Origin of the sequence: Maribacter aquimaris (genome assembly GCF_014596745.1) — a bacterium.
GTDB lineage: Bacteria > Bacteroidota > Bacteroidia > Flavobacteriales > Flavobacteriaceae > Maribacter_A > Maribacter_A aquimaris.
The window spans coordinates 1-45,097 of record NZ_JABTCF010000019.1 but is presented as its reverse complement, the minus strand read 5'-3'; the positions used below and the strand labels follow the sequence as shown (position 1 = coordinate 45,097).

General features: G+C 41.0%; 39 protein-coding genes. 22 read left to right on the top strand and 17 right to left on the bottom strand.

Translation table 11 applies throughout. The annotated features are described in order from the left end of the window. Positions 1–135 precede the first annotated feature (135 nt). The 3 genes from HPE56_RS19940 to HPE56_RS19930 form a co-directional block, all read right to left on the bottom strand. Positions 136–885 carry a succinate dehydrogenase/fumarate reductase iron-sulfur subunit gene (locus HPE56_RS19940; protein WP_188245509.1) on the bottom strand — a complete coding sequence of 250 codons (750 nt, stop codon included), beginning with the start codon at positions 883–885 and terminating at the stop codon, positions 136–138. Positions 886–962: 77 nt separating this feature from the next. Further along, positions 963–2,978, bottom strand: a complete 2,016-nt coding sequence (locus HPE56_RS19935; protein WP_188245508.1) for a fumarate reductase/succinate dehydrogenase flavoprotein subunit — start codon at positions 2,976–2,978, stop codon at positions 963–965. 12 nt (positions 2,979–2,990) lie between these two features. Then, complete coding sequence (locus tag HPE56_RS19930) at positions 2,991–3,668, bottom strand: succinate dehydrogenase cytochrome b subunit (RefSeq protein WP_188245507.1); 678 nt, start codon at positions 3,666–3,668, stop codon at positions 2,991–2,993. 316 nt (positions 3,669–3,984) lie between these two features. On the opposite strand from HPE56_RS19930, the gene HPE56_RS19925 reads away from it, so the two are divergent. Continuing rightward, complete coding sequence (locus tag HPE56_RS19925; protein WP_188245506.1) at positions 3,985–4,872, top strand: RimK family alpha-L-glutamate ligase; 888 nt, start codon at positions 3,985–3,987, stop codon at positions 4,870–4,872. Further along, positions 4,853–5,824, top strand: a complete 972-nt coding sequence (locus tag HPE56_RS19920) for a succinylglutamate desuccinylase/aspartoacylase family protein (RefSeq protein ID WP_188245505.1) — start codon at positions 4,853–4,855, stop codon at positions 5,822–5,824. Before HPE56_RS19925 ends, HPE56_RS19920 begins: the two co-directional genes overlap by 20 nt. A gap of 280 nt (positions 5,825–6,104) precedes the next feature. On the opposite strand, the gene HPE56_RS19915 is transcribed toward HPE56_RS19920, so the two are convergent. Next, complete coding sequence (locus HPE56_RS19915) at positions 6,105–7,088, bottom strand: ThuA domain-containing protein (RefSeq protein WP_188245504.1); 984 nt, start codon at positions 7,086–7,088, stop codon at positions 6,105–6,107. A gap of 235 nt (positions 7,089–7,323) precedes the next feature. Between HPE56_RS19915 and HPE56_RS19910 the strand changes: the two genes are divergently transcribed. Continuing rightward, a complete protein-coding gene (locus HPE56_RS19910; protein WP_188245503.1) occupies positions 7,324–7,893 on the top strand; it encodes a peptidylprolyl isomerase in 570 nt (189 codons plus the stop codon). A 71-nt stretch (positions 7,894–7,964) separates the two neighbouring features. Here HPE56_RS19910 and HPE56_RS19905 read toward each other — a convergent pair whose 3' ends face one another. Further along, on the bottom strand, positions 7,965–11,126 hold the full coding sequence (locus tag HPE56_RS19905) for a VPS10 domain-containing protein (RefSeq protein WP_188245502.1): 3,162 nt from the start codon (positions 11,124–11,126) through the stop codon (positions 7,965–7,967). A gap of 163 nt (positions 11,127–11,289) precedes the next feature. Between HPE56_RS19905 and HPE56_RS19900 the strand changes: the two genes are divergently transcribed. From HPE56_RS19900 to HPE56_RS19875, 6 genes are all read left to right on the top strand, one after another. After that, positions 11,290–12,582, top strand: coding sequence for an aminopeptidase P family protein (locus HPE56_RS19900; RefSeq protein WP_188245501.1), 1,293 nt, complete (start codon positions 11,290–11,292; stop codon positions 12,580–12,582). 165 nt (positions 12,583–12,747) lie between these two features. After that, a complete protein-coding gene (locus HPE56_RS19895; RefSeq protein ID WP_188245500.1) occupies positions 12,748–13,017 on the top strand; it encodes a glycosyl hydrolase 53 family protein in 270 nt (89 codons plus the stop codon). Further along, the gene (locus HPE56_RS19890; protein WP_188245499.1) at positions 12,984–13,319 is read left to right on the top strand and encodes a glycosyl hydrolase 53 family protein; all 336 of its coding nucleotides are present in this window, start codon (positions 12,984–12,986) and stop codon (positions 13,317–13,319) included. The genes HPE56_RS19895 and HPE56_RS19890 overlap by 34 nt, the downstream gene beginning before the upstream one ends. Before the next feature lie 165 nt (positions 13,320–13,484). Next, the gene (locus HPE56_RS19885; RefSeq protein WP_188245498.1) at positions 13,485–15,152 is read left to right on the top strand and encodes a SulP family inorganic anion transporter; all 1,668 of its coding nucleotides are present in this window, start codon (positions 13,485–13,487) and stop codon (positions 15,150–15,152) included. A 409-nt stretch (positions 15,153–15,561) separates the two neighbouring features. Further along, complete coding sequence (locus HPE56_RS19880; protein WP_188245497.1) at positions 15,562–16,125, top strand: TetR/AcrR family transcriptional regulator; 564 nt, start codon at positions 15,562–15,564, stop codon at positions 16,123–16,125. 67 nt (positions 16,126–16,192) lie between these two features. After that, a complete protein-coding gene (locus HPE56_RS19875) occupies positions 16,193–16,753 on the top strand; it encodes a carboxymuconolactone decarboxylase family protein (RefSeq protein WP_188245496.1) in 561 nt (186 codons plus the stop codon). A gap of 263 nt (positions 16,754–17,016) precedes the next feature. On the opposite strand, the gene HPE56_RS19870 is transcribed toward HPE56_RS19875, so the two are convergent. The 3 genes from HPE56_RS19870 to brnQ all read right to left on the bottom strand — a co-directional run bounded on the left by HPE56_RS19870 (position 17,017) and on the right by brnQ (position 20,239). Next, complete coding sequence (locus tag HPE56_RS19870) at positions 17,017–18,468, bottom strand: sodium:solute symporter family protein (RefSeq protein ID WP_188245495.1); 1,452 nt, start codon at positions 18,466–18,468, stop codon at positions 17,017–17,019. Between the two features lie 99 nt (positions 18,469–18,567). After that, on the bottom strand, positions 18,568–18,807 hold the full coding sequence (locus HPE56_RS19865) for a hypothetical protein (RefSeq protein WP_188245494.1): 240 nt from the start codon (positions 18,805–18,807) through the stop codon (positions 18,568–18,570). Between the two features lie 166 nt (positions 18,808–18,973). After that, positions 18,974–20,239: a branched-chain amino acid transport system II carrier protein gene (brnQ, locus tag HPE56_RS19860; RefSeq protein WP_188245493.1), complete on the bottom strand. Its 1,266-nt coding sequence runs from the start codon at positions 20,237–20,239 to the stop codon at positions 18,974–18,976. A 265-nt stretch (positions 20,240–20,504) separates the two neighbouring features. Here brnQ and HPE56_RS19855 point away from each other — a divergent pair, with 265 nt between their 5' ends. After that, a complete protein-coding gene (locus HPE56_RS19855) occupies positions 20,505–20,723 on the top strand; it encodes a hypothetical protein (protein WP_109648352.1) in 219 nt (72 codons plus the stop codon). Here HPE56_RS19855 and thiL read toward each other — a convergent pair whose 3' ends face one another. Further along, positions 20,724–21,773, bottom strand: coding sequence for a thiamine-phosphate kinase (thiL, locus tag HPE56_RS19850; protein ID WP_188245492.1), 1,050 nt, complete (start codon positions 21,771–21,773; stop codon positions 20,724–20,726). Positions 21,774–21,999: 226 nt separating this feature from the next. On the opposite strand from thiL, the gene glgP reads away from it, so the two are divergent. The 10 genes from glgP to HPE56_RS19800 all read left to right on the top strand — a co-directional run bounded on the left by glgP (position 22,000) and on the right by HPE56_RS19800 (position 31,426). Further along, entirely contained in the window at positions 22,000–23,643 is a 1,644-nt protein-coding gene (glgP, locus tag HPE56_RS19845) for an alpha-glucan family phosphorylase (protein WP_188245491.1), read from the top strand. 230 nt (positions 23,644–23,873) lie between these two features. After that, positions 23,874–24,203, top strand: a complete 330-nt coding sequence (locus HPE56_RS19840) for a HesB/IscA family protein (protein WP_188245490.1) — start codon at positions 23,874–23,876, stop codon at positions 24,201–24,203. A gap of 8 nt (positions 24,204–24,211) precedes the next feature. Further along, positions 24,212–25,657: a Fe-S cluster assembly protein SufB gene (gene sufB, locus HPE56_RS19835; RefSeq protein ID WP_188245489.1), complete on the top strand. Its 1,446-nt coding sequence runs from the start codon at positions 24,212–24,214 to the stop codon at positions 25,655–25,657. A 19-nt stretch (positions 25,658–25,676) separates the two neighbouring features. Beyond that, positions 25,677–26,429, top strand: coding sequence for a Fe-S cluster assembly ATPase SufC (gene sufC, locus HPE56_RS19830; RefSeq protein WP_188245488.1), 753 nt, complete (start codon positions 25,677–25,679; stop codon positions 26,427–26,429). A 57-nt stretch (positions 26,430–26,486) separates the two neighbouring features. After that, positions 26,487–27,803, top strand: coding sequence for a Fe-S cluster assembly protein SufD (gene sufD / locus HPE56_RS19825; protein WP_188245487.1), 1,317 nt, complete (start codon positions 26,487–26,489; stop codon positions 27,801–27,803). 1 nt (position 27,804) lies between these two features. Further along, positions 27,805–29,031 carry an aminotransferase class V-fold PLP-dependent enzyme gene (locus tag HPE56_RS19820; RefSeq protein ID WP_188245486.1) on the top strand — a complete coding sequence of 409 codons (1,227 nt, stop codon included), beginning with the start codon at positions 27,805–27,807 and terminating at the stop codon, positions 29,029–29,031. A gap of 79 nt (positions 29,032–29,110) precedes the next feature. Beyond that, positions 29,111–29,533 (top strand): SufE family protein, encoded by a 423-nt coding sequence (locus HPE56_RS19815; RefSeq protein ID WP_188245485.1) that lies wholly within the window; start codon positions 29,111–29,113, stop codon positions 29,531–29,533. A gap of 10 nt (positions 29,534–29,543) precedes the next feature. Continuing rightward, a complete protein-coding gene (locus tag HPE56_RS19810) occupies positions 29,544–29,870 on the top strand; it encodes a DUF59 domain-containing protein (protein ID WP_188245484.1) in 327 nt (108 codons plus the stop codon). 43 nt (positions 29,871–29,913) lie between these two features. Next, positions 29,914–30,420, top strand: coding sequence for a DUF2480 family protein (locus HPE56_RS19805; protein ID WP_188245483.1), 507 nt, complete (start codon positions 29,914–29,916; stop codon positions 30,418–30,420). Positions 30,421–30,496: 76 nt separating this feature from the next. Then, positions 30,497–31,426, top strand: coding sequence for a DUF3078 domain-containing protein (locus tag HPE56_RS19800; protein WP_188245482.1), 930 nt, complete (start codon positions 30,497–30,499; stop codon positions 31,424–31,426). A gap of 1,578 nt (positions 31,427–33,004) precedes the next feature. Here HPE56_RS19800 and hflX read toward each other — a convergent pair. Continuing rightward, on the bottom strand, positions 33,005–34,216 hold the full coding sequence (hflX, locus tag HPE56_RS19795; protein WP_188245481.1) for a GTPase HflX: 1,212 nt from the start codon (positions 34,214–34,216) through the stop codon (positions 33,005–33,007). Positions 34,217–34,292: 76 nt separating this feature from the next. Here hflX and HPE56_RS19790 point away from each other — a divergent pair, with 76 nt between their 5' ends. Next, positions 34,293–35,267 (top strand): endonuclease/exonuclease/phosphatase family protein, encoded by a 975-nt coding sequence (locus HPE56_RS19790; RefSeq protein WP_188245480.1) that lies wholly within the window; start codon positions 34,293–34,295, stop codon positions 35,265–35,267. A gap of 65 nt (positions 35,268–35,332) precedes the next feature. Here HPE56_RS19790 and HPE56_RS19785 read toward each other — a convergent pair whose 3' ends face one another. The 5 genes from HPE56_RS19785 to hemB all read right to left on the bottom strand — a co-directional run bounded on the left by HPE56_RS19785 (position 35,333) and on the right by hemB (position 40,267). Next, positions 35,333–36,046 carry a 3'-5' exonuclease gene (locus HPE56_RS19785; RefSeq protein WP_188245479.1) on the bottom strand — a complete coding sequence of 238 codons (714 nt, stop codon included), beginning with the start codon at positions 36,044–36,046 and terminating at the stop codon, positions 35,333–35,335. 249 nt (positions 36,047–36,295) lie between these two features. Beyond that, positions 36,296–36,769 carry a methylated-DNA--[protein]-cysteine S-methyltransferase gene (locus tag HPE56_RS19780; protein ID WP_188245478.1) on the bottom strand — a complete coding sequence of 158 codons (474 nt, stop codon included), beginning with the start codon at positions 36,767–36,769 and terminating at the stop codon, positions 36,296–36,298. Continuing rightward, the gene (locus tag HPE56_RS19775) at positions 36,769–37,890 is read right to left on the bottom strand and encodes a CNNM domain-containing protein (protein WP_188245477.1); all 1,122 of its coding nucleotides are present in this window, start codon (positions 37,888–37,890) and stop codon (positions 36,769–36,771) included. The genes HPE56_RS19780 and HPE56_RS19775 overlap by 1 nt, the downstream gene beginning before the upstream one ends. 39 nt (positions 37,891–37,929) lie before the next feature. After that, positions 37,930–39,258 (bottom strand): serine hydrolase domain-containing protein, encoded by a 1,329-nt coding sequence (locus HPE56_RS19770; RefSeq protein WP_188245476.1) that lies wholly within the window; start codon positions 39,256–39,258, stop codon positions 37,930–37,932. Between the two features lie 19 nt (positions 39,259–39,277). Next, the gene (gene hemB / locus HPE56_RS19765; protein WP_188245475.1) at positions 39,278–40,267 is read right to left on the bottom strand and encodes a porphobilinogen synthase; all 990 of its coding nucleotides are present in this window, start codon (positions 40,265–40,267) and stop codon (positions 39,278–39,280) included. A 179-nt stretch (positions 40,268–40,446) separates the two neighbouring features. Between hemB and HPE56_RS19760 the strand changes: the two genes are divergently transcribed. Further along, positions 40,447–43,083 (top strand): DEAD/DEAH box helicase family protein, encoded by a 2,637-nt coding sequence (locus tag HPE56_RS19760; RefSeq protein WP_188245474.1) that lies wholly within the window; start codon positions 40,447–40,449, stop codon positions 43,081–43,083. On the opposite strand, the gene HPE56_RS19755 is transcribed toward HPE56_RS19760, so the two are convergent. After that, complete coding sequence (locus HPE56_RS19755; RefSeq protein ID WP_188245473.1) at positions 43,070–43,684, bottom strand: hypothetical protein; 615 nt, start codon at positions 43,682–43,684, stop codon at positions 43,070–43,072. The two genes, HPE56_RS19760 and HPE56_RS19755, sit on opposite strands and share 14 nt — an antisense overlap. 7 nt (positions 43,685–43,691) lie before the next feature. After that, on the bottom strand, positions 43,692–44,612 hold the full coding sequence (gene hemF, locus HPE56_RS19750) for an oxygen-dependent coproporphyrinogen oxidase (RefSeq protein WP_188245510.1): 921 nt from the start codon (positions 44,610–44,612) through the stop codon (positions 43,692–43,694). Between the last annotated feature and the right edge of the window lie 485 nt (positions 44,613–45,097).

Sequence of the window (45,097 nt, the reverse complement as noted above, 5' to 3'; positions counted from 1 at the left end):
AACAACAAAAAATACAAATGAGAACGTATAAATCAAAAAAGCTCAACGAGGATATCCTCGTTGAGCTTAATTAAACTATTTTTAATCCATAAACCTGTAACGGTTATTTAGGACTAGACAATAAAAGAAAGGTGATTAGAACTTTATAAGGTTCGCTTTCACCAATTCGCGGTTCATTCTGGCAATGTTCTCCAAGGTGATTCCCTTAGGACATTCAACTTCACAAGCACCGGTATTGGTACAGTTTCCAAAGCCTTCCAAATCCATTTGGGCTACCATATTCTTGACTCGGTCTACGGCTTCAACTTGTCCCTGGGGCAAAAGTGCAAATTGTGAAACTTTTGCTCCGACGAACAACATGGCGGAAGAGTTTTTACAACTAGCCACACATGCGCCACATCCGATACAGGCTGCGGCATCCATAGCCTCATCAGCAGCGTGTTTTGGAATAGGAATGGAATTGGCATCCTGGGTGTTTCCTGAAGTGTTCACTGAAATATAACCACCGGCCTGTTGAATACGCTCAAAGGCAGTTCTATCCACTACCAAATCCTTGATAACGGGAAATGCCTTGGCTCTCCATGGTTCAATGGTTATGGTGTCACCGTCCTTGAACATTCTCATGTGCAATTGACAGGTAGTGATACCCCTGTCAGGGCCGTGGGCTTCTCCATTTATATGTAAGGAGCACATGCCACAAATACCTTCACGGCAATCATGGTCAAATGCTACAGGTTCTTCGCCAGAATTTACAAGCTGTTCATTCAAAACATCCATCATTTCCAGGAAGGACATATGTTCTGAAATTTCAGACACCTTGTAATCGACCATCTTGCCTTTATCCTGTGGTCCTTTTTGTCTCCAAATTTTAAGCGTCAGATTCATACTATATGAGTATTAAGCAATACGTTTTGTGATAGAGGGGAAAAGTCGTTTAGAAACTTCCCACTAACAGCGTATTACTATTTATAACTACGTTGTTTTAATTCTATATCCTTAAATTCCAATTCCTCTTTGTGCAATACGGCGTCTGCGGGCTCCCCTTTGTATTCCCAAGCGGAAACAAAGGCATAATCCTTATCGTTACGTTTTGCTTCCCCTTCTTGTTCCCCATCCATTTCAACGGATTCTTCACGGAAATGACCACCACAGGATTCCTCTCGGATAAGGGCGTCTTTTGCGAACAATTCACCAAGTTCCAAGAAATCAGCCACACGACCTGCTTTTTCCAATTCCGGGTTCATTTCATTGGCTCCACCGGGAACCTTGACGTCTTTCCAGAATTCTTCACGTATCTGCTTGATTTCGGCCATAGCTTCTTTTAAGGCTTTGGCGTTACGGGACATTCCTACTTTATCCCACATTACTTTTCCTAGGCGTTTGTGGAAATGGTCGACAGTTTTAGTCCCATTGTTGTTCAAAAAGAAATCGATACGTTCCCGAACCTCTTTTTCGGTCTCATCGAATTCCTTGGTATCGGTTGGTATTGCCCCGGTCCTAATATCATCCGATAAATAATCACCAATGGTATAAGGAAGTACAAAGTAACCATCGGCTAAACCTTGCATTAAGGCAGAAGCTCCCAATCGGTTGGCACCGTGATCGGAGAAGTTGGCCTCACCGATACAATATAAACCGGGAACCGTGGTCATTAAGTTGTAATCGACCCAAACCCCACCCATAGTATAGTGGGTAGCAGGATAGATCATCATTGGGGTTTTATAGGGATTCTCATCTACGATCTTCTCGTACATTTGGAAAAGGTTACCGTATTTGGCCTCTATAACAGCTTCACCCAATTCAGTGATCTTTTCCTTGGAGGCATTGGTAATACCATGGATTTTGGCTTGCTCTTTGCCATAACGCTCAATAGAAGTGGCAAAATCTAAATAAACAGCCTCTCCTGTGGCATTTACCCCGTAACCGGCGTCACAACGTTCTTTGGCGGCCCTTGAGGCAACATCACGAGGTACAAGGTTGCCAAAGGCTGGGTAACGACGTTCTAAATAATAATCTCTATCCTCTTCAGCAATTTGTGTAGGTTTTAATTTACCTTGTTGAATTGCTTTAGCATCTTCCAATTTTGCTGGTACCCAAATTCTACCATCATTACGCAATGATTCTGACATCAAGGTTAATTTGGATTGGTAGTCCCCTGAACGAGGAATACATGTTGGGTGGATTTGTGTAAAACAAGGGTTGGCAAAGAAAGCACCCTTTTTATGTATTTTCCAAGCAGCGGTTGCGTTGGATCCCATAGCATTGGTTGAAAGGAAGTATACATTACCATAACCACCTGTGGCAATTACCACGGCATGTGCAGAATGACGTTCGAGTTCACCTGTAATCAAATTACGGGCAATAATACCACGTGCCTTGCCGTCGATCTTAACAACATCGAGCATTTCGTGTCGGTTGTACATCTCGATCTTACCTCGTGCAATTTGTCGGTTCATGGCTGAATAACAACCTAGCAATAATTGTTGACCGGTTTGTCCTTTGGCATAAAATGTCCTGGAAACCAAAACCCCTCCAAAAGAACGGTTATCCAACAAACCGCCATAATCACGTGCAAATGGCACCCCTTGGGCTACACATTGGTCAATAATATTGGCTGACACCTCGGCCAAACGATAAACATTCGCCTCACGGGAACGATAATCCCCTCCTTTTACGGTATCGTAGAACAGACGATAAACGGAATCGCCATCACCCATATAATTTTTAGCGGCATTAATACCACCTTGTGCTGCGATTGAATGGGCCCTACGGGGAGAATCTTGATAGGCAAATGCTTTAACATTGTATCCTAGCTCCGCTAAGGTTGCAGCGGCGGAACCTCCTGCCAATCCGGTACCAACAACAATAATGTCGATATGACGCTTGTTCGCAGGGTTTACAAGATTTATTTTGTCCTTATAGGTAGTCCACTTGTCCTTAATTGGGCCTTCAGGCACTTTTGAGTCTAATACAGACATAAGTAAATGGTATTAATGGTTAAAATGATGGAAAAGAGCAACAACGATAAATCCTAATGGAATTAGAATTGAATATGCCTTGCCAATATTTTGCATTACTTTTCTTCTTCCCATGGTTGCCCCAACAGATTGGAAAGCAGAGGTGAATCCGTGTAATAAATGCAGCGCCAACAAAATAAAGGCAACTACATAAGCGCCCACCCTGGCAGGGTTAACGAATTTATGTTGAAGTTCTTCGAAATAACGAAATCCTTCCCCATCCCCCAAAAGGCCAGACATATCACCTTGAACATACTTGGTGTTCAATTCCGGAATCCAGAAATCTATAAAATGCAATACGAGAAAAGCTAGGATAACCAAGCCGCTGTAAATCATGTTACGACTCATCCAAGTGGAATTGGCAGCCCCATTGTTCTTAAAGTATTTAATGTTTCTCGCGCCTTTGTTCTTTATCTCAAGAACAAACCCCATCACAAAATGGAAGACGACACCAATTATCAAAATAGGCTGTAATCCAAATTGAATTAATGGATTAGTACCCATGAAATGGGATAGTTGATTGAACAAATCCTCACTGAAAACGGATGTGATGTTTACCGCTAAATGAATGACTAAGAAAATAATAAGAAAAAAAGCAGAAAGCGCCATCGCATACTTTCTACCTATCGAAGAATTAAAGAACCCGCTCATTGGTTGTTGATTTTGGCTGCAAATTTACATTTCCGTGGAATTATGAACAAGTTTTGGAGGACATAAGTATGCTTATTTAGACTCATTTTAAGCACCAAAAAACTCTGTTTAAGGAATAATGCCTGAAACGCCCGATTTTAAGCACTTTCTTAAACAGCATAAAGTTTTGGATTTTGGATTTTTTAGGGATTAAATTTCTTTGTTGGCCTTATTTTGTGAAATATCTTGTGAAAGTGGCCTTATTTTTCGGGTTATTTTTTTAATTAGGCAGTTTCTTTTTTTTCAACGATCTTACCCGTGGTAAAAATAGTAGTATATGGATATTGGACTTCTATCAGTGAGTATGAATGTGTATTCAACAAAGCGCATTGCGGATGAGGCCGAAAATCGTGGGCACTATATTGAATTGATAGACCATACCAAATGTTCGGTAAAATTGGGTTCGGGTAAACCTAAGGTGTATTATCATAATGAGGATATCACGAATGCCTTTGACGCCATTATTCCTCGAATTGGGGCCAAGGTGACCAAACATGGGGTTGCCATTGTAAAACAACTTGAAATGAGCGGGGTGTTCAGCACGGCCCATTCCATAGGTATTACAAGGGCAAGAAATAAAGTGCGTACCCTTCAGATCTTATCGCGTAAGCACATACCTATCCCAGAAACCCTGTTTTCCATTAATCCCGATGATATTGAGGAGCAAATCGAACTTTTGGGTGGACCTCCGGTTATTATCAAACTTCAGGAAGGTACACAGGGGTTGGGGGTAATTTTGGCAGAAAGTAAAAAATCGGCAAAATCGATCATCGATACCTTTTATAAGATGGATACCAGTATCCTAATCCAAAAGTTTATCGAGGAATCGAATGGTGAGGATATCCGGATTTTTGTGGTGGGCCAAAAAATAGTGGCTAGCATGAAACGAAGTAGCCATGTAGAGGATTTTCGATCCAATGTACATCGCGGAGGTTCTACGGAAACGATAGTGCCTACCCCAAAAGAACAACATATGGCATTGGGGGCAACCAAGCATTTGGGTTTGGGCGTTGCAGGGGTTGATATCATTCGTTCCAGAAAAGGACCATTGCTTATCGAAGTCAATGCATCGCCTGGTTTGCAGGGTATCGAAGCGGCCACTGGAGTGAATATTGCCAAAGAAATAATCTTGTTTGTAGAAAAGAATGTTCCAAGAAAAAGATAATAGAAATATCGAGATCGGTGGTGAGACTGTTTTCCCGGGCGAAGATAAACTCGTGAAAATAAGTATAGATAGACTACCCACAGGAACGCTTATCGATATACCGGTATATGTGTTCAATGCGAAACATGCCGGTCCGACCTTGTTGATTCAGGCGGGTTTACATGGCGATGAGATCAACGGCATTGAGATCGTACGTCGAATGATCCAGGAGAAAAAGTTTAGAATTGATATCGGGGCCGTAATAGCAGTACCCATTTTAAATATTTTCGGTTTTATACACTTTTCCCGTGATGTGCCCGATGGTAAGGATGTTAACCGTAGCTTTCCTGGGACTAAGTCGGGTTCTATGGCGAGTCGTATGGCATATCATTATATTTCTGAGATCATGGATCAAATGGATTTTGCCATCGATTTACATACTGGGGGTGCCCAACGCCATAATTTTCCACAAATACGTTTTACCAAGAATGATGAAAACAGCAAGAAATTAGCGGAGATTTTTAATGCCCCATTTTCATTTTCTTCCCGATTGATCAAAGGGTCGTTTAGGAATGCAGCTTTTCAAATGGGTAAACCGACCATTGTATTTGAGGCTGGGGAAAGTATGCGGTTCGATGATTATTCCATTTTACAGGGGATACAGGGAATCCTGAATGTTTTAAAACATTTTAAGATGATTTCCAAAATTGACCCCATGTATGTTGAACGAACGGGAACGGTTATGTTGAGTGATCGTAAATGGCTTCGGGCCCCTACGGCGGGTATGTTCATACCAAAAATAACCAATGGTAGGGAAGTGCGAAAAGGTCAGGAAATGGGTGTTGTCACCGATACTTATGCCCAGCGAAATAAAAAAATAAGAGCACCTTTCGATGGTTTTGTGTTTAGTGTGAACCACCAAGCGGTAGTTAATCAGGGGGATGCCCTTTTTCATGTTGGAAGGCCGCTTTGATCAGAGGATTATTGGAAAAAAAGACACTTTCGTAATGTATTTGTTCCTGGAGCCCTTCCCATTAAACAGACCCACGGGTCTGTTCGTGTTTCCCGCCCACGGTATTGGCTCCGAATAAGTGACTCTAGACGGATATTCCTGGTCGCTTATCCTATGCAAACCTTTTATGGAATTGTATTGTACCGTGTACATCCGACCGATGGGTCGGTTTGGATTATTTTAAAGGTTTTGGGGCCTTTGAAGAAAAATATATACCATTCTTTTGTTTCGAGGGAAATATTTAATTTTTTGCCGTAAAATCGCGATTTTTTGATTGTTCTGCCGAAGGAAAATCATTTGGGATTGGCAGGGAAACCTTTCCTGTAGCCGCCCATTCGGCTCCTCGTAGCATGGTCGTGATAAAACCAACACATTGTACGGAATAATCGGCATGCCCTATGATGGTATGAAAAATACGACCCTTGCCATAATTAAGTACCATCAATGCCGGTTCGTGCCGTGCGGAACCCTTAAATTCCCCTGAGGCAAAAGTAGTGGCCAAGATTTCCATGTTTTCGGCCGGACCCCGTAATTGTTGGTACAGTTCATCCTTTGTGTGAAGCCATATCTTGGGCATACCTTTCGTAATTGGGTGTTCGGTATTCCTAATCTGGATGTGATATTCATGTTGGGGTCCGTGGGCACCCCCTTTTCCTGGGGACATATCCCTTATCAACTCGTCTTTTTTATTGTAATAAACATAAGGTCCATCTTTTTCGGTACGATCTCCCCATCCTCCAAGTCCGATCATGGCATTGTAGGCTTGCCAATTGGGAAAAGAGTTATCCGCAGCATGGAAAACCACCAAACCACCGCCATTATTAATATAGGCCTCAAAAGACTTTTGGGTTTCCTCAGGCCAAGGCGCGGCATTCCACCCGAAATTACAGATGACAACGTCGTATTTGTGAAAATCAGGTTTATAATCAGGGTCGGTTATGGGTTTTTCGACAATTTCGGAATCACCTGTACCTGAAATGGTATAATCCGTTAGGTATTCCTCCCCCTTCCATGTAAAAGCGGTACGTTCTACCTGCACATCGAACAATTCGGATTCTTCGAAATACCTTTTCAACATAAAGGTGGTTTTGGGCCATTGATCGTGGTTGTTTTGCCCATCGATGATCAGCGCCCTTATTTTTTGGGGCGAATTCGTTTTTTCCTGTGCAAAGGCAATCATCGTAAAACCAAAAGTGAATAAAAATAGTTTAAGGGTAGTGCGCATGGAATGGTTTTTATGGGTCACTAAATTTAGGGTTTCAAAGCGTCAACTACAAGGCATGGTGTATTATTTTCCTTGTCATTCAAAGGGTTGCCAAAAATCCTAAAGTTTCGCAGGTCTTAATTGATTTCCGGTTATGGGGACTATCCACCAATCGATGTGCCATTAAGAAGTGAAATCAAAAGGTGGGGTAACGGTTTTGTTACCGCTTTTTTTTATCTTCCAAAAAATTCAAAACATGTATAAACTGATTTTACCGATATTATTTGTGCTGTCTTCCTGCGGAACCCAGAAGAGCTATGAAGTCGGACAGATAAACACACCCAAAGGGGAAATTTTGGTCTGGCTTTACGATGAAACCCCAAATCACAAACAAAGTTTTTTGCAATTGGCAAAAGACGGGTATTGGGATTCACTTACCTTCAATAGGGTAATTCCCGATTTTGTGGCACAGGGTGGGTGCCCTGATACTCCAGCAGGGTTCAATGATCCTGAATATCTCCTAGAACCGGAGTTCAACGAAAAACTACTACACGATTATGGTGCACTCGGTGCAGGAAGGGACAACAACCCCGACAAACTTTCTGCCCGATGTCAGTTTTATATCGTTCAAAATAAGGAAGGGGTGCACCGATTGGATGGTGATTATACGGTGTTCGGAAAAGTCATCAAAGGTATGGACGTTGTCTATGCTATTGTGAATAGCCCAAGGGATTCCATAGACCAACCCTTAAAACCCATATCCTTGGATGTGAATATCATTAGGATGGGCGCTAAGGAGCTACAACCTTTTGCGGTTATCGAATAACAAGCATGGATTTTCACTTTAATTGGGACAAAATATTGGGTTAGGAATAGGCCAACCGGTAAAATCACGTACTAGGATTTTATTTTCTTGTTAAGGTGTATTTGATATTTGCTCTTTTTCAATTGGGAGTTCAATTGTTTTACATCAACCTTGATGAACTTTTTAAACTTTTCATTTACGTTTTCCAAACGCTTGTTGAAAATGGCATAGACCTCGCGTTGTTGGTCGGTCGGTTTAAAATCTACCCCATTGGAACCAATATCGCTTGCCAGGGCACTCAATCTTCCATATAGTTTCATTGGAGACCTAAAGGCATCTTCACGGGCACCGGTTAATTGTATGTCATACAGTGTACCTGCTATATTTTGGGCCATTTCCCGAAGCTCTGTCGCACGTTGAATATCGTTTTCACGTTTCAAGCTGGGAATGACCTCATTCAACTCGGCCCGTATCGTTTCAATATCGTTGATCATGGTAACGGCATAGTTCATGGCATCCCTTAATTCCAACGAAAAAGCCACTTGTTCCTGAATACTTTCCAAAGTACCCTCGGAAGAAGGGTCCTTAAGAACTTTTAATTCACGGACATATTCGTCCTTCCCAATAATGAGTTTTACTTTATAGGTGTCGGGCACTACCCGTGGTCCGAATTGCCCACGCCAAAGATCTAAATCCCATGTAACCAATGGGCGCCATCCTTCCCCATTGAGTTGTACCCAAGGTCTTCCGGGTGGGGTCGACTTCAATTTGGGCTTGTACGTGGGTTCGTAGCGTAAATTCCATACGGTCCTATGTATGCCTTTGTCATTTTCACCTTTTAACGTACGTATGATTTCATTGTTGGCATCCAATATTTGTATTTCCACCTTTTGATCTGTACTATCTTTTAAATAATAGTTGATATCGGCCCCATACGTAGGGTTTTGTCCGGCGTTGTTACTAGGGCCATCGGTTTTTATACTTTCCCGCTCTTGAAATCGATACGCTTGTCGTAAACTGAACAAATGGGCTTTTTTATCCTTGGCATCCAAATCGAATTCACGCAGGGGTGAAATATTATCAAGGATGTAATAGCCCCTACCGTAGGTGCCTACAACCAAATCATCAAAGCGTTCCTGAATTTCAAGCCAATATACCGGTGCAGGGGGAAGGTTATTGCGAAGTCGCATCCAATGTTCCCCATCGTCTTGACTGATATACAAACCATTATCGACCCCAGCGTAAAGCATACCTTCCCTTTTTGGGTCTTCTTTGATGACATGCACAAAACTATGTACGGATTTTGGAATGTTGCCACTTATCAACTTCCAATGTTGCCCATAATCCTCTGTTTTGTAGATATAAGGATTAAAATCACCCATTTGGTGTAAGTCAACACTAAGGTATACAGCCCCTTTTTTATACCGTGAGGTTTCTATATTGGATATGGTACCCCATTTTGGAAGGTTGGGGATGTTTTGGGTCATGTTGGTCCAATTTTCACCCCCGTTTCGTGTAAGCTGTACTTGACCGTCATTGGTTCCTACCCAGATAAGTCCGGCTTCCAATCCGGATTCCCCTATGGCATATAAGGTGGATCCGTCGAAGGTCATTAGATTATCTTTGGCGATGCCTCCCGAACTTTGTTGGTGCGATTTATCGTTTAGGGTAAGGTCTGGACTGATTACCTGCCAGCTTTGACCATTATCATCACTTTTGTGCACATATTGACTCCCTACATATACCCGATGTTTTACATGGGGTGAAAAGGCAAGGGGAAAATTCCAATGCCAACGGTATTTCATTTCTGAAGGGGCCCAACCATAACCTGATTCAGGCCATACTCGGACATCTTGTGAATGTCCTGTTTTGGCATTATACCTTTGGAGTCCACCATCATAACAACCCGACCAGACAATATCGTTTTCAAAGGGGTCCGGTTGGGCGAATCCACTTTCACATCCGCCCACCCCTTTCCATAGACCAATTGGTATATATCCTTGCAGGCTATTGCTGGGACCTTTATAGGAATATCCATCCTGTCGGTTTCCATAGACGTTATAAGGTATTTGGTCATCTACGGCCACATGGTACATTTGGGCGATGGGCAGTACAACCCTTTGAAAGGTTTTTCCGTGATTAAGGCTTATACTTGCACCTCCGTCATGGGCAACCAATATACGGTCCGCGTTAGTGGGGTCTATCCAAATATCATGGTTGTCACCACCTGCCTTATAGCCCCCTTTAAGGGTTTTACCACCATCTTTCGAAGTACTGAACTTTACATTCGCAAAATAGATTTCATTGGGGTCTTTGGTGGAAACTGCCATACGGGTATAGTAGGGTGCGCGCTCATTGATATCGTGGTTGCGCGTTTGCAGTGTCCATGTTTCACCAAAGTCATTCGATTTATAGAGGGATGGACTATCAATTTCAAAAAGAGCGTAGACTACATTGGGGTCTGAATGCGAAATCGCAACACCCGTTTTACCAACGGGATTATTCTTTCCTCCCGGTAATCCTTTCTCTGAGAGTGCTTGCCAAGTATCACCCCCGTCAAGGGATCGGTAGATGCCGCCACCGGGACCACCACTGTTCAGTCCCCAAGTGTTTATTAGGATAGACCACATGCCGACCAATAACCTATCTGGATTTTTAGGGTCCAAGGCAATGTCCGCAGCCCCGGTGTTTTCGTCAATAAAAAGTATGCGCTTCCAATTTTTGCCACCATCAACGGTCTTGTACACACCGCGCTCCTGCTGGGGTCCATAGGTATGTCCAAGGGCAGCGGCGTAAACGATGTCGGGATTGGTGGGGTGAACGACCACACGACCAATTCGGCCTGTTTTTTCAAGGCCCATATTCTTCCATGTCTTGCCTGAATCTTCAGACTTGTAGATACCATCACCCATGGCATGGGCAGGCCGTATTATAAAAGTTTCCCCTGTACCCACCCAAATGACATTGGGATTGGTAGGGGCTATAGCTAAGGAACCGACTGATGAAACATCCTGATCATCGAAAATCGATTTCCATGTTACCCCTCCATCCGAGGTTTTCCACAAACCTCCGGAAGCGGCACCGATATAATTGATCATAGTATTTCCGGGTACTCCGGCAATGGCAATGGTCCGGTTTCCTTCAGGGCCGATAAACCGGAATTTCAGGTTTTTGAATGTTTCGGATTCGGTCTGGGCATTGCAAATGAAAGTAAGCAAAAAAACAAGGAGAAGTATGTTGGGTCTTGGGTTCATAGGAAGTGCATAATTGAAAAGATCCCCCACAACTGAAAAAACCCCAACGAGGTTGAATATATAGGGACACCGAGATTTATTTATCCTTACTAAGATAATTAAATTTAGAAATTGACCCTTTCCATATCGGAATTATTAATTTTGTGGTCCAAATACATTCCACATGAAATACGAACAGATCAGCAGTGAACTTTTTATTAAGAATCGCAGGAAATTCATGGCCAAAATGGAGCCTTCGAGTATTGCAGTATTTAATTCCAACGATATCTATCCCGTAAGTGCGGATAGTACCTTGCCTTTTGAGCAACATCGCGATATTTTTTATTTAAGCGGAGCCGATCAGGAAGAGAGCATTTTATTGCTTTTTCCGGATGCCCATGACAAGAAACTTCGGGAGGTCCTTTTTGTACGTGAGACCAATGATCATATTGCAGTTTGGGAAGGTGAAAAACTGACCAAGGAAAAAGCAACGGAAATATCAGGAATTGAGACCATTTATTGGTTGGGTGAGTTTGACAAGGTCTTTTTTAATTTAATGACCGAGGCCGATACGATATATTTCAATACCAATGAACACTACAGACAGTCCGTGGAAACCCAAACCCGTGAAGATCGTTTTATCCGGGATTGCAAACAGAAGTTCCCAGGACATAAAGTGGCGAAAAGCAATCCAATCTTACAGGAAATAAGAGGGGTTAAGGAACCTGAGGAAATCGACCTGATGCAAACAGCCTGCAATATTACCGAAAAAGGATTTAGAAGATTATTGGGCTTTATAAAACCGGGTGTTTGGGAATATGAAATTGAAGCTGAACTTCTGCATGAGTTTATCCGTAACCGCTCTAAAGGTTTTGCCTATACCCCGATTATAGCTTCGGGCGCCAATGCCAATGTACTTCATTATATCGTGAACAATCAGCAGTGTAAGGATGGAGATATGTTGTTGATGGATGTTGCTGCCGAATATGCCAATTATTCCAGTGACCTCACGAGGACCATTCCGGTAAATGGAAGGTTTACCGATCGTCAGAAAGCAGTATACCAAGCCGTATTAAGAGTAAAAAACGAAGCGACGAATATGTTGGTGCCCGGTACCGATTGGGCTGAGTATCATAAGGAAGTTGGTAATATCATGACCTCGGAACTATTGGGCTTGGGCTTATTGGACAAGGCCGATGTGCAAAACGAGGATAAAAATTGGCCAGCCTATAAAAAGTATTTTATGCACGGTACCAGTCACCATATCGGATTGGACACCCATGATTATGGACCCTTAAAATCCCCTATGAAGGCCAATATGGTCTTTACCGTTGAACCGGGCATTTACATTCCGGAAGAGAATATGGGTATTCGAATTGAGGATGATGTGGTTATCCAAGAAAAAGGGGAACCTTTCAACCTTATGGCCAATATCCCTATCGAGATAGAGGAGATAGAGGAATTGATGAAGGCTTAGTTGTCATAAGTGTGTTACTTTATGCAATGTGATTGGGCAGTATGCTTGGACCAATATCCAATACGCAGATGCAAGTAAGGTGGTTACACCCATTTTTGATACTCCAGCGACCATAGGTAGGGGATTCCGATCAACGGGGTTAGACTGCTTTCTGTTATTTGAGCAATGAATAAAAGTATTCAATTTGTATTGCCTTTTTTGGTGTTTGTGTCCTGCGCCAAGGATGAGGTGCATTCGCTCGATACGTCGTATACAGATTCAAATACCATTGCTGCGGTTGACATTTCAAGTTATCCTGAAATATCGGAAACAAATTCCGTATTCTATAACCTTGAAGGGAAAGAGCGCAATTTTCTGGACATACTAAAGTCAAACGGAGTGAATACCATTCGCTTGCGTTTATGGGTAAAACCTTTTCTAAGGATGTCCCCATAGCCGAAACAGCCTATCCCTTTACGTTGGATTGGAATGATTGGACGGATATTATCGTAGGATCGAATGATCAATTGATACTACCGGATTATCCTGCGACAGCAACGGGTCAAAAAAGTTTTATGGAACAAATAAGGACTATGACAAATGAAGTGGAGCATGGAATAGGTTTTTGTTACTGGGGGGGCGAGCTTATTGCTTGGAAAGGAAATGAGTCCACAGCGGCTTCACCTTGGGAAAACCAGGCACTATTTGATTTTGATAACAAGGCCCTACCTGTAATGCACGTATTTCAAATGGATTAGATAGGGGTTGTTGTAGCGTTAAGGTATCGTGTATTGGAAAGCTATAACAGAATAGAAGGGTAACAATGAATATTTGGTCGGTACATACAAAGTCTAAGCTAAGGCCTGTGTATTGGACAAGGATTTTTGATTTAAGTTTGAACGAATTTTATTAGGACGTAGATTATGAAGAATGTTTTTAAACCAAAATTCTTTTCGGTTTTAAAATCTGGATTGGACAGAAAACAAATATCAAATGATATTTTATCAGGTATCGTCGTGGGTATCGTGGCTTTACCATTGGCCATTGCTTTTGCCGTCGCCTCTGGGGTGTCGCCGGAAAAAGGATTGATCACGGCAATAGTTGCTGGATTTTTAATTTCGTTACTGGGGGGCAGTCGGGTTCAGATTGGTGGGCCAACGGGGGCCTTTATTGTAATAGTCTATGGCATTGTTGAACAATACGGCATCGATGGTTTGGTCATTTCAACAATCCTTGCGGGCGTCATATTGATTCTTTTCGGTTTATTGAAACTTGGGGCTTTATTGAAATATTTTCCCCATCCATTGGTAGTTGGTTTCACAAGTGGTATCGCCTTGGTTATTTTTTCGACACAGGTCAAGGACGCTTTAGGGTTGCCTATAGACAAAGTGCCTTCCGAATTTCATGAGAAATGGCTGGTCTACTTTGCCAACCTTGATCAAATAAATTGGATAGCATTCTCATTGACCGCAATTACCATTTTAATTACCATTTTCTCAAAAAAGATTACAACAAAGCTGCCAGGTTCCTTTTTGGCTATCATCCTTATAACACCTTTGGTTCATATATTGAAACTCGATGTGTCTACCATTGAAACTTTTTTTGGGGCCATTCCCAATAATTTTCATATTACCATTCCTAATTTCCAATGGAATGAATTACAGAATTACATCGCACCTGCCATTACCATTGCCTTATTGGGAGGCATAGAGTCCTTGCTATCAGCCGTCGTTTCCGATGGTATGATCGGGGGCAAACATCGGTCTAACACAGAATTGATTGCACAAGGTATAGCTAATATCGTAACTCCGTTTTTTGGGGGTATTCCTGCAACCGGGGCCATTGCACGTACTGCAACGAATGTGAAGAATGGAGGTAGGACTCCGATATCAGGAATGGTACACGCAATCACTTTGTTGTTGATCATGCTATTTCTAGGACAATGGGCGAAACTGATCCCGATGTCTTGCTTGGCGGGTATTTTGATGGTTGTGGCTTATAATATGAGCGAATGGAGATCTTTCGCCTCTATTCTGAAAGGTTCCTATTTTGATACACTCATTTTATTAACCACCTTTTTCATTACCGTATTCTTCGATTTGACATTGGCCATAGAGGTAGGGGTTGTCCTGTCGGCCATTTTATTCATGAAGAGAATGGCGGATATCAGTGAAAAACGGATTGATGATTTTGTAGACAGCGATGTGATCGAGAACTATTCGGACCTTCCTATTGCTTTGAATATCTATGAAATTAGCGGGCCTTTGTTTTTTGCATCGGCAAGAAGATATTCGGAGGCGATTGAAGAGATTGGGTTAACGTGTAAGGTCCTTATTATTAGAATGCGCCATGTTTCATTTATTGACCAGACGGGATTGCATAACTTAAAGGATACCATAAAGATTTTGAGAAACAAGGACATTACGATTCTCTTATCCGGACTTAATCCGGAGGTGAAAGCGAAATTCAAAAAATACCAGTTGACCGATTTGATTAAGGAAGACTTGATTTTCGATAGTTTCAGTGGGGCAACAAAAAAAGCCCGGGAGATCTTGGAACGCCCACCATCCAATTATGAACAGAATCCGTAAACGCGTCTAATACATCCGTCCCCAAGTGGGGAGTTTAAATCATATTTCGGCCTATGGAAGGTTTTTAGTGCTTTATTACGCTGGAATTTGACCAATATTTACATGCTATAAATAGGATATAGGACAAAAGGGTAATATTGTTCAATAATGTGATTTGGTTGCTTCTGTTATTGTAATCGGACGGTTTCCATCCCATTGCGTTTTTATAAAGCATCCATTTGAATCTGACAGAGATTTAATCTTTCATAATAATCAATAAATAGACCGAATTGTTCATGGGCTCCGATACATATAATAAGCTTAAAATGAGGTGTTAACCTTGTGGTGAATGTTTTGAAATCAAAAAGAATCGTTAAATTGTTTTTTATAACTAAACGATTGCTTAGTTTTGTATCGTATTACAAATGCAATGGCAAGAAAGAAAGAATACATAGAGGAGGAGGTTATTGAAAAAGCCATGCATTTGTTTTGGCATAACGGATATGAAGGGACTTCTGTCAGAATGTTGGAGAAGGAAATGGGAATCAATCAATTCTCTATCTATTCCAGTTTTGGGAGTAAACATGGTGTTTTTCAAGAAAGCTTGAAGTGTTATAAACAAAAGGTAAGTGCGATTTTCAATAAACTGAAAACCGCTACCCGTGGTGTAGAAGACATCAAGGAATTCTTTTATGACTCCATTAGGGCATCACAAGAATTGGGAAATCAGAAAGGGTGCCTTGTGACAAATACATATAATGAGTTTGCCGAGAAAGAGGATGATGTGATCCGTAAGGAAATTGTGGATTTCATGGAGGGGCTAAAAGCGATTTTCATCGAAAAATTAAGGTTGGATTCCTCTAAAGATGAAGTAACCATACGCAAACAGGCCAATTATTTATTATTGGCCAAACACGGCCTTGCGGCAGCATCAAGGGTAAACAGTAAAGAAGAACTCGAGGATTATATAGAAATGACGTTTAGGAACATATAACATTTTTTTTACAACAAAACTAAGCGATAGCTTAGAAATAATTTAATAACAATTGAAATTTAAAATTATGACAACATTGAAAATCAACAACATTGAAACTGCTCCAGAAGGAAGCAAGGAATTATTAGGTCAATCCTTAAAAGCGAATGGAATGATTCCTGGTTTACACGGAGTATTAGCAGGGGCGCCAGGTATTTTGGAAGGCTATCAAACCCTACACAAATTGTTTACGGATTCTTCATTTGATAAGGAAGAACTGACTGTAGTCTGGCAAACCATAAATGTAGAACACGCCTGTCATTACTGTGTGCCTGCCCATACTGCAATTGCGAAAATGATGAAGGTAGATGACACCATTACGGAGTCTTTACGTAATGAGACACCTCTTGAGAATCCAAAATTAGAGGCCTTACGTACAATGACGCTAATAATCGTTCGTAATCGCGGACACGTTACGCCGGAAGAATTACAAGCATTTTATGCCGCTGGTTATGGAGAGAGACAAGTGTTGGAAATCATCTTGGGGTTGTCTCAAAAAATAATCAGTAATTACACCAATCACATTGCAAACACTCCTGTAGATAAGCCTTTTGAAAAATTTGCTTGGAAGAGATCAGTGAATGCCTAAATAAAATTCAACGCAGGCTTTACACCTGCGTTGAATTGAATATGAAACCTCGATTTATGCAAATCCAATAAATAAATTGGCTGCAGGGCCTTAATCACTGGAGCGTCTTCAGGCATAAGTAAGGCACTCACTACCTACCATTGTTTTTAATGAAATAAGTGGCCTAACAGGGGCACAACTTGTGGCGGTTTATAAGCAGGTATTGGAAGTGTTTTTGAAAAAACAGGTAAATTAGAGTTACGCCGTACTTTTCCCCAACCATATTATTTGTTCAAGATATTGGCTTTAGCAATGAATTTTTTGCTTTTTTCCATATCACCCTGCGTCAGAAAACTGAATGCAATATATAAGAAGAACGAAATAGAGATGCCGATCAACGCTTGTTCTGTTGATGCTGTTTTCCAAGCTACAGGCAAGTCGATGCCAAGTGCGACCAAAAGATTGTAGGTTGAAAACAACAACCCGAACAACATAGAGATAATGGCTGCTTTTGAGGTCCCCTTCGCCCATAAAAACCCTAAGATCAAAGGGATGAATGCCCCGCTGGTAAGAAAATCGGAACCGATCCAAGAAATTCGTAAAACCGATTGTATCTTCAGGGCAATAAGTAGTGCCAAGGCACCAAGGAGAAAGGTCGAAATTCGACCTATCGTTACATTATGGGCCGGACTCGCATTGGGATTTATATGCCGTTGGTACACATCAACCGTTAAGGAAAGTGCCCCGGTATTGATAAGAGAATCCATTGTGGACATGATTGCGGCACTTAATCCCACAAAGAGAACCGCACTGATTATAGGATTGGGAATGTTGCTGATCAGATCGGGAACGATGCCACTTTTAGGTACGGTTTCATAAAGTACCGAGGCGAACATGCCTGTATAGGTTACCATAAGATATAGGGGAATAAAGGCTAAGAAACTAATAACCATCATTTTCTTAGCGTCTATGGCCTTTTTAGCGGCAGAAATACGTTGCCAAATATTTGCTTGGATCATCCAAGAGGTCCCAAATGTAATTACATAGGCCAGATTGTCGCCCACATTGTTGAAAAATGAGCTATAACCAACCTTTTCGTTCGCAATGGCCGTGGCTTTTACGGCTTCGATTCCTCCAGATTGATTGTAGGTGATATCAAACAGCAGTATTCCAGTCAATAGAAAAAATACAAACTGTAATAAATCCGTAAGGACAACTCCTTTAAACCCGCCAAAAAGGGAGTATATCAATACAATCGATGTACCCAGTATGGCACCGGTCTCATAGCTGATATTAAAAAAAGCATGAAAAAATTTTCCCACTACAATAACCTGAACTGCAGAACCAATCACCATAAAAATGATGATAAAAATGGTAAGCAAGAGGGATACTTTGTTGTTGTAGCGTTGCTCCATAAGTTGAGGTTGGGAGATAGAGCCTACATTGCGGATTCCTTTGGCGAATAGGAACATGAGGGCCGTTGCCAAAAGTACAGGCACCCCATAAATCCAGAAGGAACTAAGTCCGTTTTTATGGGCATGGTCAACTAAGTCAATGGCAGAACCACCTCCCCACCACGATGCCACAAAAGTCACCGCCAACAACCAAGCCGGTAATTTTCGGGAGGCCAGAAAAAAATCCTCACTGGTTTCACTTTTCCTATTGCGTATGCCGATTACGATAAGACCGATAACATATAAGGATAGAAGAATAATGGTAACGGTTGTACTAGGCATAGGGGGTGGATTGCTTACGTCTTAAAAATAAGTGATTATTATTGGCTAATCATAGCGGGCTGAAATGAAGCTTGATTCCTTTACGCTATTAAAGAAGTTTTACTTTACCCAAAACCAACCATGGCTGCCGGCAACTGCACCGGCTGTTGTTATTAAGGTAGTGATTTTGGCCTGAAGGGCAAACCTACCTTCAATCTGTTCAAAGGTTTTAATGCGGTCTTCTTTGGATTTCATTTTCTTAATGGCAGGAATGATCACTGTCGTGACCATGCTAACACCGCCTATCCATAAAACCACAGCAATGATATGTATAACCCTGGCAAGTGTAAAATGTTCCATTTTTTAGTCCTTTTTTGGATTTACAAATATAGGGCAAGTCGTTTCCCAAAATAAAATTATCCCAATTTTTGAATAAGCCTCGGGTTATTTTGCTTACCGTGCCCTATAGGTCCTTTCGAATTTTTGGTTGAAATATGGGATAAGTCCAATATGGAGGAGGACATCCTTATTTCTTTATCACATTCACCCCAATAAAAGCCATAATAGCCGGTAACACCCACCCCATACTGTAAACACTCAAAGGAATAAGTTCCTTTATGGTGGAAATAGAATCACCATATCCAATACTACCTATAAAATCAGGAATACTGAATAGAAAAGTAGTGCCAACGACCACCTTAAAGACCAAAGGAGAGGTGTATTTTTCGGGCAGTACATTCAATACAATCAAAATGATGGTTATGGGGTAAATGAACATGAGTGTGGGTAAGGCGACATCTATGATATAGTCAACATTGAACTGCCCCACGCCCACGCCCAGTACACAACCCAATATGGCTGTTATTGTAAAAGCCTTTTGGGAATCGTCAAACCTTGATTTTATAAAATCGGCCGTTCCGGTAACAATACCTACCGCTGTGGTAAAGCAGGCCAAACTTACCAAGATCCCCAAAAACAGATTGGCTGTGTTGCCCAAGGTTTTTAAACTGATTCCGTTTAAAATGGCCGTGCGTGAAACATCAGCATCAAATTCTTTGTGCATTAGTGCACCGGTAAAAATGAGTCCGGCATAAATCAATAGCAATGCAAATCCTGCGATCCAACCAGCCCTTCGTACAAGGGCTCTTTTCTCTTGAAAGGAATCCTCCTTGTTTTTTAGATTGATGGAAACAATGATTACGCCACCTACTACCACCGCGCCTATGGCGTCAAAGGTTTGGTACCCTTCCAAAACTCCAGCGGTAAAAGGATTAGGGAAAACGGTATCGCCAAAATCCATCGGGTATGAAAATATGGTAATGCCAATAATCAACAATAGAATAAAAATAATGGCAGGGGTCAAAAATTTACCGAGAATGTCCAGGATCTTTGATCGGTTCATTACAAAGACAAAGACCAAGGTAAAATAAATAACACTCGTTAGGATATAGGGGGTGTCAAAATAAGGCTGAATGGCAATTTCATGGGTCACGGAGGCTGTACGTGGGGAGGGTAGTCCTGCAGCGATGGCATATATGAGTAGGGCGAATACCAAAGCGAATTTTGGGGATACCTTCTTGCCGAAATCGTAGAGGGTACCTTGTAGGCGGGCATGGGCAAAAATACCCATGATAGGAATGCATATGGCAGAAATACAAAACCCAAGGGTAACGAGCCACCAAAAATCACCCGACTTAAACCCGAGTAATGGAGGTAGTATTAAATTTCCTGCTCCGAAGAAAAGTGAGAAAAGGGCAAAAGCCGTGACTAGGGTTTCCTTGGTTTTGTTCATGGGTCGGAATTTCGGGCGCAAAGATACTATTTAATCGAAGAGCAGAACCAAGTGTTTCAACGTTAAAAATGAACTTTTTGACGATTAAAGTGTATTTCGTCGAATTTACAGATAAATAATTTGGTTAATCCCAATAAATAACAGGAATAAGACGTTATAGCATAAAGTGATTCATGAACCGCTTTTTACAAAAGACCTAATCAAAGTATTCAGCATTTATCCTTTTCCTCAAATCGGAAGAATGCACGCCTAAAAAACCTACATCATGAAGAAAGTAATTTGCCAGATTTTCGGACACCATTATGCTGTCACCAAAAAAGTCACCCAACACATCAAGGAGTATGAATGTATTCATTGTGGTAAAGAAGTGACCACAAGTGAAACCGGAGATCTTTCTGTCTTGACCCCTGAGCGTCAAGAAATCAACGATACCTTAAAATCTATATACCAAAGAAGACATTGTACTGCGGATCACGCAGCCTAATTATGTTTTGGCAAATGAATTCCAACCCTGAGCGGTTAATGGAATTTTAGAGTTATTCCTGGAAACTAAGTGCGCACCTTCGTTCTCAGCAGTCATGTGCCCCACGACTGTTAGGTTAGGATTGCCCTTTATTTTCGGGAATTCTTTTTGGTCTAAAGTGAATAACAATTCATAATCCTCCCCACCGCTAAGTGCCACTAGGGTGCTGTCTATATTAAATTCCTCACAGGCTGAGATGACCGTTGGGTCTAAAGGAATCTTATCTTCATACAAATTACAACCCAATTTACTGTTCTTGCACAGGTGTAGGATTTCGGAAGAAAGTCCGTCACTGATATCGATCATAGCCGTTGGGTGCACCTCCAATTTCCGAAACAAATCGAAAACATCCCTACGGGCCTCGGGTTTCAATTGTCGTTCCACAATATAGGAATACGGTTCTAGATCGGGCTGGTTGTTCGGGTTTACCTTATAAACCGCTTTTTCCCGTTCTAACACTTGTAAGCCCATGTAGGCTCCGCCAAGATCGCCCGATACTACTAAAAGGTCATTTTCCTTGGCCCCGGAGCGATATACGATATCTTTTTCTTTTGCCTCTCCGATTGCGGTAATACTAATGATAAGTCCGGTTTGTGATGAGGTGGTGTCTCCCCCGACCAAATCGACATTATAAATTTTTGCTGCCATGGCAATACCGGCATAAAGCTCTTCCAAAGCCTCTAGCGGAAATCGGTTCGAAACCGCTAAGGATACCGTTATTTGGGTCGCCTTTGCATTCATTGCATAAATATCTGAAAGGTTGACCATTACCGCCTTGTAGCCTAAATGTTTCAAGGGCATATAACTGAGGTCAAAGTGAACCCCCTCAATCAAAAGATCGGTAGAGATTACGGTCTTATTATCCTTAAAATCCAGTACGGCCGCATCATCACCGATGCCTTTTATTGTTGATTTTTGTTCAATAGTGAATTGTTGGGTAAGGTGGTCAATCAAACCGAATTCCCCCAATGATTCCAAATCTGTTTTCTCTTGATTCTTGTTCTCCAGCATTTTGCAAAAATAAGAAGGATATTATAGGAATCATTATTTTGGGAACAAAAGAACCAGATACTGTTGTTGTGTGTTTCTTAAAAACCTCATAAACAACATGTTAAAGGGTCTTTTAATGGTCCGGACATTGGAAAACACCAAGGATTCCGACTCTGGAACTATAAATTTTCCTTGGTTAGAATCCCTATAACAGGTGATATTGATTAATTTTGGTTAAAAATTGAATATGACCTCTGAATATAACCAATGGCATAAGCCATACACCCCAGCCAAGGAATTTAATAAGAAAGTTGCCTATTTCAGTATGGAATTTGGGATTCACCAAGCCCTTAAGATATATTCTGGTGGGCTCGGATTTTTAGCGGGATCGCATATGCGATCGGCTTATGAGCTCAAACAGAATGTGATTGGCATCGGAATGCTATGGAAATATGGTTATTATGACCAAGGGAGGAATGGGGATCAAACCATGAGCACCAATTTTATCGAAAAGAACTATACGTTTCTAGAAGATTCCGGTATTGAAGTTGAAGTTAAATTACACGACAATCCTTCGGTCAAGGTCCGGGCTATGGTTTTAAAACCGGAGATATTCGGTACGGTGCCCATGTATTTGTTAACCACCGATGTTGAAGGAAATGATTATTTGTCCAAGACGATCACCAATCATTTATACGATTCCAATTATTTGACCCGTATTTCCCAAAGTATCGTTTTGGGAATTGGTGGGGCTAAAATAGTTGAGGCCTTGGGAGGTGCCGATATGTACCATCTCAACGAAGGGCATGCCTTGCCTGCATTTTATTACCTACGTGACAAGGGTGTGAAAAAAGACCAAATGGTATTTACAACACATACCCCTGAAAAGGCGGGTAATGAGGAGCGCGATGGACGTCATTTGAATCGTTGTGGCTTCTTTGGAAGATATCTTTCTGAGCCAGAACTACAGCAAGAGATGGTCAACGGTGGAATGATCAATTATACGGTTTCTGCCTTAAGAATGGCCAAAAAATCAAATGCGGTATCCAAGTTGCACGCCAAGGTATCCCGAGATATGTGGAAGGACTATTCCGGTATCAGTGAGATCATCCCCATAACCAATGCCCAGAACCAAAAGTTCTGGCAAGATGAGGTTATTGAAGAGGCGCATCAGAAAAAGGATGCTAAATTATATACAAAAAGAAAGGTTGAACTGAAAAAAGATTTGTTTAATGCGGTTTTAAACCAAACCAATAAACTTTTTGATCCCAATGTATTGACGATGGTTTGGGCAAGACGATTTGCAGGGTATAAAAGGGCCGATTTGTTGCTCAATGACCTAGAACGTTTTGAAAGACTAGTCAATAATGAAAAATATCCCGTACAGATCATTTGGGCTGGAAAACCCTATCCATACGATTTTTATGCCATTGATATTTTCAATCATTTAGTGCATTATTCCAAACAGAAATCGAACTTGGCGGTGTTGGTAGGCTACGAAATCGAATTGTCACGTAAATTGAAATGCGGATCCGATATTTGGCTGAATACTCCAAGAATTACAAGGGAAGCGTCAGGGACTAGCGGGATGACTGCGGCCATGAACGGTTCAGTGAATGTCTCGTCAAACGATGGTTGGATGCCGGAATTCTCCAGAGATGGTATAAACTCCTTTGTTTTTCCAGTGATAGATCAAAATTTACCTACGTGGGATCAAGATAAGATTGACAGCGAAAATTTGTATGATATTCTTGAGAATAAGGTGTTGCCCACGTATTATGAAAAGCCTAAGAAATGGCAGGAAATAGTATTCAATAGCATTGATGACGTGCTGCCAGAGTTCGGTAGTAACCGTATGGCCAGGCAGTATTACGAGGAACTTTACAAATAAATCCAGCCCATTTGAAGTATTATTGGTTCGTGGGTATTTTGAATACTTCACCTACTGATGCAAAGCTATTTTTTTTATTGAAAAGGGCACAATTTGACATGTGGGTTTCTTACGGCCCAGGGTTGCAATAGATAACCCTTATGAATGTATACGTTATAATAATGTTAGGTTTTATTGTAGAACCCTACTTATAACTTATATTTGTAAACTATTTAGAATCAAAACAAATAATGATACAAGTTTCAGAAACAGCTAAACAAAAGGTGATTGGCCTAATGACAGAGGGTGGCTTTGATGCTGCCAAGGATTATGTTAGGGTCGGCGTTAAAAGTGGAGGGTGTAGTGGACTTTCTTACGAATTGGATTTTGATAAATCAATAGCCGATACCGACAAGGTTTTTGAGGATAACGGAGTACGGATAATAGTCGATAAAAAAAGCTTTTTATATCTCGCCGGAACGGTTTTGGAATATTCCGGAGGATTGAACGGGAAAGGTTTTGTTTTTAACAACCCCAATGCACAGCGTACCTGTGGGTGTGGGGAAAGCTTTTCATTATAAAATAAAATATGGCATATACCGAAGAGGAATTAAAGAAGGAACTCGAGACCAAGGAATATGAATATGGTTTCTATACGGATATTGAATCGGATACTTTCCCTGTCGGACTGAATGAGGAGATTGTCATTGCGATTTCCAAAAAGAAAGAGGAGCCCGAATGGATGACCCAATGGCGATTGGAAGCCTTTAAGGCTTGGAAGCTCATGGAAGAACCCAAATGGGCCAATATTACCTATCCAAAACCTGATTTTCAGGCAATATCCTATTACTCTGCCCCAAACAGTAAACCTAAATACGATAGTTTGGATGAGGTTGATCCTGAATTATTGGATACCTTCAAGAGGCTCGGGATTTCTTTGGATGAACAAAAAAAATTGGCAGGGGTTGCGGTGGATATTGTTATGGACTCTGTTTCCGTGGCAACGACCTTTAAAAAGACCTTGGCGGAAAAAGGAATCATTTTTTGTTCCATTTCCGAAGCTATTAAAGAACATCCGGAACTTGTGAAAAAGTATATGGGTTCTGTAGTGCCCCAAAAAGATAATTTCTATGCGGCCCTAAATGCAGCGGTTTTCTCCGATGGATCTTTCTGTTATATTCCAAAAGGTGTTCGTTGCCCGATGGAATTGTCAACTTATTTTAGGATCAACCAAGCAGGAACCGGTCAGTTCGAAAGAACATTGGTCATTGCTGATGAAGGTAGTTATGTTAGTTATCTGGAAGGTTGTACAGCTCCTTCGAGAGACGAAAACCAATTGCATGCCGCTGTGGTCGAGTTGATTGCGTTGGATGATGCAGAAATAAAATACTCAACGGTACAAAACTGGTATCCCGGTGATAAGGAAGGTAAAGGAGGGGTTTTCAATTTTGTTACCAAAAGGGGAATTTGCCATAGAAATTCAAAAATTTCCTGGACACAGGTCGAAACGGGATCTGCCGTTACTTGGAAATACCCATCCTGTATCCTAAAAGGGGATAATTCAATCGGCGAATTCTATTCCATCGCAGTAACCAATAATTATCAGCAGGCCGATACAGGTACCAAGATGATTCATATTGGCAAGAATACCCGAAGTACGATCATATCAAAAGGAATCTCTGCAGGTAAATCGCAGAACAGCTATCGCGGTTTGGTACAGGTGAACAGTCGTGCAAAGAATGCCAGGAATTTTTCACAATGCGATTCCTTATTAATGGGTAACGATTGTGGAGCACATACGTTCCCCTATATCGAAGTAAAGAATAAAACGGCTCAAATTGAGCATGAGGCCACAACCAGTAAGATAGGTGAAGACCAGATTTTTTACTGTAATCAACGTGGTATCGATACCGAAAAGGCCATAGCATTGATCGTAAATGGTTTCAGTAAGGAGGTTTTGAATAAACTACCTATGGAATTTGCCGTAGAAGCACAAAAATTATTGGAAATAAGCCTAGAAGGCTCAGTTGGATAAAATTTATAAAAAGTAGAAGATGTTAAAAATTAGCAACCTGCATGCAGGTATTGAAAATAACGAAATTCTAAAAGGCATAAACCTTGAGGTCAAAGCAGGGGAAGTACATGCCATAATGGGTCCCAACGGATCGGGAAAAAGCACCTTGGCTTCGGTCATTGCAGGTAAAGAGGAATATGAGGTAACTGAGGGCAGTGTGGTTCTTGAGGGTGAAAACCTGGAAGATTCGTCTCCTGAGGAAAGGGCTCATAAAGGTATCTTTCTTTCTTTTCAGTATCCTGTTGAGATTCCTGGGGTGTCCGTCACCAATTTTATGAAAACGGCCATCAATGAAGGTCGCAAGGCAAAAGGTTTAGACGATATGCCAGCAAAGGATATGTTGAAAATGATACGGGATAAAGCCGAGTTATTGGAGATTGACCGTAAATTTTTGTCCCGTTCTTTGAATGAAGGTTTTTCAGGTGGGGAGAAGAAGCGGAACGAGATTTTTCAAATGGCCATGTTAGAACCCAAGTTGGCTATCTTGGATGAAACCGACTCCGGTCTCGATATTGATGCCCTGCGTATTGTGGCCAATGGGGTGAATAAATTAAAGAACAAGGATAACGCGGTAATCGTAATCACGCATTACCAGCGTCTTCTCGAGTATATAGTCCCTGATTTTGTGCATGTATTGCACCAAGGTAAAATCGTAAAATCGGGCACTAAGGAATTGGCCCATGAGTTAGAGGAAAAAGGATACGATTGGCTCAAACAAGAGACAGCGGTATAAACAGCAGTAAGCAGTACGGTCGGCAGTATGTAAGTGCCAACTACCAATAGAATTGATATGGATTTAAAAGATAAATTGATTTCTTCTTTCATGGCGTTCGAGAACAATATCGATGTTGAGCACCCAGTGCATGATATCAGGTCTGAAGCGTTCAAGAACTTTGAGGAGAAAGGGTTTCCCACCAAAAAAGAGGAAGCTTGGAAGTATACTTCCTTGAAAAGTCTTCAAAAAATAGATTTCAGTATTTTCCCAAAAGAGGTAAATGCCTTGGAAAATAAACAAGTGAAGAAGTATTTTCTTCAAGAGATCGATACCTTCAAAATTGTTTTTGTCGATGGTATTTATTCTTCTTTTCTTTCTGAAACGACCCACGACGGGGTCGATATTTGTTTAATGAGTGCGGCTTTGACCAAACCCATGTACAAGCAGTATATCGATGTGTATTTTAATAAGGTGGCTTCCAAGGATGATTCCTTGACCACGTTGAATACTGCATTTAGTAGGGAAGGGGCCTTTATTTATATTCCAAAGAACAAGATGCCCAAAAAACCGGTGGAAATCGTACATTTCTCTACAGGTAACGAGGCGTCCTTGATGATTCAGCCCAGGAATTTGATTATTGCTGAGGAGAATGCTGAGCTTCAGGTCATCGAAAGGCATCAGAGTTTAACAACGAATGAGGTATTGACTAATGTGGTAACCGAGATTTTTGCGGCAAAAAATGCCATTATCGATTATTACAAGATACAGAACGATGCCAAAACCGCTTCTTTGATCGACAATACCTATATCAATCAAAAAAGTAATAGCGTAGTAAAAGTACATACCTTTTCTTTCGGGGGTAAACTCACAAGAAACAACCTGAACTTCTACCAGAATGGGGAGTATATCGATTCTACCATGAAAGGGATTACCATTTTGGGGGATAAACAACATGTAGACCATCATACTTTGGTTCATCATATTGAACCAAACTGCGAAAGTCATCAAGACTATAAGGGGGTTTATGGGGAAAATTCCACAGGGGTCTTCAACGGAAAGATCATTGTTGATAAGATTGCCCAAAAGACCAATGCCTTTCAGCAGAACAATAATATTTTGATCAGCGACAAGGCAACGATAAACACTAAACCACAATTGGAGATTTTTGCTGATGACGTTAAATGTTCCCATGGTTGTACCATTGGGCAATTGGATGAGGATGCACTATTCTATTTGCAATCGCGTGGTATCCCTAAAAAAGAGGCCCGGGCTTTGTTGATGTACGCTTTTGCCAATAATGTGTTGGAAAGTGTTCGTATTTCCGAGCTAAAAACAAGTATAAACCGACTTATAGCCGAAAAGCTGGGAGTCCGTTTGGGTTTTGATTTGTGAAATGGAAAAAACGACTTTTAATCCAATAACAATCCGAAAAGATTTTCCGATTCTGAACCGTAAGGTCAATGGGAATCCTTTGGTCTATTTTGACAATGCGGCAACTTCGCAGACACCACAACAGGTAATCGATGTCATTGTAGATTATTATAGTAATTACAATGCCAATATACATCGGGGTGTACATGCGTTATCGCAAGAAGCGACCGATAAATACGAACAGGCGCGTATTAAGATCCAAAAGCATTTTAACGCGGCGAAGCCCTATGAGGTCATTTTCACTTCAGGAACCACGCATAGTATCAATCTAGTGGCAAATGGCTTTTCGTCTATTTTAAAGGCAGGGGATGAACTTATCGTTTCGGCCATGGAACACCATTCCAATATCGTTCCTTGGCAGATGCTGTGCGAACGCACCGGGGCAATCTTAAAGGTAATTCCCATGAGTGAGGAGGGGGAATTGCTTTTGGATGAATACTATAAATTATTGTCAGGGGAAACCAAATTGGTTTTCTGTAACCACGTGTCTAACGCCTTGGGAACGGTAAATCCGATCAAAACAATAATCGATGCAGCCCATGAAGTGGGTGCTGCGGTATTGATAGACGGTGCACAGGCCGCACCCCACATTAAAGCGGATGTACAGGAATTGGATGTTGATTTTTATACCGTTTCCGCCCATAAAATGTGTGGCCCTACAGGAGAGGGTATGTTGTACGGCAAGGAAGAATGGCTCAATAAATTACCTCCCTATCAAGGAGGTGGTGAAATGATTGCCGAAGTCACCTTTGCAAAAACCACATATGCCGATTTACCCCATAAGTTTGAAGCGGGTACACCCAATATTTGTGGAGGAATCGCCTTTGGTGCAGCCTTGGATTATATGAATGCCATTGGTTTTAAGGAGATTGCAGCTTATGAACATGAACTTCTTCACTATGCAACCGAGCAATTGTTGACCATCGAGGGATTACGTATTTACGGGACGTCAAAATCTAAAACATCCGTGATTTCCTTTAATATAGAGGGGATACACCCGTATGATATGGGCTCCATTCTGGATAAATTGGGAATCGCTGTTCGTACAGGACACCATTGTGCCCAACCAATAATGGACTTCTATAAGATTCCGGGTACCGTACGTGCCAGTTTAAGTTTTTATAATACCAAGGATGAGGTCGATGTTTTGGTTGCCGGAATAAAACGGGCCAAGGCAATGTTGCTTTGAACAAAGTAGCAAAGCAGCTGGTCTTGGCATAGTATTGAAAAGGTATAATACTTATTGTATTTTTGTATAAAATCAGGTAATGGGTATAAAGGAAATTCAGGAGGAAATAGTAGATGAATTCTCAATGTTCGAGGATTGGATGCAGCGCTATGAATACATGATAGAGTTGGGTAAATCCCTTCCTTTGATAGACGAGAAGTACAAAATCGATGGCAATATCATTAAAGGTTGTCAAAGTAAGGTTTGGGTACACGCGGAATTGGAAGGGGATAAGTTGGTATTTACGGCTGATAGTGATGCCATAATCACCAAAGGGATAATCGCCATTTTGATTCGTGTATTTAGCAATCAGAAACCTCAGGATATAATAGATTCCGATACCAAATTTATAGATGAGATTGGATTGAAAGAGCATTTGTCCCCAACCCGGGCAAATGGCTTGGTGAGTATGGTGAAACAATTGAAGATGTATGCCATTGCGTACCAGACACAATTGAACTAAATCTAGAAAAATGAGCGAAGCAGCAATAAACACCCAAGAATTGGGCGAGAAAATAGTACAGGTATTAAAAACAATTTATGATCCTGAGATTCCCGTTGATATTTATGAACTGGGATTGATTTATGATGTTTTTGTCAATGAGGTTAGGGATGTCAAGATCTTAATGACCCTTACCTCACCGAATTGCCCTGTGGCAGAAACCCTTCCTGTTGAAGTAGAGGAGAAAGTGAAATCGCTGAATGCCGTAAAGAATGCCATCGTCGAAATAACCTTTGATCCCCCTTGGACCCAGGATTTAATGAGTGAAGAGGCAAAATTGGAATTGGGATTACTTTAGTAGCGCCTTTTTAGGATACATCTATTTTTAAAACGTATAGTCCATGGAAAAGGAAATTGTCAACCGTGTGGCCCAAAGTCAATTGAAGACCATTGACTTGGAAGATTATTACCCTATTGGGGAACGCGTTTTCCTGGATATCAAGGACTGGCTTTACGAAGGTTTTGTATTGAGGGAAAAGGATTTCCGGGCTAGTATTGCCGAACACGATTGGAAACAGTATCAAGATAAATACATTGCGGTAGACTGTTCTACCGATGCCATCATCCCAGGATGGGCCTATATGCTTATTAGTACCAAGCTACATCCTTATGCAAAAAGAGTGGTGCAAGGAAACCTGGAAACCTTGGAAACTTCCCTGTATCAATCCATTATTGAGGACCTTGATGTTTCTGCCTACGAGGGCCGGCCTGTAATAATCAAAGGGTGCAGTAACAAACCTGTTCCGCAAAATGCATATTTGTTTATAACTTCAAAATTATTACCGGTTGCAAAAAGCGTTATGTACGGTGAGGCTTGCTCTTCCGTGCCATTGTATAAAAAGGGATAATTGTTGATAACGGTAATTGTTTATTGTTAACAATGCTTATTTTTGCGCTTCATAACATAATTAAACACTAAGCATTATGAAAAATTTAGTAGTAACATTAACTGCGTTTTTGGCCTTATCGGCTACTTACGCGCAGACTGCCGATGAACTTAAGGCCTTGCAAGGACCTAAAAAGGATTCGATAGCTGCAATTCAAGGTAGGGTAGACGCCCTACAAGCACAAATCAATGCCCTTCCAGGTTGGAAAAAAGGGGCATTTGGGACTATTGGGGCCAACCTTTCCAGTTTCAACAATTGGTATTCAAAAGATGCCGCCAATTCCGATGCCGGTAATATTGGGGTTACGATCAATGGTTTTGCCAATCTTAACCAAGAGAAGTTTTTCTGGAGAAACTCTGGAAACATCAACTTGGGTTGGGTGAAATTCGATGACAAGGATGACCCTGCTGACGATGATAGCTTTAAGCAAGCTACGGATGTATTTAACATTACATCACTTTACGGGCGAAAAATCAGTGAAAAATTCGCCATATCAACCTTAGCGGAATACAGAACTACCATTTTAAGCAACTTCAACGATCCAGGGTATTTGGATATAGGTGTTGGTGCTACATGGACACCAATTACCGATTTGGTAGTGGTGATCCACCCTTTAAACTATAATTTTGTTTTCAGTAGTGAGGATGATATTTTCGAATCTTCCCTTGGTGCCAAGATCGTTGCCGATTACACCCGAAAAATAGGTAAAGTAAACTTCAAGACCAATCTTTCTATGTTCCAAAGCTATAAATCGTCAGATTTGTCCAACTGGACTTGGATCAACTCTTTCGGTTACACCATTTGGAATGGGATTGGACTAGGTTTTGAGTTTGGACTAAGGGATAATAAGCAGGAAGCGCTTAATTATGCTTTGAACGGACCAACACCTGATGCTGCCGCTACTTTCGATAATATTGATGATAAATTACAGACGTATTGGTTATTTGGCCTGAACTACGCCTTTTAATCCCCAATAGATTTATAATAATAAAAAGTCCTGACGAATTCGTCAGGACTTTTTTATTAAGTAGGTTTTGATCGAATTAGTTAGTCAAACATTGTATCCTAGTTGTCAATTTTGAACGGACTAATTCCAAATACTTATTTATAGGTTAACTCATAATCCGATTGGGACGCGATAATAAATCATAAATACACTACGAATGTAATGGCATTGATATTGAAAAGTAAATTATTGTTGTGAATCCTACTGGATTTGTAGCATAACTTGTTAAAGTGTATGGCAAGTTTACCGAATTTTCCAATTGTTTAGGACCTGTAGTTTTATCCCATAAAAAAAAGCCCTTTTTGGGAAAGAGCTTTTTTCAGTTAAGTAGGATGGTAAAATTTGGTCCGAATAAACTTCGGTAGTCATTTGTAGGTTAAAAAAGGCTTGGGGAAACCTTTAATTCTCTAGTTAAGTTCTTGAATCGATTTGGGGTCAATGCTATCACTTAATTATGATGTAAAGATAAGTCCGTCTAGATGATTTTGCCTAAAATATGTTGTGAACCCAACCTAAAATGTGGTGAAAAAATTAACGGTACGATTTCTTCGATGAACGGCACTTCATAGGTGTTGTTACACTAAAATAACGTGAGGATTTAAGGTATAAAAAAAGCCCTTTTTGGGAAAGAGCTTTTTTCAGTTAAGTAGGATGGTAAAATTTGGTCCGAATAAACTTCGGTAGTCATTTGTAGGTTAAAAAAGGCTTGGGGAAACCTTTAATTCTCTAGTTAAGTTCTTGAATCGATTTGGGATCAATGCTATCACTTAATTACAATGTAAAGATAAGTCTGCCTAGATGATTTTGCCTAAAATATGTTGTGAACCCAACCTAAAATGTGGTGAAAAAATTAACGGTACGATTTCTCCGATGAACGGCACTTCATAGGTGTTGTTACACTAAAATAACGTGAGGATTTAAGGTATAAAAAAAGCCCTTTTTTTTGGGAAGGGCTTTTTCTTAAGTAGGTTAATACCAGTTCTGATATTCATCAGGTAGCTATTAGTAGGATCAGTGCTCGTTTGGGAAACTCACACTGGTTTTTCGATTAAGTTCTTGAATTGATTTGGGGTCATTGCTATCACTTAATTACAATGTAAAGATAAGTCTGCCTAGATGATTTTGCCTAAAATATGTTGTGAACCCAACCTAAAATGTGGTGAAAAAATTAACGGTATGATTTCTCCGATGAACGGCACTTCATAGGTGTTGTTACACTAAAATAACGTGAGGATTTAAGGTATAAAAAAAGCCCTTTTTTTTGGGAAGGGCTTTTTCTTAAGTAGGTTAATACCAGTTCTGATATTCATCAGGTAGCTATTAGTAGGATCAGTGCTCGTTTGGGGAACTCACACTGGTTTTTCGATTAAGTTCTTGAATTGATTTGGGGTCAATGCTATCACTTAATTATGATGTAAAGATAAGTCTGCCTAGACGATTTCGCCTAAAATATGTTGTGAACCCGACCTAAAATGTTGTGAAAAAATTAACGGTATGATTTCTCCGATGAACGGCACTACTTCCAATGGTTTTAACGGCTTAATATTGGTCTAAATGTTCTGGATAAAGAAAATTGTTATAGGGGAATCGCGTTACATGGATATCCCTGACGACATCATATACCCGTTTCCGGAATTCATCAAGGTTTTCTTTGTTCAGTGCTGAAATGAACAATGCATCTTCCCCCATGCGTTGCATCCATGTCCGTTTCCAATCCTCAATAGTGAAATGCTTTGTGGTTCGTTCGGTTACCAGGTCATCATCATCTATGGTTTGATGGTGATATTGGTCTATTTTATTGAAAACCATAATGGTTTTTTTGTCTGCACTGTCAATTTCATCCAAAATCTTGTTTACAGAGGCTATGTGTTCCTCAAAGTTAGGGTGTGAGATGTCCACTACATGCAGTAAAAGGTCTGCTTCCCGAACCTCGTCCAAGGTACTTTTGAAACTTTCGACCAACTGGGTGGGTAATTTTCGAATGAATCCTACCGTATCACTGAGTAAAAACGGAAGATTCCCAATGACGACTTTCCGTACGGTAGTGTCTAATGTGGCGAAAAGTTTATTTTCCGCAAAGACATCACTTTTACTAATGACATTCATTAATGTTGACTTACCTACATTGGTATACCCAACAAGGGCAACACGTACAAGAGCGCCTCTATTGCCTCTTTGTGTTTCCATCTGCCGGTCTATCTTCAACAATTTTTTCTTCAATAATGAAATACGGTCACGAACTATACGCCTATCGGTTTCAATCTCCGTTTCACCCGGCCCACGCATTCCGATACCCCCTTTTTGACGCTCCAAGTGTGTCCATAATCCAGTAAGACGGGGAAGTAGATATTCATATTGCGCCAACTCTACCTGGGTTCTGGAATAACTTGTCTGGGCCCGTTGTGCAAATATGTCAAGGATAAGACTGGTACGATCCAGAATCTTACAACGCAATTGTTTTTCAATATTACGTTGTTGTCCAGGGGAAAGCTCATCATCAAAGATAATGGAGCCTATATCATTTTTTTCCACATAGTCCTCTACCTCCTGCATCTTACCACTACCGATGAGGGTCTTTGGATTCGGGACATCGACACGCTGTACAAAGCGCTTCATGACCTCTCCCCCAGCAGTGTAGGTAAGAAATTCAAGTTCATCAAGATATTCATTCACCTTTTCTTGATCTTGTTCCTTATTGATGACCCCGATAAGGACAACTTTTTCGTATTCTATCGCTTTCTTTTCTAACATAGTCTAATTTAATATGCAAATTTACATAATACTGACCAAGCTATTTTCGTAAATTTGATTCCCTTAACTTAAATGCATGGTATTTTCACTTTTCAAGAAGAAAAAGAAACAAGGTCTTCATACAATAGCATTCTATAATCTCGAAAATCTTTTTGATACAATGCACGATCCAGATACCTTGGATGTTGATTTTACACCCAAAGGTTTCAAAAAATGGACCCCGAAGAGATATAAGAGGAAAATTTTAAAATTGGCAAAGACCATTTCTGAAATCGGATTGGCATCCACAGAACGGCCTCCTGCTTTGGTGGGTATTGCTGAGGTCGAAAATGAAACCGTAATACAGGATTTGATCAATGCAGGGCCTTTACAGGATATAGACTATGGTTATGTACACTACGACTCTCCCGATGAAAGGGGGATTGATACCGGCTTATTGTACCATAATGACCATTTTGAAGTATTGCATTCAGAACCCATTCCCTTATTGGTGTATAATGCAGAAGGGGTAAGGGATACGACTAGGGATATCCTATATGTTCATGGCAAACTCAACGAGGAGCTTGTTCATGTGTTCGTCAATCATTGGCCTTCCCGTAGAACCGGTGATGTAGCCACGGATTACAAAAGGGTAGAGGCTGCCAAGACCATTAAGCTTAAAATGGAACAAATTGAAGCGCAACATCCGGAACCTAACTTCATTATCATGGGGGATTTTAATGATGACCCAAGTTCCAATAGTATCCAATTATTGACCGATGGTACAGGCTTGTATAATCCTATGGAGAAATTAGGGTCGCCCAATAGGGGTAGTGCCAATTATAGACGGAGTTGGAGTTTGTTCGACCAGATTATCGTTTCCCATAATTTCTTTAATTACGAGAAGGGAACCCACAGCTTTGCCCATGCCAATATTTTTGATGAGCATTTATTGACAGAATGGAAAGGAAAGTACAAGGGAACACCTTTTCGAACGTATGCAGGCCGTAAGTATTTGGGAGGTTATAGCGACCATTTTCCGGTATACATCCAATTGAAGTATAATAGTTGAGTTCCGATGGCAGCTTTAGAAAAGGGGGTATCCATATTTTAGGCACCTACTAGGCTGTTCTACCATTAAACCTTCTTGATTTCGGAATCTGCCAATAAATCGTTATTGCGTAATCGCAAAAAAACCTGTGCTGTGGTTACGACATCGAGTTCGCAATAGGTTACGATCCTATCGACATCCTTTTCCTCATAAAAAACATCGCGAACCATACTACCATCAATATCTTCCTTTGGTGAGGGGATCCCCAAGATATGGGCCATTAGTTTTAGGGAGGTATAATGTTTGTAATCCCCGAACTTCCATAGTTCCATGGTATCCAAATGGGGTACTTCCCAAGGTTTTTTACCAAAGAGGTCCAATTTATGGGGAAGGTCTATACGGTGAATAATCATCCGCCGTGCGATATAAGGAAAATCGAATTCCTTGCCATTATGGGCGCAAAGCAAATGCTTCGGATATTTAAAATGGGTGTTCAATAGGGTTTTGAAATCCTCAAGCAATTGGGGTTCTTCACCTTGGAAACTGGTTACCCTGAACTCCCTTAGATTTCCTGTCATATGAAAATATCCTACGGAGATACAGACGATCTTTCCGAATTCGGCCCAAATACCTGCACGGTCATAGAATTCTTCCGCAGTAAATTCATCTTTTCGTTGGTATTGGGATTTGTGTTCCCACAATTCTTTTTTAGCATCGTCCAATTCTTGGTAATCGGCTACTTCAGGTACCGTTTCGATATCTAAAAACAGGATATTTTCTAATTGGATTTTGTGAAGCATGGATTAAAGATACAAATTATCGGAAATGTTTTTAAGCCCAAATCTGGTGGTTTTGACCAGAAATAGGGGGTAATAGGGCAAAAGTGGTAAAATCACCCAAAACCGACCCAGTAGTTTGTGTCGTGAGGCATTTTAAAGCCTTTTAAGGCACTAAAAATCAATTTAAGGTGTCTTTGGGTCGGTGAAATACACAAATGGCTTAAATCTTGGAAGAATTGTCGGGAGAACCGACCAAGCAGTCGGTAAGTTTTAGAATAAGGATTGTTGTTTGGCCGGACTCTCATGGTTTAACAACCATTTTTTACGATGAAGTCCGCCAGCATATCCCGTCAAAGAACCATCACTGCCGATAACCCTATGGCAAGGAACGATAATCCATAATGGATTTTTCCCATTGGCTGCCGCAACTGCCCTAATGGCTTTTGAATCACCCAGTTTTTGGGATAGTGCTAAATAGCTTATCGTTTTTCCGTAAGGAATTTCAAGAAGCTCGGTCCATACTTTTTTTTGAAAATCGGTTCCTTCGGCATTCAAGGTTAAACTGAAAGCCTCTCTTTGGCCATTGAAGTATTCCTGGAGTTGGTAAACGGCATCTTCTAGAACTTCGGGAATTGTGGAGGTAGTACTGACTTCCTCATTCAATAGGCTCACGGATGCCAATCCTTTTTCATCGCCTTCCAACTTGGCAATGCCCAAAGGGGTGTGTACAAATGCCGATTCCATTATTCGAATGTGGCATTATCATCGATCAGGCCTAGGCGCTTGGCCCTCACTTTCCAATTTTCCCGTGCCAGATGCTGCAGATCATCCACATTGTCACTTTCATCCATGATTTCAAGTCCGAGAAGGGTTTCAATAACGTCTTCCATAGAAACCATACCACTAACGGAACCATATTCATCAACCACCAAAGCGATATGCTGTTTTTGGGATATGAATGTTTCAAAAAGGTCGGGAATCGGTTTGTCGCGATTTACTACTAAAATGTCCCTTTTTATATTTGATAAAGGGGAGTTTCCATTTTCATTGATCATTTCCTCCAGTACCGTATCTTTTAGAACAAAGCCGGTAATATTATCGACCTTATCCTTATAAATCGGAATTCGGGAAAATCGAAGTTTTGGGTTTTCGTCAAAAAATTCCTTGATACTTTTATTTTCCGGTGCTATTTTCATGACGGTTCGGGGCGTCATAACATCCTTGGCCAAAATTTCGTCGAATTTCAGGAGGTTCTTGATGATTATCGATTCCGACTCCTGAAATACACCTTCCTCATGGGCGATGTCTGCCATTGCCGTAAAATCTTCCCTATTGAGTACACTACCGTGATGTCCTTTTCCTCCAACCAGTTTGGTGAATAGCTGTAACACCCATAATAGCCCCGTCCATTTTAAAGCAAGTACCATTATGGTAAGGGCTTTAGATGTAAAATTCGATAATTCCTTCCAATAGGTGGCACCAATGGTCTTTGGAATGATTTCAGAAGCGACCAATATTAAAATGGTCATTAGGGTAGATACAACACCAACCATGAGGTCTTCGGTAAATTCCATTCCCAAAATGGTTCGATGTGTGCTTCCGTACATTTCCGCATAAGCTACTTTCGCCTGTACACCCACAAGGATCGCGCCCACGGTATGTGCAATCGTATTTAGGGTTAAAATGGCAATCAAAGGTTTGTCAACATCCTTTTTTAGGGTTTCTAGGGTTCCGGCATACGACTTCCCTTCCTTTTTCTTAAGATTGATGAATGTTGGGGTAATACTCAACAGTACCGCTTCCAATATGGAACATAGAAAGGAAAAGAATATAGAGATAAAGGCGTAAAAAAACAGTATTCCCATAGGTTTGATTTATCTGACTAAAATAGTAATAATTGTATGTTAATCAGGGATTATCGATTGATAAAAGACTTGTTGCACCGCTCCCCTGATATTTAGGTTATATAGATTTCGATTTTCACGGGTTGGATTCACGCGATTGGAAAGAAAAATAAATACCAATTGGTTTTTCGGGTCGGCCCATATGAAAGTCCCTGTAAAACCACTATGTCCGAAGCTTTCAGGGCTTACTTCAGGAGCTGGATATGCCGCTGCAAGATCAAGGGTGTCGTTCCTTATCAAGGGCTTGTCGAAGCCCAAGCCCCTACGGTTGTCATTTTCAGGATATTGTATGCGGGTAAACGCTTTCATGGTGGCTTCGGAGATAAACCGATGACCGTTGAAAGTACCATAATTCTGATACATCTGCATCATTTTTGCCAAATCCATCGCTGTTCCGAACAAACCGGCATTGCCTGATACGCCGCCCAAAAGGGAGGCATTTTCATCGTGCACCCAACCTTGGGTCAGCGAATGCCTAAAGATCGTATCCAGTTCCGTAGGGACGATCTTATTTGTGAAGTGCTTTGTTTTGGGGTTAAAGCCTAAAGTGGATGCTCCCAAAGGGGTATAAAAATTACGGGATAAATATTCTTCATAGGAAGACCCGGTCAACTGTTTTATAAGTTCAGGAAAAATCAAAAACGCAAGACCTGAATATTTATATTTTTTTTCATCGCTAACCTTGGACCTTTTGATTATGCGATACATTTTACGGTTAAATCGGTTTTTTACATACAAATGCTCGTACGCCTGATTATGGAATCTTGAATTTGGTTCGTTATGGATGAATCTCTTTTTTAAACTACCGTTTTTCTTGATTACTTTACTTAGAAAAACAATGTAAGGGGTAAGTCCAGCTTGGTGCGCCAATATTTCGCGTAAGGTGAGGTCTTTTTTGTTCTTTCTGTGTTTCCAGTCCGTCCAGTAGTTGCTAAAGGGCACATCCAAATCAAGTTTGCCTTCATCTACCAATTTCATTATGGCAGGTAAAGGTCCTATTACTTTGGTGACAGAAGCTAAATCGTAGATATCATCTTTTGAGACTGGCTGAATACTATCGTACGTATGGTAGCCAAAGGCCTCATGAAATACGATAGCCCCGTTTTTGGCCACCAATACTTGGGCGCCGGGAAAGGCTGAATTATTTATACCATTTGTTATAATAGAATCAACCCTTGTGTAGATTAAGGTAGAATCCATCCCCATATTTGAAAGCGACGCATAGGGTAGTCCTTCATCCGTATTTATATGTAAAGGAATGGGGGTGCCTTCCTGTGAATGGGCTTTAAAGATTAATAAACCGATTAGTATAATTATGAATTTGTTCATTGATTTTAGATCAATTTCACTAATTGATTAATTTAATAACGTCTTTGGCAAAATAACTGGCGATGATATTGGCACCTGCCCTTTTTATGGCGGTTAGTTGTTCCATCATAACTGCATCGTGGTCTAACCAACCTTTTTCAGCAGCAGCTTTCACCATCGCATATTCGCCTGAAACTTGATAGACGGCCACTGGGACCTCAACCTCATTTCGTATTTCACGGACAATATCCAAATAGGCAAGTCCAGGTTTCACCATGACGATATCCGCACCTTCGTCAATATCCAATTGGGTTTCACGTATGGCTTCAAACCGATTGGCAAAGTCCATTTGATAGGATTTTTTGTCTTTGGGTACATTCTTGATGTCAACAGGGGCTGAATCCAACGCATCCCGGAATGGGCCATAAAAGGCGCTGGCGTATTTGGCGCTATAACTCATAATCCCGGTGTTTAGATAACCTTCATCTTCCAGGGCCTCACGAATGGCGAGGATACGGCCATCCATCATATCGCTTGGCGCAACGAAATCAGCTCCGGCAACAGCGTGCGATAGACTCATCTCGGCCAAAATCTCAACGCTTTCATCGTTCAGTATTTGTCCGCCAGACACCACCCCATCATGGCCATAAGAGGAATACGGGTCAAGGGCTACATCGGTCATGACCAACATTTCAGGACAGGCATTCTTGATTGTTTTTATTGCACGTTGCATCAATCCCTCGGCATTCAACGCTTCTGTACCTTTATTGTCCTTTAAATTTTCCGGAACCTTTACGAAAAGGAGTACGGAACAAAGTCCCATTTTCCAAAGTTCTTTCACTTCCTTTTCAAGATTGTCCAGACTAAACCGAAAGTAGTTGGGCATTGAAGGGATTTCTTCTTTTACGTTCTTGCCTTCGACGACAAATAAAGGGACTAAAAAGTCATCTGGGGTTATAATCGTTTCACGAACCAATCTTCTGATGGATTCTGATGCGCGCAGTCTTCTATTTCTAATAATAGGATACATAATCAGCTTTTTATAATAAAATTAATCGAATAGTATTTTGCCAATGAAGTCATATAATTACATACGACCCAAATAATATACAAAGTAAAGAAAATGTGTTTTAGAAAAGGCCTTTGACCCAATAAAATATATGCTTTTGCGTTGAATAACTACCATTATCAAAATTAATCGATTGTCATTTGGTAGCGAGTTTTCAAAGTTTAAAATTTAGATTTCCCTGGCGGCGGTATCAAGGGTTTTTTTTAAGGAATCTTTCCACCCATATGGCAGACAACCACCTTCATGTGATTGCCCCGCCAGGATCGGGAAAAACCCTTCTCGGACTTGAAATATTGAGACAAATCGGGAATAGAACCTTGATTTTGGCGCCAACATTGACCATTAGAAACCAGTGGGAAGAAAGACTGCAGGAATATTTCACCGAAAATGGGGATTTTGGGAACGTATCGTTTTCTATTGACAAGCCTTCGGACATTACCTTAAGCACTTATCAAGGATTGCATGCTTTTTATAAAAGAATGGCTTCTGAATCTGAATTCCTTGGATTTTTTAAAAAGCAGGGAATAAAGACCATTGTGCTCGATGAGGCACATCATCTTAAAAATGAATGGTGGAAGTGCCTATTTGCCCTAAAACAGGATCAAGAACTTATGGTTGTAGCACTAACGGCCACGCCCCCTTTTGATAGTAGTCAGGCCGAGGTAAAAAGGTATTTTGACCTCTGTGGTGAGGTTGATGATGAAATAGCTATACCCAATTTGGTAAAAGAGGGGGATTTATGTCCCCATCAGGATTTTGTGCATTTTTCACTTCCCAATCAATTGACGATAGATTTTATAGTTGACTTTAGGCTTAAGGTTGCCGAAATGGTTCAAGGTTTAAAAACCGATACTTGGTTGATTGATCGATTGATGAATCACCGGTTTTATGTGAACACAGGGGATTCTTTACCCGAAATCTATCAACAGCCTTCCTTTTTTTCAGCCCTGTTGATATTTTTACATGCCATTGGTATGGAAATCCCACGACAAAAGTTAAAGGTTTTGGGCTTTGAAAGGAAAGATAGCATAGAATTCCCAGCTTTTACGAATGATTGGGCTGCCATACTTCTCAATTATATTTTATTTGAGGAACGCAATCATGGAACTGCCAAGGATGAAGGTCTTAAGGCATTGGAAAAAAGATTGCGGAAAATAGGCGTTTTAAAGACCCATCGGGTGGATCTTATCGGGAATGGATCTTTTTACCGTACGCTTTCGAACAGTCCGGGTAAACTCAATAGCATAGTGCAAATTGCTACCGCGGCGGAAGTGGAAATGGGAGCGCATTTACGTACTGTGGTACTTACGGATTATATTCGGAAAGAATATCTGGAAACAGCCGATGACAGTGTGTCGGGGATAAGTAAATTAGGGGTATTGCCTATATTTCACCGATTAAGGATCGCTCTTCATGATCCATCCTCGATGGCTGTTCTTACGGGGAGTTTGGTCATCGTAAGTAAGGTTGTGTTTAAAATCATTTGTGACAGCCTAGGGGGTTCCAATTTTACGCATAAGCCTATCGCCGTTGATTTGAATTTTGTTGCCATTAAAGTGAAGAACAAAGTATCCGAAACACTGGTTGGAATCATAACGGATCTTTTTCAAAAAGGTAAGGTACGAACACTGATAGGCACCAAATCCCTTTTAGGGGAAGGTTGGGATGCACCGGCAATCAATACCTTGATTTTAGCATCATCGGTAGGTTCGTTTGTAACCTCAAACCAAATGCGGGGTAGGGCGATTAGAAGCTATGCCCCTAACCCGGATAAGACTGCCGTAATCTGGCATCTGGTTTGCTTGGATCCTTCGGATGAGGAAGGGGGGAAGGATCTTGAAACGTTAAATAGGCGGTTTACCGCCTTTATGGGGATATCGAATACAAAACCCCTGCGTATAACCAATGGAATGGATCGTCTGGATTTCGTAATACCCAAAGAGTGGGGTGAAGTTGAAAAAGCCAATCGAAAGAGTGCTGACCTTGCCCGAAACAGAAATAACATTCGGGAAAATTGGCAGAAAGCAATTGGCAGAGGTACCGGGCTGGTCAAAGAACTTAAATCATTCTATAAGGGTGGGAATTCCTATCAGGTACAAAAAAGACTACACTATCGGGATATGGTTTTATTGGGATTTCTGGAATTGTCAATCGCATTAGGCTACTTTGTCCCGGAATTCATCTTAAAGCATTTGAATATTTTACTTCACGGAGGGTGGATGAAGTTTATATATACACTTATCTCAGCCTTGCTATTTGGTTTTGGTGTTAAGGCCTTTAGGGTGTTTAAATTATACATCAACCATGGTCGTATGCATAAAGATGTGCAAAAAATAGGCTGGGCGGTCCTTTACACCATGAATGAACTTGGATTTTTGACCAGTAATATGGCCGATATGGAAATTGTGGTTTCCTTGGATGTAAGGGGCACGGTTTCTTGTGTACCCAAGGGTATGTCAACCTACGAAAGCACCTTTTTCATAAATGCGCTGGAACAGGTTATTGCACCGATTGAAAATCCCCGTTACTTACTTTTAAGGGGGGATTGGTTAAGAAGGTTTATGGGTGTTCAGCGCTATTTGGTGGTCCCTGATCGCTTTGGGGAAAACAAGGAACATGCAACGTTGTTTTTAAAGCACTGGAAAAGGACAGTTGGAAATGCGAAGTTGCTCTACACGCGACATTTGCAGGGAAGAAAAGCGCTTTTAAAGGCTCGAATGTTTCATATGTCCAACGCCCAAGGGGAGAAAACAAAGCAAAGTGTTATTTGGCATTGACCTGTTCTGATTCGGCACACTCCAATATCCTATTCAGGGCAGAACCAAGACCATATTGCTCCCATAATTCCCTATCCTTTTTGATTTTGGTCGGATTCTGGTCGGAATCGATATACTTTTTAATGGATGTTATAAGAGGGTCATCCATCGATTTTAGTTTTAAAATGGATTTACCCCCAGGAATACTCAGGTTATTTTCGTAATCATAACAGAAAACGAGTACTTTGTCGTCTACGTTCAAGTTTAATCCTTCAAAACAATCGGAAACAAAGAACTGTTGATGGGCATAGGTATTAGCTCCCAAGTCTTTGAACTTATATACTTCGTCAATTTGAATGAATCCTTTTTGTGAATTATACAAGGGTCCTGCTTCATCGGTAGGTTCTTGGATTTGAGTTATAGTTCCACTGAAAACCAAGGATAGTTCCTCGCCGCATTGTCCTAAAAATGGACCTGATTCGGGCCACCAATACGTATAACCGACCTCCAAGGTATCTTGGGTAAACTCAATATCGATATCGCTTTTGGTACGTTTTGACCTTTTGCAGGACGTAAAAGCGAAAATTGAAAGTAATGCGATTAAAAAGATATTTTTTCCCATGATAAAACTATTCAATCCAATTTTTAGGTTGGGCCAACACCTTTAGGAGTCGTTCTTCCTCACTATCCGGCTCTGGATGATGGTCATACCGCCATTGTACCTGTGGAGGTAGACTCATCAATATGCTTTCTATACGACCATTGGTCCTTAAGCCGAATAGGGTTCCCTTGTCATGTACCAAATTGAATTCAACGTATCGTCCGCGTCGAATCTCTTGCCAATCCTTTTGTGATTGACTGTATTCAAGGTTCTTTCTTTTTATAACGATTGGTACATAAGCTTCTAAAAAGCTGTTTCCGATCTCGGTTACAAAATTATACCAATCGTTTATATCCATGGACCCATCCGCTTTACAATAATCGAAAAAGAGTCCACCAACCCCACGGGCCTCATTTCGGTGAGTGTTCCAGAAGTAATCGTCACACTTCTTTTTGAACTGTGTGTAAAAATCTTGGTGATGGGCATCACATGCTTTTTTACATACCGAATGAAAATGCGTGGCATCTTCATCAAACAAGTAATACGGAGTTAAGTCTTGTCCCCCACCGAACCATTGGTCTACAATATTCCCGGCTTTATCGTACATTTCAAAATAGCGCCAATTGGCATGTACCGTAGGTACCATTGGATTTTTAGGATGAAGAACCAAGCTAAGTCCACAAGCAAAAAAATCGGCATCCTTAACACCAAAGTAGTTTTGCATACTTTCAGGTAAAGCCCCATGTACAGCGGAAATATTCACCCCGCCTTTTTCAAAGACAGCTCCATTTTCGATGACCCTGGTACGGCCACCCCCACCTTCGGGCCGTTTCCAAAGATCTTCTTGGAATTTCGCCTTGCCATCAATATCTTCGAGTCCCTTGGTGATAGTCTCTTGTAATTCTTGGATGTATTTGTAGAATTTGTCTCGGGTTACGGATCTGTTCAGCCCTACAAGGAGGTCTCCTTCATCGACGGCACCTTGCAGGTCTTGTTTCTTCTCGTTTGCGATTTCATGTCGGTTAGGGTTCTTATCCTCGGGGAGACCTGCAAGGTTTCCAGAACCTTGTAGATCCGATTTCGTATGGTTTTCTTTTTCTTTACCGTTATCTCCTTGGGTACCAAGTTTTTTTTCTCCGGAGGAGTTCAGACCTACAAGGAGGTCTCCTTCGTCGACAACACCTTGCAGGTCTTGTTTCTTCTCGTTTTCGATTTCATGTCTGTTAGGGTTCTTATCCTCTGGGTGACCCGCAAGGTTTCCAGAACCTTGTAGGTCTGATTTCGTATGGTTTTCTTTTTCTTTACCGTTATCCCCTTGGGTACCAAGTTTTTTTTCTCCGGAGGAGTTCAGACCTACAAGGAGGTCTCCTTCGTCGACAACACCTTGCAGGTCTTGTTTCTTCTCGTTTTCGATTTCATGTCGGTTAGGGTTCT

Bases quoted from the DNA above. Each gene is read 5' to 3' on its own strand.
- HPE56_RS19940 (WP_188245509.1), bottom strand. From the start codon at position 885: ATGAATCTGACGCTTAAAATTTGGAGACAAAAAGGACCACAGGATAAA.
- HPE56_RS19935 (WP_188245508.1), bottom strand. From the start codon at position 2,978: ATGTCTGTATTAGACTCAAAAGTGCCTGAAGGCCCAATTAAGGACAAG.
- HPE56_RS19930 (WP_188245507.1), bottom strand. From the start codon at position 3,668: ATGAGCGGGTTCTTTAATTCTTCGATAGGTAGAAAGTATGCGATGGCG.
- HPE56_RS19925 (WP_188245506.1), top strand. From the start codon at position 3,985: ATGGATATTGGACTTCTATCAGTGAGTATGAATGTGTATTCAACAAAG.
- HPE56_RS19920 (WP_188245505.1), top strand. From the start codon at position 4,853: ATGTTCCAAGAAAAAGATAATAGAAATATCGAGATCGGTGGTGAGACT.
- HPE56_RS19915 (WP_188245504.1), bottom strand. From the start codon at position 7,088: ATGCGCACTACCCTTAAACTATTTTTATTCACTTTTGGTTTTACGATG.
- HPE56_RS19910 (WP_188245503.1), top strand. From the start codon at position 7,324: ATGTATAAACTGATTTTACCGATATTATTTGTGCTGTCTTCCTGCGGA.
- HPE56_RS19905 (WP_188245502.1), bottom strand. From the start codon at position 11,126: ATGAACCCAAGACCCAACATACTTCTCCTTGTTTTTTTGCTTACTTTC.
- HPE56_RS19900 (WP_188245501.1), top strand. From the start codon at position 11,290: ATGAAATACGAACAGATCAGCAGTGAACTTTTTATTAAGAATCGCAGG.
- HPE56_RS19895 (WP_188245500.1), top strand. From the start codon at position 12,748: ATGAATAAAAGTATTCAATTTGTATTGCCTTTTTTGGTGTTTGTGTCC.
- HPE56_RS19890 (WP_188245499.1), top strand. From the start codon at position 12,984: ATGGGTAAAACCTTTTCTAAGGATGTCCCCATAGCCGAAACAGCCTAT.
- HPE56_RS19885 (WP_188245498.1), top strand. From the start codon at position 13,485: ATGAAGAATGTTTTTAAACCAAAATTCTTTTCGGTTTTAAAATCTGGA.
- HPE56_RS19880 (WP_188245497.1), top strand. From the start codon at position 15,562: ATGGCAAGAAAGAAAGAATACATAGAGGAGGAGGTTATTGAAAAAGCC.
- HPE56_RS19875 (WP_188245496.1), top strand. From the start codon at position 16,193: ATGACAACATTGAAAATCAACAACATTGAAACTGCTCCAGAAGGAAGC.
- HPE56_RS19870 (WP_188245495.1), bottom strand. From the start codon at position 18,468: ATGCCTAGTACAACCGTTACCATTATTCTTCTATCCTTATATGTTATC.
- HPE56_RS19865 (WP_188245494.1), bottom strand. From the start codon at position 18,807: ATGGAACATTTTACACTTGCCAGGGTTATACATATCATTGCTGTGGTT.
- brnQ (WP_188245493.1), bottom strand. From the start codon at position 20,239: ATGAACAAAACCAAGGAAACCCTAGTCACGGCTTTTGCCCTTTTCTCA.
- HPE56_RS19855 (WP_109648352.1), top strand. From the start codon at position 20,505: ATGAAGAAAGTAATTTGCCAGATTTTCGGACACCATTATGCTGTCACC.
- thiL (WP_188245492.1), bottom strand. From the start codon at position 21,773: ATGCTGGAGAACAAGAATCAAGAGAAAACAGATTTGGAATCATTGGGG.
- glgP (WP_188245491.1), top strand. From the start codon at position 22,000: ATGACCTCTGAATATAACCAATGGCATAAGCCATACACCCCAGCCAAG.
- HPE56_RS19840 (WP_188245490.1), top strand. From the start codon at position 23,874: ATGATACAAGTTTCAGAAACAGCTAAACAAAAGGTGATTGGCCTAATG.
- sufB (WP_188245489.1), top strand. From the start codon at position 24,212: ATGGCATATACCGAAGAGGAATTAAAGAAGGAACTCGAGACCAAGGAA.
- sufC (WP_188245488.1), top strand. From the start codon at position 25,677: ATGTTAAAAATTAGCAACCTGCATGCAGGTATTGAAAATAACGAAATT.
- sufD (WP_188245487.1), top strand. From the start codon at position 26,487: ATGGATTTAAAAGATAAATTGATTTCTTCTTTCATGGCGTTCGAGAAC.
- HPE56_RS19820 (WP_188245486.1), top strand. From the start codon at position 27,805: ATGGAAAAAACGACTTTTAATCCAATAACAATCCGAAAAGATTTTCCG.
- HPE56_RS19815 (WP_188245485.1), top strand. From the start codon at position 29,111: ATGGGTATAAAGGAAATTCAGGAGGAAATAGTAGATGAATTCTCAATG.
- HPE56_RS19810 (WP_188245484.1), top strand. From the start codon at position 29,544: ATGAGCGAAGCAGCAATAAACACCCAAGAATTGGGCGAGAAAATAGTA.
- HPE56_RS19805 (WP_188245483.1), top strand. From the start codon at position 29,914: ATGGAAAAGGAAATTGTCAACCGTGTGGCCCAAAGTCAATTGAAGACC.
- HPE56_RS19800 (WP_188245482.1), top strand. From the start codon at position 30,497: ATGAAAAATTTAGTAGTAACATTAACTGCGTTTTTGGCCTTATCGGCT.
- hflX (WP_188245481.1), bottom strand. From the start codon at position 34,216: ATGTTAGAAAAGAAAGCGATAGAATACGAAAAAGTTGTCCTTATCGGG.
- HPE56_RS19790 (WP_188245480.1), top strand. From the start codon at position 34,293: ATGGTATTTTCACTTTTCAAGAAGAAAAAGAAACAAGGTCTTCATACA.
- HPE56_RS19785 (WP_188245479.1), bottom strand. From the start codon at position 36,046: ATGCTTCACAAAATCCAATTAGAAAATATCCTGTTTTTAGATATCGAA.
- HPE56_RS19780 (WP_188245478.1), bottom strand. From the start codon at position 36,769: ATGGAATCGGCATTTGTACACACCCCTTTGGGCATTGCCAAGTTGGAA.
- HPE56_RS19775 (WP_188245477.1), bottom strand. From the start codon at position 37,890: ATGGGAATACTGTTTTTTTACGCCTTTATCTCTATATTCTTTTCCTTT.
- HPE56_RS19770 (WP_188245476.1), bottom strand. From the start codon at position 39,258: ATGAACAAATTCATAATTATACTAATCGGTTTATTAATCTTTAAAGCC.
- hemB (WP_188245475.1), bottom strand. From the start codon at position 40,267: ATGTATCCTATTATTAGAAATAGAAGACTGCGCGCATCAGAATCCATC.
- HPE56_RS19755 (WP_188245473.1), bottom strand. From the start codon at position 43,684: ATGGGAAAAAATATCTTTTTAATCGCATTACTTTCAATTTTCGCTTTT.